The organism is Brachybacterium sp. AOP3-A1-3 (assembly GCF_052378285.1).
Lineage (GTDB): Bacteria > Actinomycetota > Actinomycetes > Actinomycetales > Dermabacteraceae > Brachybacterium.
Genome location: NZ_JBQSXM010000006.1, coordinates 57672 through 112853, shown reverse-complemented (window position 1 = coordinate 112853; position 55182 = coordinate 57672). Strand labels below are relative to the sequence as shown.

Here is a 55182-nt window from a genome sequence, read left to right as displayed (position 1 = left end):
CCCCCCTGGAGACGAACCCGTTCCCCGTCGACGGGGCGCAGATCCTGGGAGCGGTGGACCGCCTGGCCAGGCGCTTCGCCCTGCTGCTCGTCAGGCCGATCGCGAGTGACGACCCGATGCGGCATCTCGCCGCGATCCTGGCAGCATTCTGCGTCGTGATGCTGGCGGCCTTCGTCGCCCTTGTCGGGGATCTCCCCGCGCTGACCCCAGGGCTCAACGTCCCCTTCGACGTCGTGCTCTTCGTGCTCATCCTCGTGGCGGTCGTGGTGGTCTGCACGCGGCGGGACCGCCTCGGAGCGGCGGTCGCCCTCTCCGCGGTGGGCATTCTCGCGACGGTGCAGATCCTCGTCCTGGGAGCGCCCGACGTCGCCCTGACCCAGCTGCTCGTGGAGTCGCTGACGATCATCATCATCATGCTCGTGCTGCAGAGGCTCCCGCGGCGTTTCGATCCCCCCGGGCGTGCCCCGCGCCGCGGGGCGCTGTTCCTGGCCGTGGGCGTCGGGCTCGCCGCCGGTGCCGGCATGTACCTGTTCATGGGCCGACGCGAGCGCAGCGACGTCGCCGAGTACTACATCGCGCACGCCGAGGAGATCACCGGCGGCCACAACATCGTCAACGTCATCCTGGTGGAGTTCCGTGCCCTGGACACGCTCGGCGAGCTGTCCGTGCTCGGCATGGCAGGCGTCGCGATCGTCGCCGTGCTCTCCAGCGTGCGTCACATGTTCATCGATCCTGACGGCGAGACCGGCAGCGAGGACGGCACCGACGCCGACAGGGCGCCGGCACTGCGCGGCGAGGGGACCTCGGCCGATCGGGCGATCAACAGCGCCTGGGGCAATTCCGCCGCGCTGCAGCTGATGGTGCGGGTGACCGCCCCGATCCTCGCGCTCCTCTCGATCATGCTCTTCCTGCGCGGGCACAACGAGCCGGGCGGCGGATTCATCGCCGCACTCGTCGGGTCCGCGATCGTCGCGCTGATGTATCTGTCCACGTCGACGGATCGACAGATCGGCCCGCTCAGGCTCCCCCTGTTCCTCATCGGAGGGGGCATCGCGGTGGCTCTCGGCGCCGGCGCCCTCGGGTTCCTGAAGGGAGGCTTCCTCGAGCCGTTGCACGGACACCTGCTGGGTGCCCACGTGTCCACCTCGATGATCTTCGACCTGGGCGTGTACCTCGCGGTGCTGGGCCTGGTCATGGTCGCGGTGAACCTGCTGGGGGCCGGTGCCTCCACAGGGTCCGCCACGCCGGGGGAGAGCACTCGTGAGCGGACCGATGAGGCGGTCGAGGGCGAGCTGCCCGGGCCGTTGGACACCACTCGTGGGGAAGACGTCGTCCGTCGGCGCCGAGTCGGTGTCGGCACCTCGCACCTGACGACCGGAACGAAGCCGAAGGAGGGCGGTCGCCGATGATCCTCAGCCTGACTGTTGCCGTCCTCGTCGCCGGCGGCGTGTACCTGCTGCTCCAGCGGAGCATGGTGCGCGCGGTGTTCGGGATGACGCTGATCAGCCACGCCGCGAACTTCGTGCTCCTGGCGACCGGAGTGCCGGGATGGCGTGCCGAGCCGCTCACCGACGTCTCCTCGCGCGCCGACATGGCGGACCCGCTCCCGCAGGCCTTCGTGCTGACCGCGATCGTCATCACCATGGCGGTCACCATCTTCATGCTGACTCTCGCCGTGATCGGCCGGGACGACGATATGTCCCAGCACCCGGCGACCGGGGAGAACCCTGACTCATGATTCCCACCGTTCCCCCCTCCCTCCTGCCGATCTTCGTCGTGGCCCCGCTGCTCGGGGCGGCTGTCCTGCTGCTCGTGCGCCGCCGGGCGGTCGACACCGCGGTGCTGATCGGCGTGCCGATCGCCGTCGGCCTCGGCGCGCTCTGGCTGCTGGCCTGGCATCGCACCGAACCGGTGATCTCCCACGCCGTCGGCGGATTCTCCGACGTGCTCGCCATCCCCTTCGTGTCCGACACGCTCAGTGCGGTGATGCTGCTGGTCACCGCGGTCGCGACGCTCGCCGCGAGCATCTTCCTGGTGCTGACCGGGGAGTCGCGGTATCGCTTCCTGCCGCCCTTGGTGCTGCTGCTGAGCGCCGGGGTCAACGGCGCGCTCCTCACCGGCGACCTCTTCAACCTGTTCGTCTGGGTCGAGGTCATGCTGATGCCCTCCTATGCGCTGATCGCCGTGACCGGCAGCTGGCGACGCCTCGGCATCGGCCGACTCTTCGTGCTGGTCAACCTGCTCACCTCGACGGTGCTGCTGATCGGCGTCGGGTTCGTCTACGGCACCGCGGGCACGGTGAACCTGGCCTCGCTCGCCGGCGCCGGGAGCGAGGACCCGGCGACCGCTGCGGCCCTGGCCGTCGTGCTCCTCTCCCTCGCCGTGAAGGCGGGCATGGTGCCCGTGCATTCGTGGCTGCCGCGGGCGTACCCCGGCACCTCTGCCGGGATCATGGCGCTGTTCTCCGCTCTGCACACCAAGGTCGCGCTGTATGCGATGTACCGGATCGTCGCGGTGACCTTCTCGGACGGGCTGCCGTTCCTGGCGGTCCTCGCGGTGCTGGTGCTCGTGACGATCCTGGTGGGCGCCTTCTCGACGGCGAGCGCTCGACGGGTGCGGACGGCGATGGGTCACCAGATGGTCTCCGGCGTGGGGCACATCCTTCTCGGCCTGGTGCTGTTCACCCAGCTCTCCGTCACGGCCGGAATCCTCTATCTCGTCCACCACGTGATCACGATGTCGGCCCTGCTGCTGACCACCGGCGCGATCGAGCACACCTACGGATCCGGTCGCCTGGACCGGATCTCAGGGCTCGCGCGCCGGGATCCCTGGGTGGTCGGGGTCCTCGCGCTCGGGCTGTTCAGCCTCGTCGGCCTGCCGCCCACCTCCGGCCTATGGGGCAAGGTGGGGCTGCTGCGGGCCTCTGCGGAGCAGGTGACGCTCGGGGGGTCGATGCTCGGGTGGGCGGCGATCCTCGCGGTGATCGTCGCGTCGGTGGGGTCGCTGCTCGGCCTGCAGCGCATGTGGCGAGGTGTCGCATGGGGCGAGGACATGACCACCTATCGCCCTGACGACCCGCGCGTCGGGCGCGGCGATCCCCTCCCGCTCCCGGACGAGGTCCGGGTGCCGTGGCGTCTGGCGATGCCGGGTGCGGCGATGATGGCGCTGTCGCTCGCGATGTTCGTGGGCATCGGCCTGGTGCTGCCGACGATCGACACCGCCGCGACCGACCTGCTGGACGTCGAGGCCTATGTGGAGGCGGTGATCGGACGATGAGGCGCCTCGGGTACATGGCCTCCTACGCCCTGTGGATCTTCGTGGAGATCCTCAAGGGATCCGTCCAGATGGCCAAGGGCGTCTACAGCCGGCGGACCCTCAGCTCCCCGGCGATCGTCGAGTATCCCCTGCGGGCCACCACGGACATCGAGATCATCACGATGTCCTCCTCGATCACGATCACACCGGGCACCTTGGTCGTCGGGATCGCCCACGGCACCCGCGAGGAGCGTTCGAGCCTGTTCGTCCACGCCCTGTTCGCCGAGTCGCGGGAGCAGGTCCTCGCCGATCTGGGCGAGATGGAGGAGCGGCTGCTGAGGGCGACGCGGGGAGCCGACGGGGCGGACGCCGCCCTGAATACTCGCAGGGGAGGGCTCGGCGACGAGCGGTTCGTGGACGGCCGCGTCGCTCGGTCCCTGCATGAGCACGGCCGGGACTTTCATCGGCCCGGCCCTACCACCGCTGAGGAGGAGTCATGAGCGTGATCCTGTGGGTGACCGTCGCTCTGCTCGGCGCGGCGATCCTGGTGGGCCTCTTCCGGGTGGCCACTGCACCGGACGCCGCCAGCCGGGCCGTCGTCGGCGACCTCGTGTTCTTCTCCGGTGTCGGACTGATCGTCCTGGTGGGCCTTCTGAAGGCCTCCGCCGCCGCGGTCGACGCCGCACTGATCGCCTCCGTGCTGGGCATCCTGGCCACTGTGGCCCTGGCACGGATCCTCACCAGGGGGCGCCGATGATCGCCGTGCTCGATATCGCGGTGAGCATCCTCATCGCCGTGCTCCTGCTGGGCGGCGCGTTCTGGATGCTCACCGCAGCGCTGTCGATGTTCCATGCGCGCGACTCCTTGAGCCGCATCAACGTGCTCTCGCCGGCCACCGGTCTGGGACTGCCGATGATCGTCATGGGGGCCTTCCTGGAGCATGCCCGGGTCGACGGGTTCGATCCAGCGCTGCTGCTCAAGTCCGTCGTCACGGTGCTCGCGCTGATCATCGTGTCGTCGGTCGCCTCGAACGTGCTCGCGCGGGCTGCATACCTCTCCGGGTCCCCGGTGGATCCGCGGACAGCGCCTCAGGACCTCGCGCGGGCTCCGGGGGAGGGCGAGCAGGTGCCGCACAGCGACGATCGCTGAGCATCGGCACACTGTGCGGGAGGTCCGTCGCGCGGTGCTTACCAGTCGGTTACAGCAGATTCCGCTCTGGCCATGACCTGCTGACCTGCGTCGATGAGGCGCTCGAGGGGGCGTCCGGTGGCGACTCGTCGAGAAACTGCATAGCGTGACCTCGTTTGCGACGGCGTGCGCCGCTGGTTCGAAGGGCGGATCCGTCGTGCACGCTCGCAGTCCGATGGTCTCCTGCCGTCGGCCGCTCCTGACCTCGTGGGTGCTCTCGCTGCGCCGTCAGGAGCGCCGCCACGACGTGCCCCGGCACGTGCGCGAAGAACGGGAAGTCCCCTGTGACGACATCGACCACCCCTGATCCCACGCCCTCCGAGGGCACTCCCTCCAAGGGCACTGCCTTCGAGGACCTCCCTCCCCGGCGCACCATCCGCCAGGCCGTCGCCGCCTCGGCGATGGGCAACGCCACCGAGTGGTACGACTACGGCGCCTATGCCGTCGTCGCCACCTACATCGCGGCGCACTTCTTCCCCTCGGGCTCCGAGGGCCTCTTCTGGACCTACGCCTTCCTGGCGATCTCCTTCATCGCCCGCCCCTTCGGCGGTTTCATCTGGGGGCCGCTCGGCGACCGTCTGGGCCGCAAGCACGTGCTCGCGCTGACGATCATCCTGATGTCCGCGGCGACCTTCCTCATCGGTGTGCTGCCGACCTACGAGCAGGTGGGCATCCTCGCCCCGATCCTCCTGGCCGTGCTCCGCATGATCCAGGGCTTCTCCACCGGCGGCGAGTACGGCGGCGCGGCGACCTTCATGGCCGAGTACGCCCCGGACAAGCGTCGCGGCCTGTACGGCAGCTTCCTCGAGTTCGGCACTCTGGGCGGCTTCGCCCTGGGCACCGTCGTGGTGCTGGTCCTGCAGCTGATCATCGGCGAGGATGCCATGGCGGCCTGGGGCTGGCGCGTGCCCTTCTTCGTCGCCGCCCCCTTGGGCCTGATCGGTCTCTACCTGCGGTCCAGGCTCGACGAGACCCCGGTGTTCCAGGACCTGGAGGAGGCCGGCGAGTCCGAGGAGAGCGCGACCGGCGGTCTGCGCGACCTGATCCTGAAGTACTGGAGGCCGATCCTCGTGATGGCCGGCCTCGTGATCCCGCTGAACATCGCGAACTACACCCTGCTGACCTACATGCCCGGCTACCTCGAGACGAAGATCCACCTCACTCCGAACGAGTCGCTCATGGTGATCCTCATCGGCGAGGTCGCGATGATGGCGGTGATCCCATTCTGCGGATCGCTGTCGGATCGGATCGGCCGCAAGAAGATGTGGTGGTTCTCGATGATCGGCCTGTTCGTCATGGCCCTGCCGATGTACATGCTGATGGGGCAGAGCTTCGGTCTCGCGATCCTGGGCTTCGCGGTGCTCGGACTGCTGTACATCCCGCAGCTGTCCACGATCTCCGCGACCTTCCCGGCGATGTTCCCGGCGCATGTGCGCTTCGCCGGCTTCGCCGTCACCTACAACGTGTTCACCTCGATCTTCGGCGGCACGGCCGCGCCGCTGAACGAGGCGGTCGTGGAGTCCACCGGGTTCCTCGAGTTCCCTGCGGTGTACGTGATGATCGGCTGCGTGGTCGGCATGATCGCCCTGCTGTTCCTCAAGGAGACCGCCGGCGCCAACCTCAGCGGCACCGACATCCCGGAGTCCGATCCCGAGGACTACGGCATCGAGGTCATGCTCGCGGAGGACAAGGCCCTCGACGACGCCGGTCGTTGAGCCGCCTGATCCGGCTGACGGGCGCGGTGCGAGACTGATCGTCATGTCTCCCACCGCGCCCGTTCCGCGTCGCTTCCTCCAGCTCGACGTCTTTGCCGATCGTCCCCAGCGCGGCAATCTGCTGGCCGTCGTGCTCGACGCCGATGATCTGAGCGAGGAGGACATGCAGCGCGTGGCGCGCTGGACCAACCTCTCGGAGACCACGTTCCTCCTGGCGCCGACCACGGACGCGGCCGACTACCGGGTGCGGATCTTCACCCCGTCGGGCGAGCTGCCCTTCGCCGGGCATCCCACCCTCGGCACCGCGCGCGCCTGGCTGTGGGCGGGCGGCGAGCCGTCCGGGGAGCAGATCGTGCAGGAGTGCGAGGCGGGGCACATCGCGGTGCGCCGTGACGCGGGGCGGCTCGCGTTCGCCGCCCCGCCGCTGCGGCGCAGCGGCCCACTCGACGAGGTCGACGTCGTCCAGCTCGCGCAGGCGCTCGGGGTGCCCCGTTCCTCGGTGCTGGCGCATGCCTGGGCGGACAACGGGCCGGGCTGGCGGGTGCTCGAGCTGGAATCCGCCGAGCAGGTCCTGTCGCTGGTCCCGGACCTCGCGGGCATGGCGGACGCGAAGCTCGGAGTCCTGGGCCGCCACAGTCCCGCCCTCACCGATCCCGTCGGCACCGACCCGCTCTACGAGGTCCGCGCCTTCACGCTCGGTGGCATCGAGGACCCCGTCACCGGCAGCCTCAACGCGGGCATCGCCCAGTGGCTGGTGGGCCGAGGGCCGATGCCCGCACGATGGACCGCCGCGCAGGGCACGGTGCTGGAGCGCGTGGGACGCATCGACGTGCAGGTCGGGGCCGACGGGACGATCTGGATCGGCGGCGTCACCGTGCTCACCGTGGAGGGCTCGATCCTGGTCTGAGCCTCCGCGGAGCTCAGGGGCCCCTCGGCGGGGCCAGCTGCTCCATCGCCCGACAGATCGTCGCATGCACGTCGCTCTCGCCCTCCCGTGCCGCGACCGCTGGGTCCCAGTCCAGCGGTGGGGCGTCGGCCTCCTCCGGACCGAACAGCCACCACACGTTGTGCCACGGGTCCTGGAACCGCGCGATCGTCGAGGCGTAGAACGGCGAGACCTCCGTGATGATCCGGCATCCGGCGGCACGGGCACGCCGCAGCACCTCGTGAGGGTCCTCGACATTGACCTGGAGGAGCGCTGGGGTGAAGGGCCAACCGGGCTTGGAATCGACGACCATGAGGCACGAATCGCCGATCCGCGCCTCGGAGTGGATCAGGAGACCATCGGTATCCACGGCGTGGGCCTCGGGCGTCTCGACGGCGTCGAGCACCGCGCCGAGGAACTCGTGGAAGCCGCGGGCCCCACCGGGACCGGTCACGGCGGCGAAGGCGTTGAGACTTCCGTAGCCGCCGCTCAGCCGGGAGATCGGGGTGATCACGGAAGGGGTCGATGTCGTCATGGGGCGAGCATCCCTCGCGGGGCGGACAGGGCCTGTCCGCGAACTGGTGCGGCCCGGAGGCCGTCGGCCGTCCACATACGGCAGATGCCGACGCGCTCCCATGCATACCCTGTCCTCATGGTGACGACGCTTCCGTACGGGTCCTGGCCCTCGCCCATCTCCGCCGAGCTGCTCGCCACCGGCGGCACCCGGCTCGGCACGCCGCAGCTGGTGGGTGATGCCCTCTGGTGGACCGAGGGCATCGCGACGGAGGGCGGTCGGCTCGCGATCGTGCGGTCGCCCGGCCCCGTCGCCCTGCCACTTGCCCCGCCACTCGCCGAGCATGGCGCCGCCCCGGCAGATATCTCGTCGGCCGATCCCGTGACGGTGCTGCCTGCGCCGTACAACGCACGGTCCCGGGTGCACGAGTACGGCGGGACGAGCTGGGCGGCGCTGCCCGGCACGGAGACTCCTGCCGCTCCCGACGGCGCCGAGGAAGCACCCCTGGTCGTCTTCGTGAACTTCGAGGACCAGCGTGTCCACGCCTTCCGGGAGGGCGAGCAGCCGCGACCGCTCTCACCCGTCGGCCCCGAGGTCACCAGCGCGCACGGCCCCTCCCTGCGGTGGGCCGACCCGACCCCGGTCCGGCTCGCCGACGGCACCGACGAGGTCTGGTGGGTCTGCGAGGACCACACCGGCGGGGAGCAGGGTCCGCGGACCGGCGCCGACGGCGCACCGCACATCGAGCGCTATATCGCCGCCGTGCCCCTGGACGGCTCGGCCGCCGAGGACCCGTCGGCGATCCGTCGGGTCACCCCGGCGTCCCGGTTCGTCGCCCATCCGCGGATCAGTCCGGACGGCTCCCAGATCGCGTGGATCAGCTGGGAGCACCCGCGGATGCCGTGGGACGGCACCGAGCTCCACGTCGCCCCGCTGCTGGCAGGGAGCGCCGGGGAGGGCCGGACCGTGCTCGGCGACGCCGAGACGTCCGTGCTGCAGCCCGAATGGCTCGACGACGAGCGCCTGCTCGCCATCTCCGATGCGTCGGGCTGGTGGAACCCCTGGGTCTGGACGGCCGACGACGGCGCCCGGCAGGTCCTCGAGCTTGACCAGGAGTTCGCCGGGTCGATGTGGTCGCTCGGCATGACCTGGTACCAGGTGCTCGATGCCGACACGGTGCTGGTGCGGTACGGACGCGCCGCGGACGGCCTCGGGATCCTGCGGATCGGCAGCGGGGACCTGCAGCCCCTGGAGTGCCCGCTCACCTCGATCGCCGGGATGCAGCTGCGCGAGGACGGGCTGCTGGTGCTCGCGGGCTCCTCGCTGACGCAGTTCGCCGCGATCAGCATCGCCCGGCTGGACCTGTCGGGGGCATCGACCGCTGCCGCGCCAGCCGGACCCGGGCCTGCTGCCGCGCCAGCCGGACCCGGGCCTGCTGCCGCGTCAGCCGGCCCCGCGCCTGCTGCCGCGTCGAACTCCACCGCGCCTGCGCTCTCCCCGCTCACGGTCCTGCGCTCCTCCCGCTCCGACGCACCCGATCCGGCCGTGCTGCCCACGAGCGAGAGCATCGAGGTGCCGCTGCGGAACGATCCTGACGGCGGCGTGGTCCACGCGATCGTCCACCGCCCCCACCAGGAGGGCCTGGCCGGGCGGGAGGGGGACCTGCCGCCCTTCATCGCGCGGGTGCACGGTGGCCCCACCGGGCATGTCCCCCCGGTGCTGCACCTGCCCACCGCGTACTACACCTCCCGCGGGCTCGGGGTGGTCGACGTGAACTACGGCGGCTCGACCGGCTACGGCCGCGCCTACCGCAATCGCCTGCGCAGCCAGTGGGGAGTGGTCGACGTGGAGGACACTGTCGCGGTCATGGAGCACCTGGTCGCGGAGGGTATCGCCGATCCGGGGCGGCTGGCGATCGAGGGCGGCAGCGCCGGTGGGTGGACCACGCTGGCCTGCCTCACACGCACCGACACCTTCGCTGCCGGTGCTTCGAGCTTCGGTGTCGCCGAGCTCGAGAAGTTCCGCCTGGACACCCACGACTTCGAATCGCGGTACATCGACGGTCTCGTCGGCCCGTACCCGGAGCGGAAGGACCTCTACGTCGAGCGGGCCCCGCTCCACCACGTCGACGAGCTCGAGGTGCCGGTGCTGCTGCTCCAGGGCGACGAGGACCGCATCGTGCCGCTCAGCCAGTCCGAGCTGTTCCGTGATGCGCTCGCCGCCAAGGGGATCCCGCACGCCTATCTCCTGTTCGAGGGCGAGCAGCACGGGTTCCGCAAGGCGTCCTCGATCATCCGCGCCGCCGAGGCGACCCTGTCGTTCTACGGGCAGGTGCTGGGTTTCAGCCCGCCCTGCGTGCCGGTGCTCGAGCTGGAGCGCGGCTGAGATGACCACGTATCCGCCGCAGAGCGTCCAGGTCCGGCCGCCCGTGACCCCGGCGATCGCGCTCGCCGTGATCGCCGGGGTGCTGGGGGTCGGTGGCCTGCTGGTCCAGCTCGCCACGGTCGTGCTGCCCCTGACCGCGTTCGAGGACCCTGAGCCTGCGGCCTCGATGGTCCTCGGAGGGCTCCTGCTCGTCGGCGGCCTGATCTCAATGGGGCTCGGGCTCGCGCTGCTGATCCTGTCGATCCTGGTGGTGGTCCGCGGGCGCGGGCTCCTGCGTCGCGGCGGGATCGTGCTGATCGTGGCCTGGGCGCTCGGCGTCACCGTCAACGTCACCACGAGCAGCGACCCCGCCTCGATGTCGGACGGCGTCGCCGGCCTGATGCAGGTGGCCGCCATCCTGGGGATCGTCGTCGGGGTGCTGCGATCCCTGCTGATGCTGGTGGGGGCGGGCATCCTCGCCTACGGCATCTCCGGCCTGCGCCGGGGACCAGCGGGGCTCCCGACGCGCTGACCGGACGTGACGCTTGCCACATCGTGACGCGGCTCGATAGCGTGGCTGGCGGCCCGCGCCGCACCTCGTCGGCTGCGGGCGACCCTGATGCGAAGGAGCTTCATGGACCACCGGATCACCCGTCGGACCGGACTGACGGCCACCGCCCTGGCCGCGACGACCGCCGCAGTCGGCCTCCCCGCCGCGGCCTACGCGGCAGGCGACCCCGCCCCGCACAAGAGCAGTCCCTCCGCGGAGTCCGCCCGCTCCGCCCCGACCTGGCGTCACGGGGAGCCGCATCGCCACCCCTGGGACCGCCGTGGATCGAGCACGACCCTGCGCGAGGTCCAGCCGGGCGACGTGGGCCTGGACGCCGAGACGCTCGAGGAGCTGCCCGGAATCGTCCGCGCCGGGCTCGAGTTCGACCCGCCGCGCTTCGCCGGGGCCTCCGTGCTGGTCGCCTCTCAGGCCGGGATCGCCATGGAGCACGCCGACGGCTATGCCCTGCGCTGGAAGGACGCGAGCAAGGAGCTTCCCGAGGACGAGTGGATCCCCGCGCGCACCGACACGATCTACGACCTCGCCTCGATCTCGAAGATCTTCACGGCGACCGCCGTCATGCAGCTGGTCGAGAAGGGCGTACTGGCCCTCGACGACACCGTCTCCACCTATCTCCCGCGGTTCGCGGAGAACGGCAAGGCGCAGGTCACCGTGCAGCAGCTGCTCACGCACGTCGGCGGCCTGCCGGCCTTCATCAACCTCTACTCCGCCTATCCCGATGTGCCCTCGCGCCTCGATGCGGTGCTGACCGTCGTCCCGGATACTCCGGCGGGCACCAAGTACGTCTACAGCGATCTGGGCCTGATCACGCTCGGGCTGATCGTGGAGAAGCTCTCCGGGCAGACGCTCGACGTGTACGTCCGCGAGCACGTCACCGAGCCCCTCGGGATGCACGAGACGATGTACAACCCGCCTGCTGACCTGCGCGACCGCATCGCCGCGACGGAGTATGTCGAGTACTACGGGTATCTCGTGCACGGGCATGTCCACGACGAGAACGCCTACTCCCTCGGCGGTGTCGCCGGCCATGCGGGCGTCTTCTCCACGGCGCGCGACCTCGCCGTGCTGGGGCAGATGTTCCTGGGCGGCGGGCGCTACGGGGATGCCCGGATCCTCAAGGCGGCGACCGTGCAGGACATGTACACGGACCGCATCGCGGAGATCACCGGGGTGGGCGGCGCGCGGCGCGGGCTCGGCCCGGAGCTGGAGGCCTGGTTCTATCACGCGGGCCTCACCAGCCCGTACAGCGGGACGCACACCGGATTCACCGGCACCTCGCTGGTCATCGACCCGCTCACCGACACGATCGTCATCATGCTCGCGAACTCGGTGCACCCCACGCGCGAATGGTCGAGCACGTCGGCCACCCGACGGGAGGTCTCGACCTGCGTGGCCCATGCGCTGGGGCTCGTGCCCGAGGGGCTGCGCTCCGGTGGATGGCGCGCCGGCGAGGAGGACGCGACGACGGCGACGCTGACCGCCGCGGTCGACCTGCCCGCGTCCGGAGCGGTGCCGGAGCTGGTGGTGGACCTCTTCGCCCACCTCGAGACCGCGTACGACGTGCTCGCCGTCGGGGCCTCGCAGGACCAGGGCTCGACGTGGATCCCGCTCGCCGGCACCCTCGAGGCGAAGCATCAGGAGAGCGTCGCGGTGCCGGACGGCCAGATCACCGGTTGGGGTCGGCGGCTGCGGTGGAACGGCGTGTTTCCCCTGGTCGACGGGTCGGGACCAGGTGGCTCGGACTCCGGCGGCTCGGAGTCCGGCGGCTTGGAGTCCGGCGGCTCAGACTCCAGCGGCTCAGTGGGTGACGGACCGGATTCCAGCTCGCTGCCGGCGCTCGGTGGCGAGGTCCAGATCCGCCTGAGGATGACGACCGACACCGCGACTCGTGGGCTCGGCGCCAGGATCGGGCGCATCCAGGTGGCCGACGGGCGCGACACGCTCCTGGATACGGATCGGGCCGCCGACCGCGAGCAGGTCGTGGCCGACGGGTGGGTCGACGCCGGCTGACCGCTCCACGGCGGGCACCGCTGCCCGATCGACGGCCCTGCGTGCAGGCGACGCGGGGCCGTCGGCAGCGTCGTGCCGTGCCGTGCCGTGCCGTGCCGTGCCGTGTGGAGTCGTCCCTGGTCAGGCTGAAGCGGCCAGGGCCTTCTCGATGTCGTCGGCGATGTCCGTCGGCTCCACGTCCGAGGCGTAGCGGCCCAGCACCGCCCCGTCGCGCCCGATCAGGAACTTGGTGAAGTTCCAGCCGATGTCCCCGGCGGGGATGTCGCCATGCGGTCCGGTGAGCCACTGGTACAGCGGGTGCGCCCCGTCGCCGTTGACCTCGACCTTCGCGAACATCGGGAACTCGACCCCGAAGTTCACCGAGCAGAACTCGGCGATCTCCGACTCGGTGCCGGGCTCCTGGTGCATGAACTGGTCGCAGGGGAAGCCGAGAACCATCAGGCCCTTCTCGTGGAAGCGCGCGTAGAGGTCCTGCAGTCCTGCGTACTGCGGGGTGAACCCGCACTTGCTGGCGGTGTTGACCACCAGGACGGGGGAGCCCGCGTAGTCGGCGAGGTCCTTCTCGTTCCCGGTGATCGTGGTCGCGGTGAAATCGGCGAGTGTCGTCATGGGTCCCATTGTCGCCCTCGAAGCTGGAGAGGGGAGGCGTCTGGCCGCCGTTCCTCCCCACCCTGGTGTTGTCCACAGTGCGTCCCGGAATGCGTGGACGTCGAGCCCTGACGTGCATAATGCGGCCAATCTGCTCGTGGTCCCAGTATTGACCTTTCCTCCCCAGGGGGTGGTTTTCCACAATGTTCGTCGTGACATTGTGGAGAACTTCCTGACGGAGTTTTTCGGAGTGTAAGGCCGGGAGTGTTTGTGCAGGTAGGTGGCCTGTTCGAGGGCCTTCTGTGCGGGCCTGCCCTGTCGGCCTGAAGGTGGCCTGGAGGGCCCTCGAAGAACTTATCCACATTTCCTCTGGGCTCCTTTCGTCTGTCGGAGAGGCGCGGAATACTAGGGGCATGTCGGCGACGAACAGCACTATCGGTGATGCGGAGAGTTCCTCGAACCATCCGTGGTCGATCGATGCTGTGCGGGCCGGCGGCATGGATGCTCTGGCGCAGCTGCTCGGCGACGTGGGCTTCCTGCTCGAAGCACTCGCGAAGGATCCGGGCGATCTGTTCGAGACGCAGGGGATGGCGCGCGGCGGCATCACCCATCTCATGGTGTCCGAGCAGGTGATCAGGGGCGCGCAGGATGCGCTCGAGGCTCGCACGGTGGTGGCGCTCGCTGAGGTGACCCGTCGGGATCGCCTGGCGGAGGCGCGCGACGAGGCGGCCCAGGAGGATGCCGCCGTCCGTTCGTCGACGCTCCTGGACAAGCAGGCCGACGGGCGCACCCGCCGGGACCTGTCCCTGATCACGCGGTGCTCCCCGTCGGCCGCGGGCAGTTCGCTGGCGTCGGCGCGACGACTGGTCGCCTCGATGCCGAACATGCTGACCGCGATGGCGGAGCGGAAAGTGTCCTCACGGGCCGCCTACGCGGTCGCCGGCTCGGTGTCGGTGCTCGACGGTGCGCAGTGCCGGGAGGTCGACGCGATCCTCGGCGAGAGGCTGCCGTCCCTCGACGGTGCCGGAGTGAGGAGATGGCGGGATGAGGCCGCCGCCGCGATGATGGATCTGGATGCCGAAGGGGCGCTCCTGCGGCATCGCCGGGCGCGGAAGGGTCGAGCGGTGACGATCATCCCGGGCGATCACGGCATGGCGGATCTGCACGCTCATCTCCCGGCTATCGATGCTCGGTTGCTGCACAAGCGCCTGTCGCTGGAGGCAGAGCGCCGCCGCGCCGAGGGCGGCGACGTCGGCCACGGCGCACTGATGGCGGATGCTCTGGTCGACACCGTTCTGGGCCGTGACGGAGCGATGGAGCAGGTGGAGCTGGACCTCGGCGTGATCATCACCGATCGTGCCCTGTTCCGGCCCGACGCCGGCGATCCCGCGCACATCGAGGGATACGGCCCCGTCCCGCCGGAGGCGGTGCGCGAGCAGCTGCGGGCGGCGGTCGCGCCGCGGCGGGCCGAACCTGGTGCGGAGCACGATGGCCCCGATCCGTACGGTGAGGACGGGCCCGCCACGCGCGCCACCATCCGCCGCTTGTTCACGCACCCCACCACGGGAGAGCTGGTGGCCGTGGAATCCCGTGGCCGCGCCTTCCCTCCTGCCCTGGAAAAGTTTCTGACCTGGCGTGATACATCCTGTCGTGGGCCGTTCTGCAATGCGCAGTCGCGGCAGAACGACCACATCAGACCCTATGCGCAAGGCGGCCCCACGAGCCTCGACAACGGGCAGGACGCCTGTTTGCATTGCAACCAGAAGGAGAACGACGCGCTGGCTGTCGAGTGCGTCGACGATCTTGAGAATGCGGGGCACCGGGTGGCGTGGACCGGTCATTCCGGTGTCACCCGCGTGACCGCACCGACACCGCTGAGTCGTCCACCTCGACCGTCACCGGCCGGCGATCAGCCACCGGGTCCGGCAGGCGCAGCGGGCCCGGACGAGTCCGCACCGGGCAATGCTGACCCGAACGCGCTCGCCCAGGAACCACCTGCTGGGATCGAACGAGGGAGCGCAGCAGCTGACCCCGAAGGCGCCCGCCGACGAGATAGAGGGACCGATCCCTGATCGATACGGTCGGGCAACGCCCCTCACGCCACGCCGTCGGCCGCCAGCCTCAAGGCCGCCTGCGCCGCGCCGTCCATGACTCCGGCCTCCTGCACGCAGCGAGCGAACAGCCACTGCCGGGCCCTCACCGGATCCAGGCCGGTCAAGCCCGCCATCCGCTCCGCGAAAGCGCCTGGCTGCGAGGTCACCCGCTCCGGATCGTTGAGCATGTGCTGCAGCAGGTCGTAATGCGGATCGCCCACATACGGCTTCGGATCGATCAGCACCCACTCCCGTGCCGCCCCCTCACCGCGCGCGAGCACGTTGGACGGATGGAAGTCGGTCGCCAGCAGCACCTGGTCCCCGTCCCACTCCAGCGGCAGCAACCGGAACAGAGCCAGTCCGCGGTCGATGACATCGCGGGGGAGCGGGGAGCGTCCGTCGTCCGCGCGGGCCTGCGCCTCATCCGCCCACCAGGCGCACATGTGCGACAGCGGGCGGAACTGCGCAGCCTCCGCGGCGGGCAGCACGGCCTCGGGACGGAACCACATCTCACGCAGCAGCCCCGCAGCCACCTCGTCCCGTTCCGGCCAGGTCAGCAGGTCGGCGAGGGGCGTCCCGGGAAGCACCTGCTCCATCAGCAGCAGCGACGTCGGCCCCTGCAGCTCGCTGCGCAGCACCCGGGCCGCGCCGCGTCCCTGCCACGCCGTCATGCCGGCTGCCTCGTCCCGCGATTCCTCATGTGCCCATGCGACCTTCAGGACCAGCTCCGTGCCGTCACGGTCCTGCACCGGCGCGACCCATGCGGCTGACCCTCCGGGGGAGAACGGCGCCGACGCCACCAAGGACCATTGCGTCAGCACTGTCGCCACGACCTGCGGCAGCTCGGCCCTCCACGCGGCCACCCCGGGATCGTCGTTCGACGCGAGGAGTCGCGGCAGCGCGTAGCCGGCGACCGTCGATCCCGACGGCGCGGCGTCATCACCTGTTCCGGCAGCGGACTCGGACATGGGGATCTCCTTCGGCGGTGCACCGCGCGGGCAGGGCGGAGCGGGGCGGACTCGGCTGGCAGGGGGTCAGTCTGGCAGGGCGGCCCAGCCCGGGCCGTTAGCATTCTTGCGTGAAACCGTTCGTACAGATCGCCACCCGCCCCGAAGACGACGTCGCCCTCACCGAGAGAGCCGCGGTGCTCGACTTCACCGGTCTGCGCGAGGACGAACTGATCTGGGCGCGCCTGGATCGTGAGCCGTTCCCGGCGCTCTCCGCCGACGATATCTCCGGCATCATCCTCTGCGGCAGCCCGTTCACGGTTTCCGAACCCGACGATGCCAAGTCCGACGCCGAGAAGCGCGCCGAGCGCGAGATCTTCCGGGTCCTCGACCAGGTGATCGCCGAGGACATCCCGTTCCTCGGTGCCTGCTACGGCATCGGCACGCTCGGCACCCACCAGGGTGCCGTCATCGATCGCACCTACGGCGAACCGCTCGGAGCCGTCGAGGTCACCCTCACCGACGCCGGCCGTGAGGATCCCCTGATCCGTGAAGCCGGCCTGCCGGGGGCGTTCACCGGACTCGTCGGCCACAAGGAAGCGGTGCACACCCTTCCCGACCACGCCACGGCGCTCGCGTCCGGGCGCACGGCACCGTTCCAGATGTTCCGCGTCGGCACCCGCCAGTACGCCACCCAGTTCCACCCCGAGCTGGACATCCCCTCGATCATCGAGCGGGCTCGTGCCTATCGCGACCACGGGTACTTCTCGCCCGACCAGATGGAGGACATCTTCACCGAACTCCAGAGCGAGCGGGCCGACGAACCGCCGAAGCTGCTGCGCGCCTTCGCCACGCTCTTCGCCCGCTGACCGGACTGTTCGGACGGGACGTCTCCGACAAGTCCCCTCGGACGAGTCCGCTCCGACAGGTCCGCTCCGACAAGTCCTCTCCGTCGGAGCACCACGCGAGGAGCGTCGCTGCGAGGATGCTCTGAGAGGGCGTCCCTGGACAGTCAGGGAAATCGCTTCCTCGCGGCACGTCCTCCCCGAGTGGGAGCACTCGCTCCGGTAGCGTCGCGCCCGTGCCCCGATTCACTCCTGAGCAGGTCCGACGCAGACAGCTCGTCGCTGGCGTCCTCGCGCTGACCCTGCTGCTGGTCCTCGGGGGCTGCACCGCCGCGCTCATCGGAGCGATCCGGGGCGACGGCGCGGCGAGCGGCACCACCCAGCGCGAGCCCTTCCAGGCCGACGACGACGCCATGACCGTCGCCATCACTCCCGGCGATGCGGCCGCGCTGGAGAACCTCCCCGGCGACATCACGCTCGGGGCCGACGAGACCATGGGTCTGGACGTCTCCGCCCATCAGGGGGAGATCGACTGGGCGAAGGTCTCCGCCGACGGGTTCACGGTCGCGTACATCAAGGCCACCGAGGGCACGGGGTTCACCGACGCCACGTTCCAGCAGAACTGGGACGGCGCCCGGGCCGCCGGTCTCACCACCGGCGCCTATCACTACTTCACCTTGTGCTCCTCCGGCGCCGAGCAGGCCGCGGACTTCCTCGCGGCAGCACCACCGGACGATTCCGCTCTTCCCCCGGCCCTCGACCTCGAGTTCGACGGGGCGTGCGAGGACCGTCCCGGCGGCGTCGACGCGCAGACCGAGCTCGATGAGTTCACCGCTGCCGTGGAGAAGGCCTGGGGGCGCCGCCTGCTCATCTACTCCTCCTCGGACTGGCGTCAGCACTACGGGCTGCCGGTCACCGACCCCCGCCCCGACTGGCTGTACTCGGAGCATGCCCGGCCCGCGCAGGCCGATTGGGCCGTGTGGCAGATCCGCTTCGACGGCAAGGTCTCCGGCATCTCCGGCGGAGTGGATATCGACGTCGTGCGCGCCGAGCAGGTGCGCCGCGATGCAGAGATCGCCGAGGGCGACGGCGCGATCTCTCATGCCGAGAAGGAGTAGCGCGCAGCGGTAGGGCGTCGCCGGCAGACGGCCGGGTGGTTCAGGCCGCCTCGATGGCTTCCTTCAGCGACCCGGCCTCGGCGGCGTCGCCGGTGAAGTCTTCTCCGTTGATCAGCACGGCGGGCGTGCCCGCGGTGCTCTCGCGGGCCTCGGGCTCGACGACCTGCTGGACCCAGGGGATGTAGGTGCCCTCGTCGACGCAGGAGCTGACGTCGGCGCCGGTGGCCTCGCCCACCAGGTCGGTCAGCTCCTCATCGGTGAGGCCCGACTCCCCGGGCTGGGAGTCGAACAGCGCCGTCTCCGCTGCGAACCACGCCGCCGGGTCCGCATCCTCGGAGTATGCGCAGATCGCGGCGTTCGCGGCGCGGCTCGAATAGCCGGCCGGGGAGGAGTTCGGGTCGAGCATGGGGCGGGGGTGCAGACGCAGCGTGATCTCGCCGTCCTCGGCCAGCTGCTGGAGATCCGCGCCCTGGGCATCATGGAAGGTGGCGCAATGGGGGCACAGGAAGTCGACATAGACGTCGACGACGGGGCCGTCGGCCGCGGTGCTCAGCTCGAGGTATGGCGCGTCGGCGTCGACCCCTGGGGGCAGGGCCAGGCCTTCTGTGCTCGAACCCGAGCCCGCGGGGACCTCCTGATCCGTGCGGCCGCTGGTGTACAGCACTCCGCCGACGACCAGCCCGATCACGACGAGGAGCACGAGACCCAGGCACGCGATCGCGGCGATGATGCCCACGATGAGCGGGGTGCGGGAGCGGGGCTGGGACGGGGAGCCGGTCATACCGGAAATCCTACCCAGGGTGCCCGAAGGGGCGCCGCGTGCGGGCTGGAGACGGAGCGGGCCGGGCTCGACAGCCAGAACCGAGCAGCCAGAACCGAGCAGCCAGAACTGAGCAGTCAGAACTGAGCAGTCAGAACTGAGCAGTCAGAACTGAGCAGTCAGAACTGAGCAGTCTGGGCTGCGGGGTCAGGGCAGCGGGCCGGAAAGGGGTGATCACGGCTGCAGCCGGTGCCGCACCCAGATGCCGTCTGCCCCGAGCGCATAGGCGATGCGGTCGTGGAGGCGGTTCTGCCGGCCCTGCCAGAACTCGACGCGCTCGGGGTGGATCCGGAGGCCGCCCCAGAAGTCCGGGCGCGGGATCACCTGCCCGTCGAACCGCGCCTCAGCCTCCGCATACTGCGCATCGAGCTCGGCCCGCGACCCGATCTCGCGGGACTGGTGCGAGGCCCAGGCACCCAGCTGCGAGCCGCGCGGACGCTGCACCCAATAGGCGTCGGACTCACCCGCAGGTACGGGCTCGACCCGGCCCTCGATCCGCACCTGCCGCTGGAGCGGATACCAGGGCAGCAGGAGCGCCGCGCGAGGGGTGATGTCGAGTTCTTCGGCCTTGGACGAGGCGAGATTCGTGTAGACGACGAATCCGCCCTCGTCGTGCCCTTTCAGCAGCACGGTGCGCGAGCGTGGTCGCGGGGAGCCGTCGGGATCCAGCGCCACGGTGGAGAGCACCACGGCCGACGGGTCCGAGAGGTCGCCGTGCTCCTCGCGCCGGGCGAACGCCTCGTCCATCCAGACGTCGAACAGGGCCAGCGGGTCCTCCGGGGCGTCATCGGCCAGCGACCCGGAGAGGTAGTCGAGGCGCTCCGCGGAGAGACGGTGGTCGACAGGGTAGAGGTCGCCAGAGGGGATGTCGGCGCGACTGTCGGTCATACCCGTGATCCTAGGACTCCGTGGGGGATCGGGCCGGGCGGGCGCCCGACGACGATTCGGGAAGGGGCTGCGCGGGTGATCGGTGCTGGATCGGGGTGTTCAGGCGGTGGCGAGACTCCCGGCGGCGTGGCCCTGGTGGCCCTGGTGGCCCCGGTGGCTCCGGTGGGTGCGGGCGTGGGTGCCGCGCTCACGGCGGAGCAGGGCGAACGGCCGACGGCTGCGGCGCAGGCCGCCGTCGCTCGCCGCGATCTCCAGGGTGCTGGGGTCGAGGCCGCGCTCGGCAGCCAGGGCCTTGGCAGCTCGCAGCTCGTGGAGGGCTTCGACGTCGCCCCAGGCGGCGGGGAGCGGGCGGTAGTCGATCAGGTGGTCGGAGGTGGCTCGGGTGCGGCTGGTGGCGATGGTTGCGTTTCTCATGCTTCGACTATCCCCGCGAGCACGGGGCCGGCGCGTCCGACGGGGAGCGCGAGGCCGTCATCCTGCAGGTGGATCCTGGGGCCGACGCCATGCCACTCACGGGGGACGGGGATCGGTGGAGTGCGTGATCCTTGCTGTCTCAGAGCAGTCCTGCCAGCCGCTTCTCCATCCACTCGTCGGTCTCGGTGGCTGATCGGAGGTGTCCGTCCGCGTCGCGGAACTCGTAGGTGGTCGTCTGCAGCTCACCGGTGCCCGCGTAGCCCAGGCGCTCGTAGAGACGCCGAGCGCCCGGATTGTCGAGGCCGACCCGGAGGCGAACCGCGGTGGCCGGAGCGCATCGTTTCTCAGCAGCGTGCATCAGGTCCGTGCCGATGCCGCGACCCCGGGCGGGGGGCAGCACCCCGACATTGCGGATCTCCGCGATCCGCCCTGGCCGCAGCTCGGCGACTCCGAGGGGCGAGCCGTCGACGACCGCGAGGAGGAAGACGCTGCTCCCTTCGTGGGCGAGGTCGAGCCAGGCGGGGAGGGCATTCGCCCAGGAGCGGGACGCCCGGGCGACCGCGCCGCTGTCGTCGTCGGAGAGCACGCGGATCTCGGCCGCGGCCATGGGGTCGATGGGCTCATCGTGGCGGAGCATGCCGACGTCACCGCACCATGCGGAGGTCGCGGATGTTGGCGAGCTGCTCCTCGACCTGGGTCGCGCCGTCGGGCGTGAAGCCGAGCTTCTCGTAGAAGCGTCGTGCGCGGGGGTTGTCCTCGGCGACCCAGACGCTCGCGGGGCCGCCCTCGAGGATGTCCTCGGTCAGGGCGCGTGCCACGCCGGTGCCCAGCCAGTTCTCGTCGAGGTAGAGCACGGACAGCTCGCGCGGCCGGACCGGTTGCGCGTCGCGCGGCGGCCAGGAGGCGGCCAGACCGATCACGACGCCCTCCGCGTCGCGGCCCACCCGGTATACGCCCTCGTCGGCCGCTCGGGTCCCGGGCGTGAGCCAGTGGGTCCAGTGCTCGATCCGGCGGTCGATCGCCTCCTGCCCGAACCACTCGTCGCCGGAGATCAGATGCGCATAGGCGATCTCCCAGCCGCGCACGTGGATCCGGGCCAGCGCCGGCACATCCTCGAGCGAGGGGGTGTCGATCGTGAAGGTGGGGCCGGAGGTGGTCATGCCGGACAGGGTAGGCCCTCGCACCGACGGGGCCGGAGCTCGCCGTCGGGCGTGGCTCGAGAATGTCGCCCCACGGGTGCCTCTCCGGACATCTCCGTTCATCGACGGACACCCGGGTATTTCGCCGTGGCACGCTAGGTGTGCCACGCTAATGTCGTACATAAGCCCCGCTTCGGCATGACGTCGTGCGGGACCACGAACGAAAGGACCGACATGTCGCTGTTCCTCCTCGAGATCGAACCTGCCGCAGCAACCCGCGAGGGGAGCCAGGCCGTGATCGACGCGCTGCTGGTCCCGACCGGTGAGGGGTCCGCCGCCGAGCTCATCGAGTCGCAGGTGACGGCCGACCACTCGCGCCTGTTCACGATCGTCGAAGCCGGCTCCGCCGAGGAGGCCGAGCAGCTCGCCTCCTCCCTCGGCGACGCCGTCGGCACGGTGCAGGGACCCGACGAGGTCCGCCTGGTCGGCGCCGAGCTCGACGACATCAAGACGCTGCGCCGCGGGGCCGGGTATCTCGTCGAATGGGATATCCCCGCCGAGATCACCATGGAGAAGTACCTGGCGCGCAAGAAGGCCAACGCCCCCAAGTACGCGCAGGTCCCCGAGACCTCCTTCCTGCGCACCTACGTGCGCGAGGACACCGCCAAGTGCCTGTGCTTCTACGACGCCCCCGATGAGGAGGCCGTCGTGCGGGCCCGTGAGGCCGTCGAGACCCCGATCGATCGGATCTGGGCGCTCGGCGCGATCGACCTGGGCGCGAAGAGCTCGTGACCGCCGCCGTCGTCACCGAGGAGCGCAGCGCTCTCGGGCTGGCCGCGCTCCCGCCCTCGGTCGGGGCCGTGGTCGACGACGTGGGGGCGCAGGCCGGCGCCGTCGACCGGGGCGACGCCGACCTCTGGGACGGGTTGCGGGACCTCGGCGAGCAGGATCTGCTCACCGCGCCGCTGCCCCTCGTGGTCGAGCTGGCACATTCCCTCGCACGTCGCTGCACCGCCACCTCCTTCTCGCTGTGGGGCCACCGATCGGCCGTCGAGTATCACGAGGCCACGGGCGCTCCGCTCCCCGCCGGGGCCGACGTCGGAACCGTCGCCCTCGCCTCCGGCATGGCACCCGCCTTCAAGGAGGAGGCCGGGCTCGGCGAGATCCCGCTCGAGCTCACCGATCGGGCGGACGGGACGCTGTCCGTGACGGGCGCGCTGCCGTGGTGCTCGAACCTCCGCCCCGGGGCCTGGATCGTGGCCCCGGTCCGCGGCGCGGGCAACCGGCGCGCCATCGTCCGGTTCGCCCGGGACGCCGACGGGGTGACCGTGAAGCCGCTGAGGGGCCTCACGGCGCTCGACGGCACCTCCTCGGGCGTGGTCCTCCTGGACGACGTGAGCATCCCGGCCGGTGATGTCCTGACGGAGGACCTCCCGGCGTTCCGCGACCGGGTCCGGGCCCCGTTCCTGCTGATCCAGACGGGGATGTGCCTGGGCCTGGCGGGTGCGGCGCTCGACGCCGCGGAATCCGCCGTCGACGCTGCCTCCCGGAACATCCTCGCCGGGGAGTTCCACCAGGGGGCCGCGGACTGGGAGGCTCTTCGTGCGGAGCTGGTGCGCACCGTGGAGCAGGTGACGGCCGCCGCCGCCGGCGACGCTGAGCGGGTTCCCGCCCGTGACCTGGCCTCGGTGCGGCTGGAATCCGCTCTGCTCGCCGGCCGCGCCACTCGTCTCGAGCAGAAGGTCGTCGGCGGTCGGGGCTATGCCCTCGGCTCGGACACCTCGCGTCGAGCCCGGGAGGCGGCCTTCCTCCCCGTGCAGTCGCCGACGGAGACGCACCTGCGTCATCTCCTGGCGGCGCCGAATATCCTGGCGGTGGCGCCGAGTGCGGGCGGCCCCGGGGGTGCGGCATGACGACCCTCGCCCTCCGGGGCGTGACCCGCTGGTTCCCCGGCACCGCCCACCCGGTGCTGCAGGGGCTCGACCTGGAGGTCGAGGAACTCGAGACCCTGTGCGTGCTCGGCAGCTCCGGCGCCGGCAAGTCCACCCTGGTGCGGCTGCTCGCCGGTCTCGACGAGCCGCAGGGCGGCACCATCGACCGCGGTGAGGACCCCCGACGGCCCGCGCTGGTGCCGCAGTCCCCGGACCTGTTCCCCTGGCTCACGGTCGCCGAGAATGTCGGCATCGGGGGTCGCTTCGCCGCGAACGACGGACACTTCCGCACCGAACGGGTCCCGGAGCTCCTCGCCGAGCTCGGCATCGCGGAGCTGGCCGAGGCGCTGCCCGCCGAGCTCTCCGGCGGTCAGGCCCAGCGCGTCGCCCTCGGTCGGGCGCTCGCCGTGGACCCGTCGGTGGTGCTCCTGGACGAGCCGTTCTCGGCGCTCGATCCGGCGATCCGCGCCGACCTGCAGGTGTGGCTGCGGGAGGTCCTCACCCGGGTTCGGATCTCCGCGGTGCTGGTCACCCATGACGTCGACGAGGCGCTCACGGTCGCCGACCGCATCGTCTATCTCGACGGGCCGCGCGGTCTCACCGCCCACTGGCGGCCCGTGAGGATGGCACCGGCCGCGACGAGGTGCTCGCCCACTACCGGGCGGGATCGCTCGGAGCCATCGCATGACCGTGCGCCCGACCCGTCGGGCACTGTTGGGAGGTGGCTCGGCGACCCTGCTGGCCGGGGCGGCGGGCGCCGGTCTCGGTCTCGGCGTGCGCCGCGGTCGCGCCGCCACACCGGACCCGTCGGGCCCGCTGCGGATCGCCTACCTCCCGATCACCGACGCCGCCCCGCTGCTCATCGCGCACGCCCGCGGGTACTTCCAGGAGGCCGGGATCGAGGTCGCCGAGCCGGTGCGCCTGCGCTCCTGGGCCTCGATGGGCGAGGCGCTGCTCGCAGGAAGCGTCGACCTGGTCCACCTGCTGTTCCCGATGGCGCTGCAGATGCGCCTGGACCTCGGGGCGGACATCCGCGTGCTGGGGGCGAACCACGTAGACGGCTCGGCTCTCACCCTCGGCCGGGACGTCCCGGAGACCGCCGCACTCGCCGGACGTACCCTCGCGATCCCGGCTTGGTACTCGATCCACAACGTCATCGTCCAGCAGATGCTCCGTGCCGAGGGGCTCACCCCCGTCGTGCGCCGCACCCCCTCGGCGACGCGCGGAGAGGTCGCGCTGGTTCCCATGGCCCCAGCGGACATGATCCCCGCTCTCGACGCCGGCTCGATCGGCGGATACACCGTCGCCGACCCCTTCAACGCGATGGGGGAGGCGAAGGGCGTGGGCACCATCGGCCGCTTCCTCGGGGACGTCTGGCGCTCCCACCCCTGCTGCGTGACGGTCGCCTCCGGGGGTCTGCTGCGACGACCGGCGGCTCAGATCGACGCCGTCGCCGAGGCCCTGGTGCGCGCACAGCGCACCTGCCGTGAGGATCGCGAGGGGGTCGCCGCGGACCTCGCCGGCACCTACCTGCCGCAGCCCCTGCCGGCGATCCGCGCCTCCCTGCACCGGCCCGATGCCGGCCATGCCCGCGTCGAGCATCCCGACTGGCACGGCGAGACCATCGACTTCACCCCCGTCCTGCGCCCCGGGTTCACCGCCCGGCTCGTCGAGGAGATGCGTGACACGCTCCTGGACGCGCCCCTCGGTGAGCTCAACCGGATCGACCCCGCCGCGGTGCACGGACTCGTCGTCGACGACGACGCCCTGCGGGACGCCGCCCACCGTCTCGACCCGGCGGCGCTGGCGGGCCTGGACGACACCGAGGAGATCCTTCCGTGAGCATCGCCCCCACCGAGCTGGACCCCGACGATCTGGAACCCCCGGACGGCCCCGCGCCGGTGCCTGCTGTCGGAGGGTCCCGCAGCGCTCGGTCGCGACTCGCGCGACCCCCTCGCGCGGCCCTGGCGTGGGGAGCATGCGGCGCGGTCGCGACCGTGCTCGCCTGGTGGGCGTTCACCGCCGTCGGAGGGCCCGGCAGCCCGATGCTCGCCGCCCTCTCCCCGTGGCGGGTCCCCGGCGCCCTGGCCTCGCTGCTGTCCACGGGCGTGCTGCTCCAGGATCTTGTGACCAGCACGGTGCGGCTGCTGGCGGGGCTCGTGATCGCCGCGCTGCTGGGGATCCCCGCCGGGGCGCTGATCGGCCTGCATCGCCCCACGCGCTGGGCCACCGCCGGGCCGGTCCAGTTCGTCCGGATGATCTCGCCGCTGTCCTGGGCCCCGGTGGCCGTCGCCCTGCTGGGCGTGGGCTCCGCCCCCGTCATCTTCCTGGTGGCGGCCGCCGCGATCTGGCCGATCCTGCTGGGAGCCGCCTCCGCGGTGGGGTCGATCGACCAGCGTTATGTCGCCGTCGCGCACACCCTTGGAGCCCGACGACGGGAGATCCTGCGAACCGTGGTCGTCCCCTCGGTGCGGCCTGCGGTGCTCCAGTCGGTGCGCCTGGCGCTCGGCATCGCCTGGGTGGTGCTGGTCCCTGCGGAGATGCTCGGAGTCACCAGCGGGCTCGGCTACGAGATCCTCAACGCCCGTGATCGTCTCGCCTACGACGAGATGCTCGTCGTGATCCTCGTGATCGGTGCTCTCGGCGCCGCGATCGACGCTCTGGCACGCCTGCTCCTCGCTCCTCGGCGCGGCTGGCCCGTGCGGTCGAGTCCTCGCCGGACTTCACATCAGGTACCTGCAACCCGTAGTATCACCTAAAGACCGGGTGTCGGGGAGTTCTCCGCGGCGCCCGAAGACACCGCCGTCCAAGAAGACATCGCCGTCTAAGGAGAACCACGTGCCCGAGGCCGTCATCGTCGCCACCGCCCGCTCACCCATCGGTCGCGCCCGCAAGGGCTCGCTCAAGGACGTCCGCCCGGACGACCTCGCCGCCCAGATGATCCAGGCGGCCCTCGACCAGGTACCGCAGCTGGACCCGAGCACCATCGACGACCTGCAGCTGGGCTGCGCGATCCCCGAGGGGCAGCAGGGCGGCAACCTCGCCCGTACCGTCGCGATCCGCCTCGGCCTGGACGCCGTGCCCGGCGCGACCGTGACCCGCTTCTGCGCCTCCTCGATCCAGACCACCCGCGCCGCGTTCCACGCCATCGTCTCCGGCGAGGCGAAGGCCGTGATCTCCGCCGGCGTCGAGTCGATCTCCTCGAGCACCGGCAAGCTCATGGACGAGGACGCCCGCGACCCGCAGTTCCGCGAGGCTTGGGAGCGCACCGACCGGCGCGCCAGCCGGGAGATCCCCGCCCCCTGGCACGATCCGCGCGAGGACGGCGAGCTGCCCGACGCCTACATCCAGATGGGTCAGACCGCGGAGAACGTCGCCGAGCTGCGCGGGATCTCCCGCGCCGCCCAGGACGAGTTCGCCGTGCGCTCGCAGAACCGCGCCGAGGCCGCGATCGCCTCGGGGTTCTTCGAGCGCGACATCACGCCGGTGACCCTGCCCGACGGCACGGTCGTGGCGACCGACGACGGCCCGCGCGCCGGCGTCACCCTCGAGTCCGTCGGCGCCCTGGATCCCGTCTTCCGCCCCGACGGGACCGTCACCGCCGCCAACTGCTGCCCGCTCAACGACGGCGCCGCCGCCCTCGTGATCATGGAGGCCGAGTACGCGAAGGAGCTCGGCATCACGCCGCTCGCCCGCGTGGTCGCCACCGGCGTCTCCGGCCTCAGCCCCGAGATCATGGGTCTCGGACCGGTCGAGGCGACCCGCAGGGCACTCGCGCTCGCCGAGATGAGCATCGACGACATCGACCTGGTCGAGATCAACGAGGCCTTCGCCGCCCAGGTGCTCCCGTCGGCCGAGGATCTCGGCATCGACCACGACAAGCTCAACGTCCACGGCGGCGCGATCGCGCTCGGCCACCCCTGGGGCTCCACCGGCGCCCGCCTGACCACCACCCTGCTGAACGGTCTGCGCGAGCGCGACGGCCGCTTCGGCCTGGCCACCCTGTGCGTCGGCGGCGGGCAGGGAATGGCCCTCATCATCGAGAGGATGTCCTGATGACCAGCACGAACAGCACTCCCTGGAACGCCCCCACCCCCGGGCACATCTCCCTCGGCGGCAACCCCGGCAGTCCCGAGGATGACCGGCAGGACTCCGTCGTGACCGACCGCGCCGTGGTCTCCGCGCCCGACGCGACCGCCGCGACGCCGGCCGAGCTGCTCCCCGTCACCGCGGACCACTTCTCCCTGTTCCAGGACGTGGCCGGTGAGGATCTCGCGGCCTGGCGTGACGCGCGCTCGCTGGCCGCCGAGGTGCTCCCGCGGATCAACGACTGGTGGGACCGCGGCGAGTACCCGATCGAGCTGGTCGGCCGCCTCGGCGAGCTCGATCTGCTCACCGACGGGCTCGACGTCCCCGGACATCGCTCGCTCACCCCGCTCGCGACGGGCCTGGTGAACATGGAGCTCTCGCGGATCGACGGATCCGTCGGCACCATGGTCGGCGTGCAGGGCGGCCTCGCGCTGCGCTCGATCATGCTGCTGGGCTCGGAGGAGCAGAAGCAGCGCTGGGCCGAGCCGCTCGCGACCGGCACCGAGTACGCCGCCTTCGCCCTCACCGAGCCCGATCACGGCTCCGACTCCGTCTCCCTGGAGACCGTCGCCCGCCGGGACGGGGACAGCTGGGTGCTCAGCGGCGAGAAGCGCTGGATCGGCAACGGCGCCGGCTGCCACGTCTCCGTGGTGTGGGCCCGGGTCGAGGATCCGAGCGATGAGGCTCTGAACGGCCAGGTCAGCGGCTTCCTCGTCGACCAGTCGCTGCCCGGCTACGAGGCCGAGGTGATCCGCGGCAAGGTCGCCCTGCGCGCCATCCACCAGGCGCACATCACGCTGACCGAGGTCACGGTCCCGCTGGACGCCCGCCTGCCCGGCGCCCGCTCCTTCAAGGACACCTCGACAGTCCTGTTCGCGACGCGTGCGGGCGTGGCCTGGGGCGCCCTCGGCCATGCGACCGCCTGCTACGAGGCCGCGCTCGAGCACGCCACCACACGCATCCAGTTCGGGCGCCCGCTCGCGAAGGCGCAGAGCGTCCAGGTGCGTCTGGCCTCCATGCTGCAGACCCTCACCTCGATGCAGCTCTACTGCGTGCGCCTCGCCGAGCTCGAGGCCGACGGCACGATCCGCCCTGAGCAGGCCTCGCTGGCCAAGGTGCACAACACCCGCGCGGCCCGCGAGATCGCCTCCGACGCCCGGGATCTGCTCGGCGGCTCCGGCATCCTGCTGGAGAACCGGGTGGTGCGCCACCGCAGCGACATCGAGGCGCTGCACACCTACGAGGGCACCGACACCATGCAGTCGCTCATCGTGGGTCGCTCGATCACGGGGACCAGCGCCTTCGTGTGAGGGATACCCGGCACGGGAGCAGGCTCACAGCACCTGCTCCTGTGCCCTAGGCCTGCTCCTGTGGCTCAGGCCTGCTCCTGGGCCCGTGCCTGCTCCTGCACGCGTGCCTGCTCCTGCATCCCTGCCTGCGCTCGCCACTCTGCCCGCTCCTGCGCGATGACGTCCCGCCCGAAGGACAGCACGAGCAGGGCGAGCGCGACGGCGAGGATCCCGGTGGCCAGCTGCGCCGGGATCACGGGCACCGTCGCCGCCAGCAGGGACACGCCCTGGAGGGCACCGATCAGCCGCCGGGACAGGCTGTAGCCGAGCGGTCGGCGCAGCGCCGGGCGGATCCCTGAGGCCGCGACGTACGCGTAGCGCATCAGCCCGATCGCGAGCACCCAGGGGCCCACGGTGATCGCGGCGAGCGCGGAGAGCGCCATGACCAGCGCTGCGTCGGCCTCCATGTCGATGCGGGCCCCGATCGGGCCAGCGGTTCCGGTGCGCCGGGCCACGTGGCCGTCGATCCCGTCGGAGGCGAGGGCGACGCCGATCAGCGCCGCGAGGACCCACCCGCGCGAGGGCACTTGCCCGGCGAGGGCGAGAACGGTCACCGCAGCGAGCGCCCCGGCTCCCAGCAGGCGCAGCATGGTCAGGAGGTCCGCCGTGGTGACGGGGCCCGGAGCCCGGGGACGCAGGGTCACGGCCGCGACGGCCAGCGGTGTCAGGCTCAGCAGCAGAGCGAGAGCGCCGATCAGCGCCGGCGGTGAGGCCAGGAGGACGAGGCCGGTTCCTACCGTGAGCAGACCGGCGGTGAGCAGGGCGAGGACCGTCGTGACGCGGCGCAGGCCCTGCGGCCGGGGCGTGGCGGATTGCGCTGGCTCCATCGCCCGAGCGTAGCCCCCGGCCTCTGAGCCGGCGGGCAGCGTCCGGCATCCCACCCGACGCCCCACCGAGGCCGGTGCGCCGGCTGCCTCGTGCAGGTGCCCTCGATCTCCCGCCGCTCCATGTCCGCCGACGCCGCGGTACGCGTCACAGCCCACGCAGGGTCTGGGCGAGGACCTCGCTGTGCTGGCCGGGGCACAGGCGGTACGTCCAGGTCTGAGAGGGCTTCCCCTGCTTGATCACTCGGTTCTCCCCGGTCTGATCACCGCAGCCGAGCGTGTCCTGATTCAGCAGGAAGGCGTTGAGGTCGGTGAGCACGGTGCCGGTGGTGTCCCAGCCCAGGGGTGCGCCGTCCCCCTCGTCGGGCGCGAGTTCGTCGCCCCAGCCTGCCGGGGGGGGGGGGTCTCCCCGGTGATCCCCATCCCGATCTCGTGCCGCGCCGCGGAGAGCTCGTATCGCTCGACCGGGGCCGATTCGTCCGGGCCGCCCCCGGTGGGGCCGTCCTCGGTCCAGGGACGAATCTCGATCGTCCAGTCGTCGACGGGGTGGGCGAGCTGCCCGAGCGGCTCGGGGTCGGCATCGCGCACGGAATCCTCCAGGTCGCGCAGGGGCGTGCCGTCGCCGCAGTCCTGCACGTCGGAGTCGTGGGTGATCGATCCGGAGATCGAGACGCTCGTGGCCGCGATGTCGGTGCAGGGATTGTGCTCCTTCTCCGAGAGCTTCCCCTCCCAGACCACATAGGCGCCGGCCCTCTTCTCGATGAGGTCGCGCGCCTCGGGGTCGAGCTCATCGGTGGTCTCGTAGATCACCGCCCCGTTCGGGAGCTCGTAGCGCTGGCTGATGGTGTCGGCCGCGATCGTCGTGGAGCCCTCTCCGAAGTACCCGAACATCCCCGCGGCGGAGCTGCCGATGGTGATGACGTCGTCGTCGGCGAGCTCAGGTCCGTCCCCGGCGGGCAGCAACGAGCAGGAGCTCAGGGCGAGCGTGAGCGCGCCAAGCAGGGCAAGTGCCCCGGGTCGTCGTGCGGTCATCATGGATCCCCTCCTCCAGGCTCCCCCGAGCCGTGTGCCGCCAGCGTACTGGGGACGCGGCACGCCGAGGAGGGGGAGGAGTCCCCACCGGACCCGGCTCAGGCGCCCCCGAGCGGCAGAGTCCGCTCGAGCTCTGCCCGCCAGGGGGCCAGGTCCCAGCCCTGCGCCGCGACCCAGTCGTCGTCGAAGTAGGTGTCCCCGTAGCGGTCGCCGCTGTCGCACAGCAGCGTGAGCACCGAGCCGCTCTCACCGCGCTCGCGCATCTGGGCGATCAGCTGCGCCGCCGCCATCAGGTTGGTGCCGGTCGACGCCCCGACGCGCCTCCCCAGATGCTCCGACAGGTGGCGGGCGGCGGCGATCGAGGCCGCGTCCGGCACCCGGATCATCCGGTCCACCACCCCGGGCACGAAGCTCGGCTCGACCTGGGGGCGACCGATGCCTTCGATGCGGGAGCTGTGGTCCGTGGTCACCGTGGGGTCCTGCTGCACCCAGCCCTCGAAGAACGCGGAGTTCTCGACATCGGCGACGCACAGCCCGGTGGGCAGGCTGCGATACCTCAGCAGACGGCCGAAGGTCGCGCTGGTGCCGCCCGTGCCGGCGCCGACGACGATCCAGCGCGGCACCGGATGCGGTTCGAGCTCCAGCTGCGCGAGCGCGCTGACGGCGATCGAGTTGTTCCCGCGCCAGTCGGTGGCCCGTTCGGCATGGGTGAACTGGTCCATGAACAGCCCGCCCTGCTCGTCGGCCAGGCGCTGCGCCTCGGTGGCCATCTGCTCGGCGTGATCCACGTAGTGGCAGCGGCCGCCGGCCGATTCGATGAGTGCGATCTTGCTGGTGCTGGTGGACCGCGGCACCACCGCCACGAACGGGATCCCCAGCATCTTGGCGACATGAGCCTCGCTGACGGCAGTGGACCCCGAGGACGCCTCGATCACCGGCATGCCCGGCCGCAGCTGGCCGTTGACCAGGGCGAACAGGAACAACGAGCGGGCCAGCCGATGCTTCAGACTGCCCGAGGCATGCGTCGACTCGTCCTTGAGGTAGAGCTGGATGTCCCAGCTCGGAGGCAGGTCCACGCTCACCAGGTGGGTATCGGCGCTGCGACGCCCGTCGGCCTCGAGCCGATGGATCCGCTCCGCCACCCATCCCCTCAGGGACTCATCGCTGCGATCCAGGTCCTCGAGCTGCTGCGGCCACATCGCGGTGTCATCCATGCGACGACCGTACCTGGGGGAGGAGGCTCGGTCTGCCCGGAGACGGCGGACCCTCGCGCACCAGCCCTCGCGGCTCCGATCGTGCACACTGTCGGGAGGCACGAGATGCTCGGCCGCGCTCTGGAGACGGACGACGATCGGTACGAACGACGAGACGATCGCGACGAACGACGAGACGATCGCGACGGATGACGAGTGGTCGACGGAGCGGGTGGTTGACGGAGTGAGTGGTCGACAGAGTGAGTCGACAACGGGGTGGGGGGACGGATGACTGCGCGCACGACGGTGGACGATGCTGCGTGCCGCACAGAGCGCCGACGCACCGGCCGTGTCCCACTGCTGCTCTCCGCCGCGGCGCTGCTCACCGCCTGTGGTGGCGTGGTGCCTCTGCCCGCGGGAGAGGCCGTCGCGCACTACGACGAGGTCGCCGCGGAGCTCACCTCCGCACTCGGCGAGTCGACCGGTCAGGAGTGGAGCCTTCTCGAGCACCGGCGGGAGGTGCAGGAGCGAGAGGGAGTGTGCCGGTATTCGCCGGGCGACTGGGAGACCGGGACGACCCTGCTCGGCGTCTCCGGGGACGACGGATGGGACGAGATCATCGCGGCAGTCGACCCGGTGCTCGTCGAGCACGGGTTCTCCGAGCTCGAACGCCCGACGCGACAGGGAGCGCTGTACCTGGTCCGCGCCGCGGACGAGCACGGGGCCGAGGTGACGCTCTCGGCGCAGGGAACGCTCCGCATCGCCGATGCAGAGATCACGACGGAGTCCTGCTCCGCAGAGTCGCTCGCCCTCTGAGCGGGTGGCGGCGCTGAGTGCTGATCACTGATCACTGAGCGCTGAGCGTCGGCCTCGACGAGGGGTGCCGGGACGATCGCCGCTGTGGCCGATCTGCTCAGACGGGGGAGCGCGTGCCGGCCGCGGGATGTGCTCCACGAGCGCGGTGGGCCTCTTCACGGCTGCGCAGCAACTCGACTGTGCGGGCATCGTCCCAGCGCATGAGCAGGTAGTAGGCGAGAGGCAGCGCGACGGTGACCGCTGCGCGCCATGCGAACGGCGCGTCATGGGGCAGCCAGGTGGCCAGCAGGTAGCTCACCGCGATGAACACCGAGCTCGCGACCCGTGCCGGCGTGAACGCGGGAGCGATGAAGGCTCCCCAGCACCGGATCTGTGCCGTGATCCCGAGCGTGCCGAACAGTGCCAGGAGCACGAGGAGGAGCAGGAGCCGGGCGATGATCGGCAGAGGAAGCACCTCGAAGAGCAGCGCCGCCATGGCACCGTAGAGGATCGCCTCCGCCACATGCACAGCGCGAGGGACGCGGCGGGGTGTGGGGAGGGCGGCGGTCGACGTCGTCATCTCGGACCTCCTAGGGCGTTCCACCGTACGTCACGAGCCGCCGTCCGGGCAGGGCATCGGGCGGGTTCAGGGCGTGCGGACGGCGCCGAACGTGACTCGTCGCCGCAGCGCGAAGCCGAGCTTCTCGTAGCCGCTGATCGCCCCGGTGTTGGCGGCCGACGCGTGCAGCAGGGCCCGGTCGCCGCGCTGCTGGATGTGGAAGGCGACGTCGAGCACGAGGCGGGAGGCGAGACCCTGTCGGCGATGGTCGGCGTCGACCGCGACCCCGCTGATCTCGGTCCAGCCGTCGGGGTGCAGGCGCTCCCCGGCCATCGCGATCAGGCGCCCCTCGCGGCGGACCCCGACGTACCGCCCCAGCTCATGGGTGCGGGGCAGGAACGGTCCCGGTTTGGTCCGTTCGACGAGGGCGAGCATGTCGGGCGAGTCCGCGGCGCCGAGCTCGAGGGCCTCGGAGTCGGGGCGGGCGCGCAGCAGAGCCGTCTGCGTCAGCTGGACGCCGGGGATTGAGAACACCTGCTCCCAGCCCTCGGGCAGCACCGGGTCGGCATGCGAGACGCCGACGGTGGCGCCGTGGCCGAACAGGTCCAGGACCGCGTCCCACACGTCGGGATGCTCCCAGTCCTTCACCCCGACGAAGGGGGAGACGTCCTCGGGGAAGTGCTTGACGAGGTCGTTCCCGACCGCCTGGTGCGCGTGGTGGCCGGTCAGCGAGGACCAGACGGGGTTGTCCAGCACGGGGTCGTCCAGCACGGCATCGCTCAGCTCGGAAGTGTCCGGCAAGGAAGGGTCCGGCACGGCATCGTCCGCGATGTCGGGTCCTTCGGGCGAGGGCTCGCGGGCGGACTGGTCCTGCAGGGTCATCAGGCTCCTCGGGAGGCATCGGAGATCGGAGAGGAGCGTCGCTCCGTCGGCCCTTGGAGCCGACGCAGCGACGCTACTCCCGATGGCCTGTGGTGCCCAGAAATGTGTCGCAGAGCAGACGCTCGCGCCCAGAGTCGCCCTGTGACGCGCGGCGGCCGCCCCGTGCGAAGCAGCCGCCCCGTGCGAGACGGCCGCGTTGAGGGTGATCAGGTGATCAGGTGATCAGGTGATCAGGTGATCAGGCGACGAGGCTGTCGATCTGGTCGATCGCGGAGCGCGAGCCCTCTTCGACGCCCATGTCGAGCACCGTCTGGAGACCCTCACGGGTTCCGAAGGTCGTCACGTACCTCGCCAGGGTGGTCCCGTCCTGTTCGGTGAAGGTGCTCACGCAGGTCGAGGTCGGCATCTCGGGGTTCGGGGCGAAGCTCTCATCCGCGAAGCCGTCCTCGTAGCTGAAGGAGGAGGGCTCCTCGACCGTGAGCACGTTCCAGTACCCGTAGACGTGATCGCCTTCCGGGCCGGTCATGTAATAGGTGACCCGACCGCCCGGGGAGAGATCGTGGTCGACCACCGTGGCCGGGTACTCCGGCGGGCCCCACACCTTCTCCAGCTGACGCGGGTCCGCGTAGATGTCCCAGATGCGCTGAACGGGTGCGGCGAACTGCGCGGTGATGGTCAGAGTGAGGGCGTCGAGGTCGTGGCTGATATCGGTGACAGGCATGATCAGTCCTTCGGGTGGGACGGGGGCGTCGGAGCCGGGTCGGCCTCGGCGTCGAGGAGATCGTCGATGCGGGCGATGCGGGCGATGCGCTCGCGCCAGACGGCTTCCAGCTCGGTGAGCAGCTGCGCGGCGGAGCGCACGGTGCCGGCGTCGCCCCGGGTCAGGGTCTCCCGGCCGGTGCGGCGGCGGGTGATCAGGCCTGCTCGTTCGAGCACGCCGACGTGCTTCTGCACGGCGGTCAGACTCATCGAGTAGTTCCTGGCCAGGGACGATACCGACTGCTCGGTGACCAGGACGCGTCGCAGGATGTCGCGGCGCGTCCTGTCCGAGAGGGCGTGGAACCAGGCGTCGACCCGGTCGTCGGAGATCTGATGCACACGACGAACCTACAACCTGACGGTTGTGGTTAGCAAGGCTTCCTTCACAAGTTCTCCATTAAAGAACAGTTGGTAGTTAGGTCAAGAGATCGTAAAGTCGCTTCCGGGGACGACGCAGTCCCTGCCGGAACCAACGAGGCGATCCGTCTCGGACCGGGCCGATTTCACGGGGGAGTGAACACAATGTCTGCAGGAACGCGTGGTGGGCGCCGAGTGCGCAGAGGGTCGATGCTGATGGCGGTGATGGCGACAGGGGCACTCCTGAGCGCCTGTGGTGGAGCCCCGGCTCCGGACAGCGCCGAGGGGGCGCGTGCCGGAGGAGCCGAGGGGCAGGGCGCGGTCGTGGCGGACGCGGACGCGGGCTCCGGAGCCGGCACCGGCGCCGACGACGCCGCGGCTGTGGTCGACAAGAGCGCCGACAAGCATGTCGGCAAGAGTGTCGACAAGGCTGCTGGCACGGCTGCTGACGGCGGCGCCGACAAGTCGGCTGCCGATGAGACGGGTGGGGCGGGTGACCACAGCTCCCAGGGGAGGAGCGCAGAGCATCGCCACGACGAGGGCCGGGGGGACGGCGGCCACGGTCGGGGTGGTGACGAACAGGGTGGTGACGACCAAGGTGACAACCAGGGTGGCGACGACCAGGGTGGCGACCAGGGTGGCGACCAGGGTGGCGACCAGGGTGGTGGCGACCAGGGAGACGGCTCGGACAGCGGAACCCCCGTCGATCTTCCTGCCGACTGGGCCGGGACCATCTCGACCGAGACTGTGCCCGCCTCCAACGGGACCCAGTACTTCGTCATGAACTATCTGTACGGGGAGGATCGGGCCGTGACGTCGATGACCGGCGAGGAGGTCGCGGGCCAGGAGTTCTTCGGCGGGACGGACGTCGAGTGCGAGGGCATCGCCTCGCTGGCAGGATCCTCGGCGAGCTGCCTGCTCACCGAGGGATCGCAGGAGCTCCCGATCGAGGCACGGCTGGTGCCTGTGGCGTTCGGCCACTCGGCGCTGCTGCTCAGCGCCGACGCCGACGGGCTCACGGCTCTGTCGATCCAGGAGGGCACGCCGCTGGGACTCTGGGGGACTGGGGTGGCGGAGCTCGAGAACGTCACTGCGGCGGATGTCGAGGATGCCGCGTTCAACGCGGTGCTGATGGCCGAGCACCCCGATGGTGATGTCCCGCCGGAGATCACCATCGACTGCGCCGTGCTCGACGCCGGGGCGCACGCCACCTGCGAGGTCGCCGGAACGACCGACGGCGGCGGCGACGGCACCTGGTACGCCACCGCTCAGCCGGGGTTCGGATCTGACGTCACGTACCTGTTCTCCCAGCTCCCGGTCTGACCCGGGTGGGACGGGGTGGGGGCCCCGTCCCGTATCCGCGGTGCGCCGTGCTTCCCGGGGAGGGGGAGGTGCGGCGCATCGTGCTGTCCGGGCTCATGCGGATCCCTCCGGCCCGTCCTGGTCACGACGGCGCGCCGGGTGCGGCTCACGCCTATGCTCGTCCCATGGAGCAGCAGCGGGGGACCCCGTCCGGCTACGACTGGGAGCGTGGGTCCCTCCCGTCGGAGACGGAGATGTTCGCGCCAGCGCTCTCGTCCACGCCCGCCTCAGAGCGTCGGTCACCCGGCGCCGCCGGCCCGGATCCGCAGGGCGAACGGCCCTCGCGCGGCTTCCCGCCGTGGGCGATCGTCGCCATCGTCGCGCTGCAGGTGGTGGCGCTGGTCGGCTCCGTCGGCCTGATCGTCGGCGGCGCACTGCGGCTGCTCGATCAGGATCCGGACCCCGACCCGGCCGCGGCGCCCGCCACGCGCTCCGGGCAGACGCAGGAGGCCGCGCCGGACAAGACCCCCGGAGTCGTCACCGATGACCAGGGTGAGGAGCTCTCGGACGGCACCGGCGGCTTCGACGACCCGGCCGTCGTCGGTGAGCACACCCTCAGCTGGACGACGTGGACCGGCGGCACGATCAGCGTGAGCGCCCTCGCCGTGGATCTCGATGCGAGCCTTCCGGGCGCCCGGGGCACGACGGTGGTCGAGGACGGCTACCGGCTGGTCGAGGTGGCCTATCAGGTCGTCTACGACGGGCCGGGGCAGCTCGCCCCCGTCGAGGAGCTGTGGATCTCCGGGGAGTCCCACCGCGCCTACTACCAGGACATCGCGCAGGGGCTCCTCCCCGATCCGATGCAGGAGGTGCGGCCGCTCGGCAGCGGGCAGAGCGCCGAGTTCCACAGCCTGCTCCTGCTCCCCGACGACGAGCTCGACGGGCTCCGGCTCGGGGTGGAGACCTACAGCGGCGAGATCCTCTACTTCGACCCGCGGTGACCACTCGCTGCGTCGTCCCGCAGCAGCCCGGGTGCGTTAGCGTTGCCCGAGACGCACGGATCTTCGCCGCGCGCCGCACGCCACGCTGAGGAGGGGGACCCCGGCGCACGCTCGGCACACCATGGACCAGTCATCTCTGCGCACCCCTGCCCCGACGCCGCGCACCGAGCCGATGGGCGCCGGCGGGCCCGACGGACAGCGCCCTCGCTCCTCCCGGACGACCTTCTTCGCCGGTATCGGATGCGTCGCCCTGATCCTGGGACTGCTCCTCGGTGTGGGCGGCTTCTTCGGGGTGCGTGCCGTCACCGGCGGTGACCCGTCGGAGACCGCTGGCACCGAGACCGGCGGGACCGGGGAATCCCTCGAGGCCGCGCCCGTGGGCAAGGAGGCGGCTGTGCCGATGGGCACCACCTTCCCCGTCGTCTCGCCCGACGAGTACATCGGCGAAGTGCAGGTCGCCGTCACCGAGATCGACTGGGACGCGACCACGGAGGTCGCGGAGGCCAACACGTTCAACGACGCCCCCGGGTCCGGCGAGAAGTACATGCTGACCACGCTGGAGGCGGCCTTCCGCGGCGAGGGCACTCTCTCGACCGCGTTCTGGGTGAGCGTGACCTACGTGGCCGAGGACGGCACGGAGTACGGCGACAGCTATGCCATCACGCCCCTCCAGTCCCAGCTGCCCTGGGAGGTCGCCGACGGGACCGACTTCTCCCAGCAGATCGCCTTCCTGATCCCGCAGGACGCCCCCGAGGGCGGGCACATCGTGCTCTCCCCGGTCGTCGCCGCGGACCTCGAGGAGGGCACGTGGGTGACTGCGGCCTGACTGTGCCAGGCCGCCCGGGACCCTGCCCGACCGTGCCAGGCCGCGCGGGAGCATGCCCGGCTGTGCCGGACCCTGCCCGACCTCGCCTGAGCGCTGCGGCCGCGGTGGACACCGGCCCGCGCTCTGAGGCATGATCTATCTGAAACCCGCGGTATCAGACAACCGTGCGGGGATCCGCCACCCCTCGACGAAGAGATCGCGAAAGGTCACCGATGAGCAGCTACACCGAGCACGTCACCCGAGTCCTCACGGAGGACCGCGAGCACCCCGGCGTCGGCACCGTGGCCGTGCTGACCTTCGCCCCGCCCGAGGGTGAGGAGAAGCGGCCCGCGACCCTCGGCCCCCGCTCGATCGACGCCGTCACCGGGGCGATCGGCACCGCGCTCGACCGCGCCGAGGCCGGGGAGATCCAGGCCGTCGCCCTGACCGGCACCGGTCGCGTCTTCCTCGCCGGCGCCGACCTGTCGATGTTCACCGACCCCACCGCCGTCTCGAACGTCGAGGCCATGACCCGGGCCGCCCATGCGCTCCAGGTCCGCGTGCGCACCAGCTCCGTCCCGGTCCTCGCGCATCTCAACGGGGTCGCGCTCGGCGGCGGCCTCGAGGTCGCGCTGATGGCCGACGTCCGCACGGCCGCCGCCGGCGTGAAGGGCCTCGGCGTCCCCGAGACCAGCCTCGGGATCCTCCCCGGCTGGGGCGGCACCACGCTCCTCCAGTCCGTCGTCGGCCCGGAGAACGCGGTGCGGATGATCCTCGAGGACCCCGCCCGCGACAAGCAGCTGGGGGCCGACGAAGCCCTCGAGATCGGACTGATCGACGAGATCGCCGAGGACCTCGACGAGGCGCTCGACGAGTTCGCCGCGCTGATCGCCGCGCACGTCGACGTCGACGAGGCGGATACCGACATCGTCGACCCGAGCGTCGTCGAGGCCGTCGTGTCCTCCACCTCTCCGATCCCCGGTGCCTGGGCGGGCCGCGAGGCGCCGCTGCCCGGCGTCGACACCCCCGAGGCCGAAGCTCTGCTCGACGCACTCGATGCCGCGCACGGCAGTGCCGAGACTCGCCGCACCTGGTCCGCCCGGCTCGAGAGCCAGGGCGCGCCCGCTGTCGCCCGCGCCATCGGCCTGCTCCAGAAGCTGCCCGGCTCCACCCTGGAGGACGCCCTGGCCCGGGAGGCCGACGCGCTCGCCGAGCTCGTCCGCTCCGATGCCGCCGCGGCCTCGATGTACAGCGCCGAGCTGCTGCGTCGCGGCAAGCCCGGCCGTCGGCCCGTCGACGGGGCGCGGGAGATCCAGCGCGTCGGCGTCGCCGGCGCAGGCCTCATGGCCGCCCAGATCGCGGCACAGCTCGCCCTCGGGCTGCAGGTCCCCGTGATCATGCGCGACCTCGACGAGGCCACCGCCGCCAAGGGCCTCGCCGCCGCCCGCGAGGTCATCGCCCAGACCGCGGCCCGCGGCCGGATCGACGAGGAGATGGCGACGAGGATCGCCGCCGCGCTCGACGCCACCACCGACCTGCAGCAGCTCGCCGACTGCGACCTCGTGCTCGAGGCGGTCCCCGAGGTCCTGACGATCAAGAAGTCCGTGTTCGCAGAGCTCGAGGGCGTCCTGGCCGACGACGCCCTGCTGGTCACGAACACCTCCTCGCTCTCGGTCACCGCGATGTCGGAGGGGCTCGCCCACCCCGAACGGGTCGTGGGCCTGCACTTCTTCAACCCGGTCGCCAAGATGCCCCTGGTCGAGGTGATCCACACCGAGGCCACCGACGAGGCCACCCTCGCGACCGGCCTCGAGGTGGTGCGCCGGCTGCGGAAGTTCGCCGTACGCAGCGCCGACGCGCCCGGGTTCATCGTCAACCGCCTGCTGTTCCGGGTGCTCGGCGGGGTGCTCGCCCCGCTCGACGCCGGCGCGGACCCGGCCGAGGTTGACGCCTCCCTGGATGCCCTCGGCCTGCCGATGCGACCGTTCGCGCTGCTGGACCTCGTGGGGCTGGCCGTCGCCGACCACGTCGGCACCGTGCTCCAGGGGGAGCTCGGCGACCGTTTCCACGCCTCGCCGGGCCTCTCCGTGATGGCGGAGAAGTCCGCACACTTCACCGAGCGCAGCCGGGACGCCGTGCATCCGCCCGTCTCCCCGACGGTCGCGGAGGTGTTCGGGGCCGACGCACAGGGCGCGCCCGGAGCGGAGTCCTCGGCCCCCGTCGGCGACGCGCTGCTGGAGCGGGTCCGGGACGGGCTCGCGGAGGAGATCGCGATCATGCTGGAGGACGGCGTCGTCGAGCGGCCCGAGCAGATCGACCTGGCGCTCATCCTCGGCGCGGGCTTCCCCCGGCACCGCGGCGGCATCACCCCGTACCTCGACGCCACCGGCACGTCCGAGCGGGTGGCCGGGCGCAGCTTCCACGGGGAGACGTTCAGCCCGAAGCGGTGACGGCTCGGATCGGCGCCGTCCCATCGTGACCGGATAGCGATCCGGTGCACGTTCCTGCGCCTGATCGCCCCCGTACTATGTGGCGATCGGGCCCAGGGGGGCTCGACCTCACACAGACGTGTCGGGAGAGAGGGGACGGCGCCGGGTACGGCGCCGGAGGAGACTATGTCGCAGCCACCGCAGAACGGATGGGGCCAGCAGCCCCCGTCCGGTGACCCATTCGGCCAGGATCCGCAGGGCGGCTACGGTCAGCCGTCGCCGAACGGTGGATACGGCCAGGACCAGCCAGGGGGCTTCGGGCAGGGCCAGCAGAACGCCGGCCAGGACCAGCAGGGCTACGGCCAGGACCAGCAGGGCTACGGCCAGCAGTCCGCGAACGGCGCATTCGGCCAGCAGAACTCGCAGAACCCGCAGAACCCGCAGAACGAGCAGGGCGGCTTCGGGAACGCACCGTCCTTCGCGCCGGCCTTCGGGGACAGCGGTCAGATGCCGACCGAGCAGCTGCCCGTCAAGAAGGGACCCGGCAAGCTGCCGTTCATCATCGGTGGCTGCTGCGTGCTGCTCATCCTGGCTCTGATCGTCGTGGGCGGCGGGATCTTCCTCTTCTCGCGCGGTGGGGGCGATACCCCCGGCGGTGGGGGCGAGACCACCACGCAGGAGGAGACCACCACCGAGGAGACCACTGACGAGGAGACCACCGCCGAGGAGCCGACCACCGACGAGGCCACGACTGACGAGGCCACGACCGACGAGGCGACCACGGAGGAGGAGACCACTGCGGCTGCGGGGGATGGCAAGGGCACCGAGGACAGCCCCTACGCCCTCGGGCAGAAGTTCACCCTCGAGGATGGTGAGGGCGGCACCCTGGACGTCACGATCGGAGAGGTCGATTGGGACGCGACCTCGACCGTCATGGAGACCAACTCCTACAACACCGAGCCTGCTGACGACGAGACCTACATCCTCATCCCCATCGAGATGACCTATCACGGCGATGGCGAGGCCGAGGCATATATGTCGCTGGTGATCGAGTACGTCAGCAGCAGCGGCGACCGGTTCTCCGACGAGGGCACTGTGACGCCCCACAGCTCGATCGAGGTCGGGACCATGAAGGACGGAGACACCGGGAGCTGGGAGGTCGGCATGATCGTGCCGAAGGCGAACACCAAGGACGGGAAGCTCGCCGTCGAATCCCTGTTCAACTTCGCGGGCGAACCGGTGTGGGTCGCCGTCTGACGAGAGCCGGCACGCGCACGACCTGAAGAGCTCTCCCTGCTCGCCGGATGATCGGTGAGCAGGGAGAGCTCGTCGTCGAGGGTCGCGGCGCAGCTCAGCGGAGTCGTCGATCCCCCTGCGGGGATGCTCAGCGCCGCGGAGCCGCCCAGGTCTCGAGCCGCTCGAGGGACTGCTCGATCGTGGCGCGGGACTTGCAGAACGCGAGTCGCAGGTACGAGCTTGCCTCGCCGGCCTGCCCGTCGCGGTAGAACGCGGACAGCGGGATCCCCACCACGCCGGCCTCCGCGGGCAGGCGCTCGCATAGGGCGGCCGTGAGGAGCCGCACGAGCTTGATGCGCTGTCTCCTCCCGAGGAGCGCTCTATCGCTTAGGGAAAGGGGACCGTCAGCGACGTGCTGGTGCCGAACGACTCCTGGAGACGCATCTCAGTGAATTCCGTGCCTGGAGGAACCTCGAATATGAGGGTTCCACTGATAGTGAGGCCTGGGTTCACCTCCTCAATTATGAGCGGGTCTTCCACAGCAAGGGAGGCATCTGTGTTCGAGGAGTACTCTTTGCCGTCCGTCCCTACGAGAATGAAGTCATTTGCCCAGAGGTCCTGGGATTCTTCGGATTTGTTTGTGTAATCGATGTTGACTACGAAGTACTCGTTGGAGGTCGTACTCTCCCATAGTGAGTCGCTCAGTTCCTGTGTCCGTTCGGTGGACGTCACTGTGATTGCTGAGCCGTCGGACTCGCCGGACATCCCTGAAGGGGTTCCGGCGGCAGGGGGATCTGCTGTGGCCGACTCAGTGGGACCGTCTTCCTCATCGGGACCGTCTTCGTCGATCGCGCCCGGGTCGCCGCCCCCGTCACTCGCGCTGGACGCCGAAGGGGACGTTCCGCCTGAGCTCTCGGTGCTGTCGCCAATGCTGCTGAGTGCTCCGAGCAGTACGAGGGCGATGAATCCGAACACCAGGAGGCCGCTACAGCCGAGGCAGCCGATGACCAGCCACTTGATGGCGCCGCCCGAAGGCTGTGCGGGCACCATCTGAGATGGCTGAGGGCCCGCATACGGCTGGTATCCGGGGCCGCCGTAGGGCGAGTTCGACGTCGGATAACCGTAGGGACCACCAACATTCGGCGAGGGGGGCTGACCGTTCGGTGCCTGGTATCCTCCGCCTCCAGTTGAGGACGTGTGTATCGATCCCTGAGGTGGATTGTTGATTGGTTGCCAGGAATCAGGCCTAAAAGGGTCGGGTGGAATATTTGGCGAAGGCTGGGACATGGCGACGGGCGCCGAGGCGCCACCCTCCTTGGGGGCGGTTGTGGACCGGAGGGAGTCTCCGGTTCATCAAAGATTAAGTCGATGAACCGTCAATCGGGTGCGCAATATGCCTACAAAAGGTCACATTAAGGACACGCCCCCACAGCGAGTCCTGCTCAGCGCCGCGGAGCCGCCCACGTCTCGAGGCGCTCGAGGGACTGCTCGATCGTGGCGCGGGACTTGCAGAACGCGAGCCGCAGGAACGAGCTCGCCTCGCCGGCCTGCCCGTCGCGGTAGAACGCCGACAGCGGGATCCCCACCACGCCGGCCTCCCCGGGCAGGCGCTCGCACAGGGCGGCGGCGTCGGCCTCGCCGAACGGGGCGGCGTCGGCCACCGCGAAGTACCCGGCCTCCGGGACGCTCACGCGGAACCCGATCGAGCGCAGCCCGTCGGTGAGAAGGTCGCGCCGCTCTCGGAGGTCCTGGGCGAGATCGTGGAAGGCCGAGGACGGCATCGCGAGGCCGGCCGCGACAGCGGGCTGGAAGGGTGCCCCCGAAGAGTAGGTCAGCCACTGCTTGAGGCTCATGATCGCGGTGATCAGCTCGGGCCGGGCGGTGATCCAGCCGATCTTCCACCCGGTCACGGAGAAGGTCTTGCCCGCCGAGGAGATCGACACGGTGCGGTCCTTCGCACCGGGCAGCGTCGCGATCGGCAGGTGCGCGGGGCCGAAGGTCAGGTGCTCGTAGACCTCGTCGGTCACGATGATCGCGTCGTGCGCGACGGCCTCGTCGACGATCGCCTGCAGCGCCCCCACCCACAGCATCAGGCCGGTGGGGTTGTGCGGCGTGTTCACCAGCACCAGACGCGTGCGGTCGGAGAACGCGGCGCGGAGGTCCTCCTCGACGACGCCCAGCACCAGGTCACCGTCCTCGCCCGTGCGGGAGGAGACCGGGACCGTGCGGTGCACGCCTCCGGCGAGGGCGATGATCGCCGCGTACTGGTCGTAGAACGGCTCGAGGGTCACCACCTCGTCGCCCGGCTCCACGAGCGCCAGGATCGTCGCGGCCAGCGCCTCGGTGGCCCCGGTGGTCACCAGCACCTCGCTCGCGGGGTCCCAGCGCAGCCCGTACCACTGGGACTGGTGCTCGGCGATCGCCTCGCGCAGCACGCTCTCGCCGAGCCCCGGCGGGTACTGGTTCTGCCCGGCCCGGATCGCGGCGACCGCGGCGTCGGCCACCACGGCGGGCGGGGCGTCGTCGGGGAAGCCCTGCCCCAGGTTCAGCGCGCCGGTCTCGGCCGCCTTCGCGGACATGCGGGCGAAGACGGTGGGGCGGGCCTCGCCGTCGATGAGCAGGCCGGCCGCAGCGGCGGCACGGGTCCAGGGGCCGGTGGTCTCCATGCCCCCGAGTCTGTCAGAGAGGGGCACGGATCGCCCAGATCGTCCGGGCCGCTGTCGGCGATGTCCTCGGCGGCGGGGGATTCAGCAGCGGGGGATTCAGCGGCGCGGGAAGACGAAGCGGCCGTAGGTGACGTAGCGGAACGACGTCGAGACGATCTGCCCGATGAGCGTGCCGGAGATGTTGTCGGCCAGCAGCGAGTCCAGCCCCAGCACGTAGCGGGAGAAGCCCAGACAGGACAGCTGCAGCCCGGAGGCGATCACGTTGATCAGGATGAACAGCATGATCGAGCGGGTGGTGTCCGGGCGCGGGCGGTCGCCGAAGGTCCACAGCCGGTTGCCGAGGTAGGTCAGGCTGGATGCGGCGGCGATCGTGAGCACCTTCGCCGTGAGCGGGTTGCCGTGCATGAGGCCCTGGCCCCAGCCCTGGGTGGGGTGCCAGAACACGAGCAGGTTGTACATCGCGGCGTCCAGGAGGAACACGAGCCCGCCGACCGCCAGGAATTTGAGCGTCGAGGCCAGGTGGTCGTCGATCAGACCGCGCAGGGGCGGGCGCGGGGTGCGCGGGCTCTGCCGGGAGCGCTGGGCACGGGGGGCCGACGGACGGGGCCGGCGGCCGGGTGCCTGCCGCTCGTCCGCCGCGGCGAGCTCGAGGGACGAGCAGGAATCCCAGCAGGGGGAGGGGGCCGACGGGTGATCGCCCGGCGCAGGCCCGTCGTCCGACAGCGGTGTCGTGGCGGGGTCGGGGGCACTCTCGGCGCGGCGTCCGGACGTCGTGGAGCGCGCGGGCCGGGCCTGGTCCGCGATATCCGCCGGGGTCTCGGGCGTCAGCACGCCCGGCACTGTACCCGAGGCGTTAGGATCGGCCTCCTGTCGCAGCGACGGGTCGGTGGCACCTCACATCGAGGTCTCCGAACCCTGGGAGCGCGCGACACGACCGTCGCGACGGGTCCGGCTCAGGCCGGCGCCCTGGGAGCGCGCGGTCACGGCCGCCGCATCGGCCCCGTCGTCCGTCCGGATGCCTGCTCGGAAGGCCGCCCCCGTCGGGCGACCCCGGGGGTGACCTGGTCGGGCGGCTTCGTCGGGCCGATCGCCGTGCGGCGCACATGATCACCACCTCGCAGGAAGAGAACGCCATGACCCACGTCGCCCTCACCATCGCCGGCTCCGAGACCACCGGAGGCGCCGGGGCGCAGACCGACCTGAAGACCTTCCACCAGCTGGGGACCTTCGGGACCGCGGCCCTGACCTGTATCGTGTCCTTCGACCCGAAGAACGATTGGGGGCATCGCTTCGTGCCCGTGGAGCCGCAGGTCATCGCCGACCAGATCGAGGCCACCACCGCGGTGCACGACATCGACACCGTGAAGATCGGCATGCTCGGCACCCCCGCCACGATCGACACCGTCGCCGCGTCGCTCGCCGAGCGCAGCTTCACCCACGTGGTCCTGGACCCGGTGCTGATCTGCAAGGGCCAGGAGCCCGGCGCGGCGCTGGACACCGACAACGCGCTCAAGGAGAAGATGCTGCCGCTGGCCACCTTCGTCACCCCCAACCACTTCGAAGCCCTCGCCCTGTCGGGGATGAAGTCCATCGAGAGCGTCGAGGAGCTCACCGAGGCCGCGAAGCGCATCCATGACACGTACGACGTGATCGTGCTGGCCAAGGGCGGCGTGGTGCTTGAGGGCGAGGATGCGGTGGACGTGTTCTACGACGGCGAGCAGACCGTCGAGCTGCGCAGCCCCAAGATCGGCCAGGAGCGGGTCTCCGGCGCGGGCTGCACGCTCGCCGCCGCCGTCACCGCCGAGCTGGCCAAGGGGTCCTCGCCGCTCGAGGCCGCGCGCATCGCCAAGGACGTCGTGGTCAGCTCCATCGAGAACCGTCAGGGCGGCCATGCCCCCTTCGAGGCCGTCTACCAGGGCAACTACCGGGCCTGACCTGGTGGTCTGCTGGCCGGCTGGCCTGTTGGCCTGTTGGCCTGTTGGCCTGTTGGCCGGCTTACCGGCTGACCGGCTGACCGGCTGACCGGCTGACCGGCTGACCGGCTGACCGGCTGACCGGCTGACCGGCTGACCGGCTGACCTGTTGGCCCGCTGGCTGGCGGCTGGTGGCTGGCGACTGGCTGCTGGCACGGAGCTGACAGAGCAGGCCGCGTCCACTGGCGGCTGGTGTGCAGGGAGCCGCTATGTGGCGGAGCCTGCTCACCTGACGCCAGTGGATGCGAGGGGCGCCGCTATGTGGCGGAGCCTGCTCACCTGATGCCCGTGGATGCGAGGGGCGCCGCTATGTGGCGGAGCCTGCTCACCTGACGCCAGTGGATACCAGGGGCGCCGCCTCCCTGACGCCGGTGGGTGCGCGGGCGCCACCTCTGGTCACGAAAGCGTTCCGACATGCGATCGATCGAGGCCTGATCTGGACAGATGTTCCATTCCCGCGCATTCTCGGACCATGAGCGACAGCAGCATGCCCACGGGAGCACTCCGCGCGGACACCACGGGAGCACGCCGCGCGGACACCCCGAGAGCGCCCCGGGCCTCGCGCTCCGGCGGCGCCCCGAAGGAGATCGGCGAGGCGCTGATCTCGCTGCGCGGCGTCGACAAGTTCTTCGGCGACTTCCAGGCGCTGAAGAGCATCGACCTCGACATCCACCGCGGTGAGGTGGTCGCGCTGATCGGGGCGTCCGGCTCCGGCAAGTCGACCCTGTGCCGCTGCATCAACCGCCTCGAGACCATCACCGACGGCGAGATCACGATCGACGGCGAGCGTCTGCCCGAGGAGGGCAAGGACCTCACCCGGCTCCGCAGCGACGTGGGCATGGTGTTCCAGAGCTTCAACCTCTTCCCGCACCTCAAGGCGATCGACAACGTGACCCTCGGCCCCCGCAAGGTGCGCGGCGCGAGCAAGGCGGAGGCCGAGCAGCAGGCCCGTGAGCTCCTCGAGCGCGTGGGTCTCGCGGACAAGGCGAACTCCCTGCCCACCGCCCTCTCCGGCGGCCAGCAGCAGCGCGTGGCAATCGCCCGCGCTCTGGCGATGAAGCCCAAGGCGCTGCTCTTCGACGAGCCCACCTCCGCCCTGGACCCCGAGGTCATCAACGAGGTCCTCGATGTCATGGGCGAGCTCGCCGAGCAGGGCATGACGATGCTCGTGGTGACCCACGAGATGGGCTTCGCCCGGCACGTCTGCGACCGCGTCGTCTACATGGACCAGGGTGAGATCGTCGAGCAGGGCGAGCCCGAGGAGTTCTTCACCGCCCCGCGCAGCGACCGCGCGAAGGCGTTCCTGTCCAAGATCCTCGCGCACTGACCGTGCGCCCCGTCCCGAGCGCCTGACCCCCAGCACCAGAGCCGCAGCGCCAGACCTGACCAGACCAAACCCTCAGCACCAGGCCAGACCAGACCAGACCCTCAGCACCAGACCCTCAGCTCCGCCGGAGCGACCCGAGAGACCGGAGAGATCCATGACCCCCACCTCCTTCCGACCCGGCCGACGCGCCGTCGTCGCCGCCGCGGCCGCCCTGCCGGTCGGCATCGCCCTGGCCGCCTGCTCGAGCGACACGGGCGCCGGCCCCGACCTGGGCGGCGGCGGATCCGATGCCGGCGGCGCGGGCAGCCCCTTCGGGGACGCGGTCGCCTCCGGCCCGGTCGCCGCGGATGACGTCGTCTCCGCCAGCGCCTGGGCCACCGCCATCAAGGACAAGGACAAGCTGGTGCGCGGCGGAACCCTCGCCAACCAGGTGTTCTCCCTGGCCAGCACCTCCGGCGGCGACCCCACCGGCTTCGACGCCGGTCTCACCCAGCTCCTGGCCCGCTACATCCTCGGCGAGGACATCACGGACAAGGTCGAGTACATCGACACCACCGTCGAGACGCGCGAGACCCTCGTCGAGAACGGGACCGTGGACTGCGTGATCGCGACCTATTCGATCACCCCCGAACGCCTCGAGGTCATCAACTTCGCCGGCCCCTACTATCTCTCCGGCACCGCGATCCAGGTGCGCACCGAGGACAAGGACAAGATCTCCGGCCCCAAGGACCTCACCGGGCTGAAGATCGTCACCCAGTCGAACTCGACCGGGGTGCAGGCCGCCGAGGAGAACATCCCGGACTACGACAAGTCGCTCGTCCAGACCCTCCCGGACAACGAGTCCTGCGTCGCCGCGCTCAAGCAAGGGCGGGCCGACGCCTACGTCCTGGACCAGGGCGTCCTGCTCGGCAACTCCGCCGCGGACCCCGAGGTCACCGTCGTCGGCGATCCCTTCGTCGACGATCCCTACGGCGTGGGCCTGTCGAAGGATGATGACGACGCCGTCGACTTCGTGAACACCTTCCTGCAGGAGATCATCGACTCCGGCACCTGGAAGGACCTGTGGACCGCCACCATCGGCGAGGTCATCGAGGGCGATGCGCCCGAGCCGCCCGTCCCGGGCGATCTCCCCGCCTGATCCGTCGCCGGCGCGGCGGGCCCCGAGAGGAGCTCGCCGTGCCTACCGACCTCCCCGTCCCGAGAGGCACCGATGCAAGCTATCGCCGAGAACATCCCCCTGCTGGTGCAGGGCATCGCGTACACCGTCGCGCTGACCCTGCTCGGCTACGTGCTCGCGCTGATCGTCGGCACCGTCCTCGCGGTGTGCCGCGTCAGCCCGATCCCGCCGCTGCGCTGGGCCGCGACCGTCTACGTCGAGATCTTCCGCAACATCCCGCTGCTGAGCCTGCTGATCCTCATCGCCTTCGGACTGCCGGACGTCGGTCTGCGTCTGCCCTACTTCTGGTGCGGCGTGCTGGGGCTGACCCTGTCGTCGGCCGCCTTCGTGTGCGAGAACGTGCGCTCGGGCATCAACACGGTCCCCGTGGGCCACGCGGAGGCCGCGCGCTCGATCGGCCTCGGCTTCTTCGGGACCCTGCGCTACGTGGTGCTCCCGCAGGCCTTCCGCACCATGATCCAGCCGCTGGTGAACGTGTTCATCGGCACCGTGATCGGCTCGGCGCTGTGCTCCGCGATCGCGGTCAGCGAGATCACCTGGGTCACCCAGACCCTCAACATCCAGTACGCGCAGGCCGTGATCATGTTCCTGGTCGCCGGCGCCGTCTACCTCGGAATGTCGCTGGGCGGCTCCGCCCTCGGCGGGGCGCTGGAGAGGGCCGTCTCCCCGGACACCCACGGCTCCTCGCGCCGCCGGAACACGCTGGACGTCACGGCAGGAGCGCAGGCATGAGCGTCTCCACCGCCCCTACCTCCCGCGCCCGACGCTCCTCCAGCACCGCGACGCAGGTGCTCTTCGACGCGCCAGGCCCCAAGGGACGGGCGCGCATCGCGCTGCTGTCGGTCCTCAGCTCCGTTGCGATCCTGGCCGTGATCGGCCTCGGGCTGTGGCAGTTCCAGAAGAACGGGCAGCTGGACCCGAACAAGTGGGTCGTCTACCTGCGGGTCGACTATCTCGCGTTCCTCGGCCGCGGGCTCCTGGGCACGCTGAAGGTCACGGCGGTCGCCGCCGTGGTCGCCTTCCCCTTCGGCCTGCTGCTCGCCCTGGCGCGGTTGTCCCGGTTCGGGGCGCTGAGCAGGGCGGCGACCGTCTGGATCGAGTTCTTCCGCGGCATCCCGATGCTGCTGGTGGTCTACGCCTTCCTGCTGGCGCTGCCCGCCTACGGCGTCACCGTCCCGCGGTTCTGGATGCTGGTGATCCCGATGATCCTGGTCTCCGCGGCGACCACCGCCGAGGTGTTCCGCGCCGGCATCAAGGCCGTGGACATCGGGCAGCACGAGGCGGCCGCCGCGATCGGTCTGGGCCGACGCGACGCACTGATCAGCGTGATCCTGCCGCAAGCCGTGCGGCTGGTGCTGCCCAGCCTGATCCTCGCCCTGGTCACCCTGCTCAAGGACTCCACCCTAGGCTACGTGGTCAGCTACAACGAGCTTCAGTTCCAGGGCAAGACGATGGTCTCGATCACCCGCTACCTGGTGCAGACCTACGTGGTCGTCTCGGTCATCTACATCGCGCTGAACTTCCTGCTCACCCGGATCGCGCTCGCGCTGGATGCGCGGATGAAGGCGCGAGCCTCGGCGAGCTGAGGGAGTTGAGCGCGCTGAACAGGCTGAGCGGGCCGAACAGGTGAGCGAAGGCCTCGGGACGGCCTGCCCGTCGGCGGGGTCGGCGAGCCGTTCGGTCGGTCGGGGTCCGATTTAGGCGGTGCACGCCCCACGACGTGTGTCGGACCGATACCGTACTGTCCTGTGCTCCGGGCACCCGCCCGGCGGCCCCGATGCCCACGGGCACCGGACCGGTCGGCGTCCGCCGCCGCTGCCCTCGACGACCCGTGATGGGGGATAGTCCGTGATCGGATTCGAGAACGTCCGCAAGGAGTACCCCGGCGGCACGCTCGCCGTCGAGGACTTCAGCCTGGAGATCGCCTCCCACGAGGCCCTCGTGCTGGTGGGGACCTCGGGCTCCGGCAAGACGACCCTGATGCGGATGATCAACCGCATGGTGGATCCGACGTCGGGCCGCGTGCACATCGACGGCGACGACGTGGCGAGCCTGGATCCGGTGCAGCTTCGCCGCAGCGTCGGCTACGTCATGCAGGCCTCGGGCCTGCTGCCCCATCGCACCGTGCTCGACAACATCGCCACCGTGCCCGTGCTGCGCGGCACCTCGAAGAACGATGCCCGTCGGCGCGCCCAGGAGCTCATGGAGACCGTGGGCCTGGACGCGGCGCTGGCCCGCCGCTACCCCGGGCAGCTCTCCGGCGGTCAGCAGCAGCGGGTGGGCGTGGCCCGCGGCCTCGCGGCCGACCCGAACATCCTGCTCATGGACGAGCCCTTCGGCGCCGTGGACCCCATCGTGCGCCGGGAGCTGCAGCAGGAGCTGATGCACCTGCAGCGGGACCTGAAGAAGACGATCGTGTTCGTCACCCACGACATCGACGAGGCCTTCCTCATCGGCGATCGCGTGGTGCTCCTCAAGCCCGGTGGCGTCATCGCCCAGATCGGCACCCCGCAGGAGATCCTCGCGGAGCCGGCCGACGACTTCGTGGCGAGCTTCGTGGGCGCGGACCGCGGGGTCCGCACTCTGCACGTCGAACGGGTCGACGGGCGCGACGTCGTGGTCGATGCCGACGGGCGCGCCGCCGGCGTGCTGGAGGCTCGCGCCGCCGCAGGGCGTGGGTCGGCGGGTGACGGGCCGACGGGGGAGAGCACCCGGGGCGGCCAGCCGGTCGGTGACACGCCGACCGGTGACCAGGCGACCGGTGACCAGCCGAGGGGGGCGACCTCGCCATGAGCTGGGTGCTCGAGAACCTCGACGTGATCGCGGGCTACACCGGCTCTCATCTGCTGCAGGCCATCCCGCCGATCCTGGTCGCGTTCGTGCTGTCGCTGCCGCTGGCGAAGCTGGCCAACTCCCGCGGCTGGCTGCGCACCGGCGTCACCACCACCTCCGGACTGATGTACGCGATCCCCTCGCTGCCGCTGTTCGTGCTGCTGCCCGGCCTCCTCGGCACCGGCGTGCGCAGCCCGCTGAACATCTCGATCGCCCTGTCGCTGTACGGGCTCGCGCTCATGGTGCCGGCGGCGTCCGACGCCTTCCGGTCCGTGAGCCGGGACGTGCTCGGCTCGGCGACCGCCCAGGGGTATGCGCCGTCGGCCCGCTTCCTGCAGGTCGAGCTGCCGCTGGCGGGCCCCGTGCTGCTGGCCGGGGTGCGCGTCGTCGCGGTCAGCACGATCTCGCTGGTCACCGTCGGCGGTGTGCTCGGCGTGCCCAGCCTCGGCATGCTCTTCGTGGACGGGTTCCGGCGCGGCATCCTCGCCGAGATCGGGGCCGGCGTGGTGCTCACCGCAGTGCTCGCACTGCTCACCGACGCGCTGCTGGTGCTGCTGGGACGTGCGCTCATGCCGTGGTCACGGACCAGCACCCGACCCCGCATCCGGGCCCGACCCCGTACGCAGGCGCAGACCCAGCCCCAGACCGGGCCCCAGGCGCAGGCCGGGTCCCCGTCGCCGGCGCCGGCGCAGAGCAATGCGGGGAGGCAGTCATGAACGGCAACCCGTACCTCGAAGCCTTCGCCTGGCTCGGGGATCCCACGCACTGGTCCGGGCCCTCCGGGATCCCGATGCGCACCCTCGAGCACCTCGGCTACACCGTGCTGGGCGTGGCCGTCGCCGCCCTGATCGCCATCCCGCTGGGCCTGTTCGTGGGCCATACGGCGATCGGCAAGGGGATCGCGGTGACCGCCGCCGGTGCCGCCCGAGCCCTGCCCACCCTGGGCCTGGTCACCCTGTTCGCCCTGATGGTGGGGATCGGGCTCACCGCGCCGATGCTCGCCTTCGTGATCCTCGCGATCCCGTCCCTGCTGGCCGGGGCCTCCTCGGCCGTCGAATCCGCGGATCCGGCGACCGTCGATGCCGCCCGCGCGCAGGGGATGACTGAATGGCAGATCCTCACGCGGGTCGAGGTCCCGCTGGGGATGCCGCTGATCGTCGGCGGTTTCCGCGGGGCGACCGTGCAGGTCGTGGCCACGGCGATGCTCGCCGCCTACGTCGGGAACGGGGGCCTGGGTCGCTACATCTTCCTGGGGCTCGGCTCCCAGGACTACCCGCAGATGATCGCCGGGTCCGTGCTGGTGATCGCCCTCGCCCTCGTGCTCGACCTCGCCCTGCTGCTGACCCAGCGACTGACGCTGCCCCGCGGCACCCGTCCCGCCTGACCGTCCGCCCGCCTGACTGCCTGATCGCCCGCCCACTCGAGTGCCCACCACGATCGCTCAGCCCCGCCTGTCTCAAGGAGAATCATGTCCATCCACAGCACCCGTCGTCACCTGCTCGGCGCGCTCGGTCTCGGCGGCGTCGCACTCGGCGCGGCCGCCTGCAGCTCCTCGGATCCCTTCGCGGAGGAGGACGGCGCCGGCGGCGGCTCATCGGACGGCGGCGGTTCGGCCGACGCCGGCACGATCGTCGTCGGCTCGCAGGCGTACTACTCCAACGAGATCATCGCCGAGCTGTTCGCCCAGGTGCTCGAGAAGGCCGGCCTCACCGTCGACCGCCAGTACCAGATCGGCCAGCGCGAGGTGTACCTCCCCGAGCTCGAGAGCGGAGCGCTCGACGTGATGCCCGAGTACACGGGCAACCTGTTGCAGAACTACGAGCCCGACGCGGAATCCGCGAGCCCGGAGGAGATCCACTCGGCGCTGTCCGAGGTGCTCCCGGACGGGCTGCGCCTGCTGCCCTTCGCGGAGGCCACCGACCAGGACTCGTACACCACGACCTCCGACTTCGCGAGCTCGAACTCCCTGGCCACGATCGCGGACCTCGCCGGCCTCAAGGACCTGAAGATCGCCGCCAACAGCGAGTTCGAGGTGCGCCCCTACGGCCCCGAGGGCGTCAAGAAGGTCTACGGCGTGGACATCGCCGTGGTCCCCGTGGAGGACGGCGGCGGGCCCCTGACCGTCCAGGCCCTGACCGACGGGGACGTGCAGCTCGCGGACCTCTACACCTCCGACCCCGCGATCATCGCGAACGATCTGGTCCCGCTCGAGGATCCCGAATCGCTGATCCTCCCGCAGAACGTGGTGCCGGTCGTGTCGAAGAAGGTCGACGACGACGCCGCGGCGGCGATCACCACGGTGATCGAGGCACTCAGCGCCGACGACCTCGTCGAGCTGAACCGGCGCAGCGTCGAGGACCAGTCGAGCTCCGCGGACATCGCGAAGGACTGGCTGGGGGAGAAGGGACTGATCTGATGCGCATCGCCGTCACGGGAGCCACCGGGAAGGTCGGCGGGGAGGTCGCGCGCCTGCTCACGATCGAGGCCGACGGCGAGGGCCGTCTGCGCCTGGTCGTCCGGGACGAGGCACGAGCCCCGCGGGAGCCCGGAGCGGAGATCGCGGTCGCGGACTTCTCCGACGCCGCAGCCTGCCGCGCCGCTTTCGCGGACGTCGACGCGCTCCTGCTCGTCTCGGCCGGGGAGGCGGCGGACCGCATCGAGCAGCACCGCACCGCGATCACCGCCGCCGCGGAGGCCGGGGTGGGGCACATCGTCTACACCTCGTTCCTCGGGGCATCGCCGAGCGCCGAGTTCACCCTCGCCCGCGACCACGGGGCCACCGAGCAGATGCTCCGCGAATCGGGCGTGGCCTGGACCGTCCTTCGTGACAGCTTCTACGCCGACGTGCTGATCGACTTCGCCGGCGAGGAGCGCGTGATCCGCGGCCCGGCCGGGGTGGGACGCTGCGCGTACGTCGCCCGGGCGGACGTCGCCGAGGTCGCCGCGACGATCCTGCGCGACCCCGCCCCGTGGGCGGGACGGGCCCTGGACCTCACCGGCCCGGTCGCCGTCACCCTCGGGGAGGCCGCGCTGCTGATGACCCGGGCGCGCGGGGTGGAGTACGAGTACGTCGACGAGACGCTCGAGGAGGCGCGTGCCTCCCGCGCCCCGTACGGCGCCCCCGACTGGCAGGTCGATGCCTGGATCAGCACGTACACCGCGATCGGATCGGGCGCTCTCGACGTGGTCAGCGGGGACGTCGAGCTCGTGCTGGGCCGCGGCCCCCGCACGCTCGAGGAGACCGTCGCCGACCCGTTGTGATCACCCCGG

At 70.9% G+C, this 55182-nt stretch carries 56 protein-coding genes and 1 pseudogene (1 of these 57 cut by a window edge); 37 read left to right on the top strand and 20 right to left on the bottom strand.

Annotation, left to right across the window (positions count from 1 at the left end; translation table 11 throughout):
- The 8 genes from ACT3T5_RS10495 to ACT3T5_RS10460 all read left to right on the top strand — a co-directional run.
- On the top strand, positions 1-1409 hold the 3' end of the coding sequence (locus tag ACT3T5_RS10495; RefSeq protein ID WP_444577210.1) for a DUF4040 family protein. The gene continues 1672 nt to the left of window position 1, outside the view; 1409 of the gene's 3081 nt are visible here — the last part of the coding sequence; its start codon lies off the left edge, out of view; its stop codon occupies positions 1407-1409.
- Positions 1406-1738 (top strand): sodium:proton antiporter, encoded by a 333-nt coding sequence (locus ACT3T5_RS10490; RefSeq protein WP_193116898.1) that lies wholly within the window; start codon positions 1406-1408, stop codon positions 1736-1738. The genes ACT3T5_RS10495 and ACT3T5_RS10490 overlap by 4 nt, the downstream gene beginning before the upstream one ends.
- Entirely contained in the window at positions 1735-3276 is a 1542-nt protein-coding gene (locus ACT3T5_RS10485) for a proton-conducting transporter transmembrane domain-containing protein (protein WP_443352235.1), read from the top strand. Before ACT3T5_RS10490 ends, ACT3T5_RS10485 begins: the two co-directional genes overlap by 4 nt.
- The gene (locus ACT3T5_RS10480) at positions 3273-3755 is read left to right on the top strand and encodes a Na+/H+ antiporter subunit E (RefSeq protein ID WP_443352233.1); all 483 of its coding nucleotides are present in this window, start codon (positions 3273-3275) and stop codon (positions 3753-3755) included. The genes ACT3T5_RS10485 and ACT3T5_RS10480 overlap by 4 nt, the downstream gene beginning before the upstream one ends.
- Positions 3752-4012, top strand: a complete 261-nt coding sequence (locus tag ACT3T5_RS10475) for a monovalent cation/H+ antiporter complex subunit F (RefSeq protein ID WP_193116901.1) — start codon at positions 3752-3754, stop codon at positions 4010-4012. The genes ACT3T5_RS10480 and ACT3T5_RS10475 overlap by 4 nt, the downstream gene beginning before the upstream one ends.
- Positions 4009-4404: a cation:proton antiporter gene (locus ACT3T5_RS10470; RefSeq protein ID WP_193116902.1), complete on the top strand. Its 396-nt coding sequence runs from the start codon at positions 4009-4011 to the stop codon at positions 4402-4404. Before ACT3T5_RS10475 ends, ACT3T5_RS10470 begins: the two co-directional genes overlap by 4 nt.
- Before the next feature lie 323 nt (positions 4405-4727).
- Positions 4728-6158, top strand: coding sequence for an MFS transporter (locus tag ACT3T5_RS10465; protein ID WP_444577211.1), 1431 nt, complete (start codon positions 4728-4730; stop codon positions 6156-6158).
- 43 nt (positions 6159-6201) lie between these two features.
- A complete protein-coding gene (locus ACT3T5_RS10460; protein ID WP_444577212.1) occupies positions 6202-7065 on the top strand; it encodes a PhzF family phenazine biosynthesis protein in 864 nt (287 codons plus the stop codon).
- Positions 7066-7078: 13 nt separating this feature from the next.
- On the opposite strand, the gene ACT3T5_RS10455 is transcribed toward ACT3T5_RS10460, so the two are convergent.
- Positions 7079-7618, bottom strand: coding sequence for a VOC family protein (locus tag ACT3T5_RS10455; RefSeq protein WP_444577213.1), 540 nt, complete (start codon positions 7616-7618; stop codon positions 7079-7081).
- Between the two features lie 117 nt (positions 7619-7735).
- Between ACT3T5_RS10455 and ACT3T5_RS10450 the strand changes: the two genes are divergently transcribed.
- From ACT3T5_RS10450 to ACT3T5_RS10440, 3 genes are all read left to right on the top strand, one after another.
- Entirely contained in the window at positions 7736-9982 is a 2247-nt protein-coding gene (locus ACT3T5_RS10450; protein WP_444594296.1) for a dipeptidyl-peptidase 5, read from the top strand.
- A 1-nt stretch (position 9983) separates the two neighbouring features.
- The gene (locus ACT3T5_RS10445; RefSeq protein WP_443351192.1) at positions 9984-10493 is read left to right on the top strand and encodes a hypothetical protein; all 510 of its coding nucleotides are present in this window, start codon (positions 9984-9986) and stop codon (positions 10491-10493) included.
- Positions 10494-10595: 102 nt separating this feature from the next.
- Positions 10596-12542: a serine hydrolase domain-containing protein gene (locus tag ACT3T5_RS10440; RefSeq protein WP_444594295.1), complete on the top strand. Its 1947-nt coding sequence runs from the start codon at positions 10596-10598 to the stop codon at positions 12540-12542.
- A gap of 120 nt (positions 12543-12662) precedes the next feature.
- Here ACT3T5_RS10440 and ACT3T5_RS10435 read toward each other — a convergent pair whose 3' ends face one another.
- Complete coding sequence (locus ACT3T5_RS10435) at positions 12663-13151, bottom strand: glutathione peroxidase (protein WP_444594294.1); 489 nt, start codon at positions 13149-13151, stop codon at positions 12663-12665.
- A 392-nt stretch (positions 13152-13543) separates the two neighbouring features.
- Between ACT3T5_RS10435 and ACT3T5_RS10430 the strand changes: the two genes are divergently transcribed.
- The gene (locus ACT3T5_RS10430) at positions 13544-15202 is read left to right on the top strand and encodes an HNH endonuclease (RefSeq protein WP_444594293.1); all 1659 of its coding nucleotides are present in this window, start codon (positions 13544-13546) and stop codon (positions 15200-15202) included.
- Between the two features lie 23 nt (positions 15203-15225).
- On the opposite strand, the gene ACT3T5_RS10425 is transcribed toward ACT3T5_RS10430, so the two are convergent.
- Positions 15226-16191 carry an aminoglycoside phosphotransferase family protein gene (locus ACT3T5_RS10425; RefSeq protein WP_444594292.1) on the bottom strand — a complete coding sequence of 322 codons (966 nt, stop codon included), beginning with the start codon at positions 16189-16191 and terminating at the stop codon, positions 15226-15228.
- 110 nt (positions 16192-16301) lie between these two features.
- Between ACT3T5_RS10425 and ACT3T5_RS10420 the strand changes: the two genes are divergently transcribed.
- Together ACT3T5_RS10420 and ACT3T5_RS10415 are read left to right on the top strand one after the other, a co-directional pair.
- On the top strand, positions 16302-17039 hold the full coding sequence (locus ACT3T5_RS10420) for a glutamine amidotransferase (RefSeq protein ID WP_444577220.1): 738 nt from the start codon (positions 16302-16304) through the stop codon (positions 17037-17039).
- A gap of 212 nt (positions 17040-17251) precedes the next feature.
- Complete coding sequence (locus ACT3T5_RS10415; protein ID WP_444594291.1) at positions 17252-18133, top strand: glycoside hydrolase family 25 protein; 882 nt, start codon at positions 17252-17254, stop codon at positions 18131-18133.
- 40 nt (positions 18134-18173) lie between these two features.
- Here ACT3T5_RS10415 and ACT3T5_RS10410 read toward each other — a convergent pair whose 3' ends face one another.
- The 5 genes from ACT3T5_RS10410 to ACT3T5_RS10390 form a co-directional block, all read right to left on the bottom strand.
- On the bottom strand, positions 18174-18914 hold the full coding sequence (locus tag ACT3T5_RS10410; protein WP_444594290.1) for a DsbA family protein: 741 nt from the start codon (positions 18912-18914) through the stop codon (positions 18174-18176).
- A gap of 213 nt (positions 18915-19127) precedes the next feature.
- Complete coding sequence (gene pdxH, locus ACT3T5_RS10405) at positions 19128-19841, bottom strand: pyridoxamine 5'-phosphate oxidase (protein WP_444594289.1); 714 nt, start codon at positions 19839-19841, stop codon at positions 19128-19130.
- Positions 19842-19940: 99 nt separating this feature from the next.
- Positions 19941-20255 carry a hypothetical protein gene (locus tag ACT3T5_RS10400; RefSeq protein WP_444594288.1) on the bottom strand — a complete coding sequence of 105 codons (315 nt, stop codon included), beginning with the start codon at positions 20253-20255 and terminating at the stop codon, positions 19941-19943.
- Positions 20256-20394: 139 nt separating this feature from the next.
- Positions 20395-20892: a GNAT family N-acetyltransferase gene (locus ACT3T5_RS10395; RefSeq protein WP_444594287.1), complete on the bottom strand. Its 498-nt coding sequence runs from the start codon at positions 20890-20892 to the stop codon at positions 20395-20397.
- A 7-nt stretch (positions 20893-20899) separates the two neighbouring features.
- On the bottom strand, positions 20900-21415 hold the full coding sequence (locus tag ACT3T5_RS10390) for a GNAT family N-acetyltransferase (protein WP_444577228.1): 516 nt from the start codon (positions 21413-21415) through the stop codon (positions 20900-20902).
- Positions 21416-21628: 213 nt separating this feature from the next.
- Here ACT3T5_RS10390 and ACT3T5_RS10385 point away from each other — a divergent pair, with 213 nt between their 5' ends.
- The 7 genes and pseudogenes from ACT3T5_RS10385 (at position 21629) to ACT3T5_RS10355 (ending at position 28724) form a co-directional block, all read left to right on the top strand.
- Positions 21629-22186, top strand: coding sequence for a DUF4242 domain-containing protein (locus ACT3T5_RS10385; RefSeq protein WP_444577229.1), 558 nt, complete (start codon positions 21629-21631; stop codon positions 22184-22186).
- A complete protein-coding gene (locus ACT3T5_RS10380; protein ID WP_444577230.1) occupies positions 22183-23307 on the top strand; it encodes an acyl-CoA dehydrogenase family protein in 1125 nt (374 codons plus the stop codon). The genes ACT3T5_RS10385 and ACT3T5_RS10380 overlap by 4 nt, the downstream gene beginning before the upstream one ends.
- Positions 23304-23708, top strand: a pseudogene (locus tag ACT3T5_RS10375) (ATP-binding cassette domain-containing protein); the annotation flags it as partial. The gene ACT3T5_RS10380 and the pseudogene ACT3T5_RS10375, both read left to right, overlap by 4 nt.
- Positions 23709-24009: 301 nt before the next feature.
- Entirely contained in the window at positions 24010-25167 is a 1158-nt protein-coding gene (locus tag ACT3T5_RS10370; RefSeq protein WP_444577231.1) for an ABC transporter substrate-binding protein, read from the top strand.
- Complete coding sequence (locus ACT3T5_RS10365) at positions 25164-26084, top strand: ABC transporter permease (RefSeq protein WP_444577232.1); 921 nt, start codon at positions 25164-25166, stop codon at positions 26082-26084. Before ACT3T5_RS10370 ends, ACT3T5_RS10365 begins: the two co-directional genes overlap by 4 nt.
- Positions 26085-26163: 79 nt before the next feature.
- Complete coding sequence (locus ACT3T5_RS10360; protein ID WP_444577233.1) at positions 26164-27381, top strand: acetyl-CoA C-acetyltransferase; 1218 nt, start codon at positions 26164-26166, stop codon at positions 27379-27381.
- Positions 27381-28724 (top strand): acyl-CoA dehydrogenase family protein, encoded by a 1344-nt coding sequence (locus tag ACT3T5_RS10355; RefSeq protein ID WP_444577234.1) that lies wholly within the window; start codon positions 27381-27383, stop codon positions 28722-28724. Before ACT3T5_RS10360 ends, ACT3T5_RS10355 begins: the two co-directional genes overlap by 1 nt.
- A gap of 65 nt (positions 28725-28789) precedes the next feature.
- Here the strand turns inward: ACT3T5_RS10355 and ACT3T5_RS10350 are convergent, their stop codons facing one another.
- The 4 genes from ACT3T5_RS10350 to ACT3T5_RS10335 all read right to left on the bottom strand — a co-directional run bounded on the left by ACT3T5_RS10350 (position 28790) and on the right by ACT3T5_RS10335 (position 31833).
- Positions 28790-29590, bottom strand: coding sequence for a CDP-alcohol phosphatidyltransferase family protein (locus tag ACT3T5_RS10350; protein WP_444594286.1), 801 nt, complete (start codon positions 29588-29590; stop codon positions 28790-28792).
- Positions 29591-29735: 145 nt separating this feature from the next.
- Entirely contained in the window at positions 29736-29906 is a 171-nt protein-coding gene (locus ACT3T5_RS10345) for a hypothetical protein (RefSeq protein ID WP_444577236.1), read from the bottom strand.
- Positions 29876-30622, bottom strand: a complete 747-nt coding sequence (locus ACT3T5_RS10340) for a hypothetical protein (RefSeq protein WP_444594285.1) — start codon at positions 30620-30622, stop codon at positions 29876-29878. Before ACT3T5_RS10340 ends, ACT3T5_RS10345 begins: the two co-directional genes overlap by 31 nt.
- Positions 30623-30717: 95 nt before the next feature.
- Complete coding sequence (locus ACT3T5_RS10335) at positions 30718-31833, bottom strand: PLP-dependent cysteine synthase family protein (protein WP_444577238.1); 1116 nt, start codon at positions 31831-31833, stop codon at positions 30718-30720.
- Positions 31834-32100: 267 nt separating this feature from the next.
- Here ACT3T5_RS10335 and ACT3T5_RS10330 point away from each other — a divergent pair, with 267 nt between their 5' ends.
- Positions 32101-32628 (top strand): hypothetical protein, encoded by a 528-nt coding sequence (locus ACT3T5_RS10330; RefSeq protein ID WP_444577239.1) that lies wholly within the window; start codon positions 32101-32103, stop codon positions 32626-32628.
- Positions 32629-32725: 97 nt separating this feature from the next.
- Here ACT3T5_RS10330 and ACT3T5_RS10325 read toward each other — a convergent pair whose 3' ends face one another.
- From ACT3T5_RS10325 to ACT3T5_RS10310, 4 genes are all read right to left on the bottom strand, one after another.
- Positions 32726-33187 (bottom strand): hypothetical protein, encoded by a 462-nt coding sequence (locus ACT3T5_RS10325; protein ID WP_444577240.1) that lies wholly within the window; start codon positions 33185-33187, stop codon positions 32726-32728.
- A gap of 66 nt (positions 33188-33253) precedes the next feature.
- Positions 33254-34048: a GNAT family N-acetyltransferase gene (locus ACT3T5_RS10320; RefSeq protein ID WP_444577241.1), complete on the bottom strand. Its 795-nt coding sequence runs from the start codon at positions 34046-34048 to the stop codon at positions 33254-33256.
- Positions 34049-34286: 238 nt separating this feature from the next.
- Complete coding sequence (locus ACT3T5_RS10315; RefSeq protein ID WP_193116928.1) at positions 34287-34769, bottom strand: SRPBCC family protein; 483 nt, start codon at positions 34767-34769, stop codon at positions 34287-34289.
- Positions 34770-34771: 2 nt separating this feature from the next.
- A complete protein-coding gene (locus ACT3T5_RS10310; RefSeq protein WP_444577242.1) occupies positions 34772-35146 on the bottom strand; it encodes an ArsR/SmtB family transcription factor in 375 nt (124 codons plus the stop codon).
- A gap of 183 nt (positions 35147-35329) precedes the next feature.
- Here ACT3T5_RS10310 and ACT3T5_RS10305 point away from each other — a divergent pair, with 183 nt between their 5' ends.
- The 5 genes from ACT3T5_RS10305 (at position 35330) to ACT3T5_RS10285 (ending at position 41958) form a co-directional block, all read left to right on the top strand.
- Positions 35330-36487: a hypothetical protein gene (locus tag ACT3T5_RS10305; protein WP_444577243.1), complete on the top strand. Its 1158-nt coding sequence runs from the start codon at positions 35330-35332 to the stop codon at positions 36485-36487.
- A gap of 164 nt (positions 36488-36651) precedes the next feature.
- Positions 36652-37467 carry a hypothetical protein gene (locus ACT3T5_RS10300; RefSeq protein ID WP_444577244.1) on the top strand — a complete coding sequence of 272 codons (816 nt, stop codon included), beginning with the start codon at positions 36652-36654 and terminating at the stop codon, positions 37465-37467.
- A gap of 121 nt (positions 37468-37588) precedes the next feature.
- The gene (locus ACT3T5_RS10295; RefSeq protein WP_193116932.1) at positions 37589-38293 is read left to right on the top strand and encodes a hypothetical protein; all 705 of its coding nucleotides are present in this window, start codon (positions 37589-37591) and stop codon (positions 38291-38293) included.
- Positions 38294-38505: 212 nt separating this feature from the next.
- Positions 38506-40722 (top strand): 3-hydroxyacyl-CoA dehydrogenase NAD-binding domain-containing protein, encoded by a 2217-nt coding sequence (locus ACT3T5_RS10290; RefSeq protein WP_444577245.1) that lies wholly within the window; start codon positions 38506-38508, stop codon positions 40720-40722.
- Between the two features lie 165 nt (positions 40723-40887).
- Complete coding sequence (locus tag ACT3T5_RS10285; RefSeq protein WP_444577246.1) at positions 40888-41958, top strand: hypothetical protein; 1071 nt, start codon at positions 40888-40890, stop codon at positions 41956-41958.
- A 127-nt stretch (positions 41959-42085) separates the two neighbouring features.
- On the opposite strand, the gene ACT3T5_RS10280 is transcribed toward ACT3T5_RS10285, so the two are convergent.
- The 4 genes from ACT3T5_RS10280 to ACT3T5_RS10265 all read right to left on the bottom strand — a co-directional run bounded on the left by ACT3T5_RS10280 (position 42086) and on the right by ACT3T5_RS10265 (position 45434).
- Positions 42086-42283, bottom strand: coding sequence for a hypothetical protein (locus ACT3T5_RS10280; protein WP_443335723.1), 198 nt, complete (start codon positions 42281-42283; stop codon positions 42086-42088).
- Between the two features lie 41 nt (positions 42284-42324).
- On the bottom strand, positions 42325-42987 hold the full coding sequence (locus ACT3T5_RS10275; RefSeq protein WP_443335722.1) for a DUF4352 domain-containing protein: 663 nt from the start codon (positions 42985-42987) through the stop codon (positions 42325-42327).
- Positions 42988-43379: 392 nt separating this feature from the next.
- Positions 43380-44603, bottom strand: coding sequence for an aminotransferase class I/II-fold pyridoxal phosphate-dependent enzyme (locus tag ACT3T5_RS10270; protein WP_444577247.1), 1224 nt, complete (start codon positions 44601-44603; stop codon positions 43380-43382).
- A gap of 96 nt (positions 44604-44699) precedes the next feature.
- Positions 44700-45434 carry a GtrA family protein gene (locus ACT3T5_RS10265; RefSeq protein WP_444577248.1) on the bottom strand — a complete coding sequence of 245 codons (735 nt, stop codon included), beginning with the start codon at positions 45432-45434 and terminating at the stop codon, positions 44700-44702.
- Between the two features lie 302 nt (positions 45435-45736).
- On the opposite strand from ACT3T5_RS10265, the gene ACT3T5_RS10260 reads away from it, so the two are divergent.
- The 10 genes from ACT3T5_RS10260 to ACT3T5_RS10215 all read left to right on the top strand — a co-directional run bounded on the left by ACT3T5_RS10260 (position 45737) and on the right by ACT3T5_RS10215 (position 55173).
- Positions 45737-46537, top strand: a complete 801-nt coding sequence (locus ACT3T5_RS10260) for a hydroxymethylpyrimidine/phosphomethylpyrimidine kinase (protein ID WP_444577249.1) — start codon at positions 45737-45739, stop codon at positions 46535-46537.
- A 511-nt stretch (positions 46538-47048) separates the two neighbouring features.
- Complete coding sequence (locus tag ACT3T5_RS10255; RefSeq protein ID WP_444577250.1) at positions 47049-47903, top strand: amino acid ABC transporter ATP-binding protein; 855 nt, start codon at positions 47049-47051, stop codon at positions 47901-47903.
- A 154-nt stretch (positions 47904-48057) separates the two neighbouring features.
- Entirely contained in the window at positions 48058-49041 is a 984-nt protein-coding gene (locus tag ACT3T5_RS10250) for a glutamate ABC transporter substrate-binding protein (RefSeq protein ID WP_444577251.1), read from the top strand.
- 72 nt (positions 49042-49113) lie between these two features.
- The gene (locus tag ACT3T5_RS10245) at positions 49114-49812 is read left to right on the top strand and encodes an amino acid ABC transporter permease (RefSeq protein ID WP_444577252.1); all 699 of its coding nucleotides are present in this window, start codon (positions 49114-49116) and stop codon (positions 49810-49812) included.
- Positions 49809-50666 (top strand): amino acid ABC transporter permease, encoded by an 858-nt coding sequence (locus ACT3T5_RS10240; RefSeq protein WP_443351208.1) that lies wholly within the window; start codon positions 49809-49811, stop codon positions 50664-50666. Before ACT3T5_RS10245 ends, ACT3T5_RS10240 begins: the two co-directional genes overlap by 4 nt.
- Positions 50667-50928: 262 nt before the next feature.
- Complete coding sequence (locus ACT3T5_RS10235) at positions 50929-51873, top strand: ABC transporter ATP-binding protein (protein WP_444577253.1); 945 nt, start codon at positions 50929-50931, stop codon at positions 51871-51873.
- Positions 51870-52628 (top strand): ABC transporter permease, encoded by a 759-nt coding sequence (locus tag ACT3T5_RS10230; RefSeq protein WP_444577254.1) that lies wholly within the window; start codon positions 51870-51872, stop codon positions 52626-52628. The genes ACT3T5_RS10235 and ACT3T5_RS10230 overlap by 4 nt, the downstream gene beginning before the upstream one ends.
- On the top strand, positions 52625-53296 hold the full coding sequence (locus ACT3T5_RS10225; protein WP_444577255.1) for an ABC transporter permease: 672 nt from the start codon (positions 52625-52627) through the stop codon (positions 53294-53296). The genes ACT3T5_RS10230 and ACT3T5_RS10225 overlap by 4 nt, the downstream gene beginning before the upstream one ends.
- Positions 53297-53380: 84 nt before the next feature.
- Complete coding sequence (locus tag ACT3T5_RS10220) at positions 53381-54328, top strand: ABC transporter substrate-binding protein (RefSeq protein WP_444577256.1); 948 nt, start codon at positions 53381-53383, stop codon at positions 54326-54328.
- The gene (locus ACT3T5_RS10215; protein ID WP_444577257.1) at positions 54328-55173 is read left to right on the top strand and encodes an SDR family oxidoreductase; all 846 of its coding nucleotides are present in this window, start codon (positions 54328-54330) and stop codon (positions 55171-55173) included. The genes ACT3T5_RS10220 and ACT3T5_RS10215 overlap by 1 nt, the downstream gene beginning before the upstream one ends.
- Positions 55174-55182 lie beyond the last annotated feature (9 nt).

Coding starts and splice junctions, on each gene's coding strand:
- ACT3T5_RS10215 (WP_444577257.1), top strand. CDS start 54,328: ATGCGCATCGCCGTCACGGGAGCCACCGGGAAGGTCGGCGGGGAGGTC.
- ACT3T5_RS10240 (WP_443351208.1), top strand. CDS start 49,809: ATGAGCGTCTCCACCGCCCCTACCTCCCGCGCCCGACGCTCCTCCAGC.
- ACT3T5_RS10370 (WP_444577231.1), top strand. CDS start 24,010: ATGACCGTGCGCCCGACCCGTCGGGCACTGTTGGGAGGTGGCTCGGCG.
- ACT3T5_RS10440 (WP_444594295.1), top strand. CDS start 10,596: ATGGACCACCGGATCACCCGTCGGACCGGACTGACGGCCACCGCCCTG.
- ACT3T5_RS10330 (WP_444577239.1), top strand. CDS start 32,101: ATGACTGCGCGCACGACGGTGGACGATGCTGCGTGCCGCACAGAGCGC.
- ACT3T5_RS10390 (WP_444577228.1), bottom strand. CDS start 21,415: ATGACCACCTCCGGCCCCACCTTCACGATCGACACCCCCTCGCTCGAG.
- ACT3T5_RS10260 (WP_444577249.1), top strand. CDS start 45,737: ATGACCCACGTCGCCCTCACCATCGCCGGCTCCGAGACCACCGGAGGC.
- ACT3T5_RS10295 (WP_193116932.1), top strand. CDS start 37,589: ATGGACCAGTCATCTCTGCGCACCCCTGCCCCGACGCCGCGCACCGAG.
- ACT3T5_RS10475 (WP_193116901.1), top strand. CDS start 3,752: ATGAGCGTGATCCTGTGGGTGACCGTCGCTCTGCTCGGCGCGGCGATC.
- ACT3T5_RS10335 (WP_444577238.1), bottom strand. CDS start 31,833: ATGGATGACACCGCGATGTGGCCGCAGCAGCTCGAGGACCTGGATCGC.
- ACT3T5_RS10290 (WP_444577245.1), top strand. CDS start 38,506: ATGAGCAGCTACACCGAGCACGTCACCCGAGTCCTCACGGAGGACCGC.
- ACT3T5_RS10340 (WP_444594285.1), bottom strand. CDS start 30,622: ATGATGACCGCACGACGACCCGGGGCACTTGCCCTGCTTGGCGCGCTC.
- ACT3T5_RS10355 (WP_444577234.1), top strand. CDS start 27,381: ATGACCAGCACGAACAGCACTCCCTGGAACGCCCCCACCCCCGGGCAC.
- ACT3T5_RS10470 (WP_193116902.1), top strand. CDS start 4,009: ATGATCGCCGTGCTCGATATCGCGGTGAGCATCCTCATCGCCGTGCTC.
- ACT3T5_RS10450 (WP_444594296.1), top strand. CDS start 7,736: ATGGTGACGACGCTTCCGTACGGGTCCTGGCCCTCGCCCATCTCCGCC.
- ACT3T5_RS10395 (WP_444594287.1), bottom strand. CDS start 20,892: ATGCTCCGCCACGATGAGCCCATCGACCCCATGGCCGCGGCCGAGATC.
- pdxH (WP_444594289.1), bottom strand. CDS start 19,841: ATGACCGACAGTCGCGCCGACATCCCCTCTGGCGACCTCTACCCTGTC.
- ACT3T5_RS10275 (WP_443335722.1), bottom strand. CDS start 42,987: ATGGTGCCCGCACAGCCTTCGGGCGGCGCCATCAAGTGGCTGGTCATC.
- ACT3T5_RS10430 (WP_444594293.1), top strand. CDS start 13,544: ATGTCGGCGACGAACAGCACTATCGGTGATGCGGAGAGTTCCTCGAAC.
- ACT3T5_RS10250 (WP_444577251.1), top strand. CDS start 48,058: ATGACCCCCACCTCCTTCCGACCCGGCCGACGCGCCGTCGTCGCCGCC.
- ACT3T5_RS10300 (WP_444577244.1), top strand. CDS start 36,652: ATGGAGCAGCAGCGGGGGACCCCGTCCGGCTACGACTGGGAGCGTGGG.
- ACT3T5_RS10435 (WP_444594294.1), bottom strand. CDS start 13,151: ATGACGACACTCGCCGATTTCACCGCGACCACGATCACCGGGAACGAG.
- ACT3T5_RS10425 (WP_444594292.1), bottom strand. CDS start 16,191: ATGTCCGAGTCCGCTGCCGGAACAGGTGATGACGCCGCGCCGTCGGGA.
- ACT3T5_RS10315 (WP_193116928.1), bottom strand. CDS start 34,769: ATGCCTGTCACCGATATCAGCCACGACCTCGACGCCCTCACTCTGACC.
- ACT3T5_RS10460 (WP_444577212.1), top strand. CDS start 6,202: ATGTCTCCCACCGCGCCCGTTCCGCGTCGCTTCCTCCAGCTCGACGTC.
- ACT3T5_RS10445 (WP_443351192.1), top strand. CDS start 9,984: ATGACCACGTATCCGCCGCAGAGCGTCCAGGTCCGGCCGCCCGTGACC.
- ACT3T5_RS10220 (WP_444577256.1), top strand. CDS start 53,381: ATGTCCATCCACAGCACCCGTCGTCACCTGCTCGGCGCGCTCGGTCTC.
- ACT3T5_RS10270 (WP_444577247.1), bottom strand. CDS start 44,603: ATGGAGACCACCGGCCCCTGGACCCGTGCCGCCGCTGCGGCCGGCCTG.
- ACT3T5_RS10455 (WP_444577213.1), bottom strand. CDS start 7,618: ATGACGACATCGACCCCTTCCGTGATCACCCCGATCTCCCGGCTGAGC.
- ACT3T5_RS10350 (WP_444594286.1), bottom strand. CDS start 29,590: ATGGAGCCAGCGCAATCCGCCACGCCCCGGCCGCAGGGCCTGCGCCGC.
- ACT3T5_RS10325 (WP_444577240.1), bottom strand. CDS start 33,187: ATGACGACGTCGACCGCCGCCCTCCCCACACCCCGCCGCGTCCCTCGC.
- ACT3T5_RS10230 (WP_444577254.1), top strand. CDS start 51,870: ATGAGCTGGGTGCTCGAGAACCTCGACGTGATCGCGGGCTACACCGGC.
- ACT3T5_RS10305 (WP_444577243.1), top strand. CDS start 35,330: ATGTCTGCAGGAACGCGTGGTGGGCGCCGAGTGCGCAGAGGGTCGATG.
- ACT3T5_RS10480 (WP_443352233.1), top strand. CDS start 3,273: ATGAGGCGCCTCGGGTACATGGCCTCCTACGCCCTGTGGATCTTCGTG.
- ACT3T5_RS10400 (WP_444594288.1), bottom strand. CDS start 20,255: ATGAGAAACGCAACCATCGCCACCAGCCGCACCCGAGCCACCTCCGAC.
- ACT3T5_RS10245 (WP_444577252.1), top strand. CDS start 49,114: ATGCAAGCTATCGCCGAGAACATCCCCCTGCTGGTGCAGGGCATCGCG.
- ACT3T5_RS10320 (WP_444577241.1), bottom strand. CDS start 34,048: ATGACCCTGCAGGACCAGTCCGCCCGCGAGCCCTCGCCCGAAGGACCC.
- ACT3T5_RS10225 (WP_444577255.1), top strand. CDS start 52,625: ATGAACGGCAACCCGTACCTCGAAGCCTTCGCCTGGCTCGGGGATCCC.
- ACT3T5_RS10490 (WP_193116898.1), top strand. CDS start 1,406: ATGATCCTCAGCCTGACTGTTGCCGTCCTCGTCGCCGGCGGCGTGTAC.
- ACT3T5_RS10485 (WP_443352235.1), top strand. CDS start 1,735: ATGATTCCCACCGTTCCCCCCTCCCTCCTGCCGATCTTCGTCGTGGCC.
- ACT3T5_RS10255 (WP_444577250.1), top strand. CDS start 47,049: ATGAGCGACAGCAGCATGCCCACGGGAGCACTCCGCGCGGACACCACG.
- ACT3T5_RS10285 (WP_444577246.1), top strand. CDS start 40,888: ATGTCGCAGCCACCGCAGAACGGATGGGGCCAGCAGCCCCCGTCCGGT.
- ACT3T5_RS10410 (WP_444594290.1), bottom strand. CDS start 18,914: ATGACCGGCTCCCCGTCCCAGCCCCGCTCCCGCACCCCGCTCATCGTG.
- ACT3T5_RS10385 (WP_444577229.1), top strand. CDS start 21,629: ATGTCGCTGTTCCTCCTCGAGATCGAACCTGCCGCAGCAACCCGCGAG.